The following is a 54,682-nucleotide window of genomic DNA, read 5'->3' as shown; positions in this document are numbered from 1 at the left end:
CTCGATCCTGTTGATCGCCGCGACACGCCTGGCCAGCTCCGGGTCCTCTCGCTCGAGAGCCCGCTCGATCTCAGCGAGGATGCGGCGCTCCCTTCCAGAGAGACTCATCCCACCACCATTGCTCTCACGCCGGTGCCCACCTTTTACCCACGGGCCGTCCCCGCATGCCAGGCGGCCGGCATCGCCCCGTGACACCGTGGCCCAGGACGCGGGATGCCGCGGTGGAGACTCGGGATAATGAGAGGATGTCCACCCCGAGACAGCGCTACCGCGAGCAGGTAAGAAGCGAGATCAAGCAGGCCGCGCTCGCCCAGATCGGCGACGGCGGGGCCGCGGCCCTGAGCCTGAACGCGGTGGCCAAACAGCTCGGGATGACGGGTCCGGCCATCTACAAATACTTCGACGGCCGCGACGACCTACTCACCGAGCTCATCCTCGACGGCTACGCCGACGTGGCGGCGGCCGTACGCGCCGGGGTCTCCGAAGGCACGCCGCGTGAGCGGCTGCACGGCCTCGCCCGCGCCTTCTTCGACTGGACGCTGGCCAACCCGCACCTCTTCCAGTTGCTGGCCGGCACCCCGTCGCCCGGCTACCACGCGCCGCCGGAGAGCGTCGAGCGGGCCAGGGAGGTGCTTGGACCGTTCCTGCCGGTGTTCGGCCAGGGCCGGTGCGGCCCCGCGGCCGAGCCGCTGCGGGAGGAGATGCTGCGCTGGGTCGAGGAGGCGCCGGCGGTGGCCGACTGGGTGCGGACGTCCGCGCCCGGCGGCGACCCGGCCACGGCGCTGACCGGCAGCCTGTTGGTGTGGATCCGCCTGCAGGGGATCCTGAGCCTGCAGGTCCAGGGCCAGTTCACCGGGATGGGGCACCGGGCGGCCACGCTGCTGACCGTCGAGATGGACGCGCTGGCCGACACCATGAGCCTCTAGCGCGGTAACGCTCTGGGAGGGCCCGGGATCACCCCGTCGCGATGCGCCTCGATGACAGAGCCGATCTGCCGCATCAGGTGCTCGGCCAGACTGGCGTACGCAGGGTCAGGGCGAGGGGTGATCCGGCGTACACGTCGGAGCCCCCGCCCGCGCCGGCGACGCGGATCCGGCTGGACCGCTCAAGCCGGTCGGACAGGGGCGAGCCGAACATGGATCACATCTTTGCCGCACATCCGTTACTCGCGGCCGGTCGCCGAACGCGACCCACCGTAACGCTGCTTGAAGCGCTCGACGCGGCCGGCGGTGTCGAGGACGCGGCCACGCCCCGTGTAGAACGGGTGGCTGGCGGACGACACGTCCACGTCGATGACCGGGTAGGTCCTGCCGTCCTCCCACTCGACGGTCCTGGCGCTGGTCAGGGTCGAGCGGGTGAGGAAGGCGAAGCCGACGCTCGGGTCACGGAAGACGACCGGACGGTATGCGGGGTGCAGGTTCTTCTTCATGGCCTCTGCAACCAAGTGACAACGGTTTTCATTCCCTGGCTTCGGGATCCAATCCGAGCACGGTACGACCGCCGTCCACCGGGACCGTGGCGCCGTTGACGAACGCCGCGTCCTCGGACAGGAGGTGCGCCACCACGGAGGCCACCTCGGCGGGCACGGCCACGCGCCCCAGGGGGTGCAGCCTGGCCAACTCCGCCCTGGCCTGCGGGCTCAGCAGGTCCTCATACCGGTCGGTGTCCACCGACCCCGGCGCCACGGCGTTGACCCGGATGCCGTGCCTGCCGTACTCGACCGCCAGCGCCCTGGTCAGCCCTTCGACGGCGGCCTTCGCGGTCGAGTACGGCAGGCTGCCCGGCACCGCCCTGGTGGCCTGGTGCGAGGTGACGTTGACGATGGCGCCGGGGGTGCCGGCCGCCAGAAAGTGGCGTACGGCGGTGGCGCAGCCCACCACCGCCAGGTCCAGGTTGGCCGCGATCAGCGCTCTGACCTCGGCGATCGGGGACGAATGGACGGAGGCGTCACGGAAGACGGCGGCGTTGTTGACCCAGCCCGCCAGCGTGCCCGCCTCCTGGGCCAGGTCGGCGGCCCAGGCCGCGACCTCCTCGTCGGCGGCGTCGCCGATCAGCGGGATCACCCTCGGACCGGCCCAGAACAGGGCGTCGGCATCGCGTTCGACGGCGACGACCGTGTCCTTCTCCCCGAGGAGCCGTTCGACCACGGCCCTCCCGATGCCACGCCCACCGCCGGTCACCACATACGAAACACTCATGACTCGACGCTATCCCCGCCGGAGTGACCTGTATCACCGTATTGCCGGGCGATGAACGGGAACGAAAGAGGACGTGATCGCCGCCGCCGGATCAAAGCCGCCCGCGCGCATGATCGGCGCACTCGCCATCACCCAGACGGCCGGGTACGGCGTGCTCTACTACGCGTTCTCGGTGTTCATCCCGCCGATGTCGCGCGACCTGCACGCCGGGGTCGCGCAGCTCACCGGGGCGATCACGCTCTCCGTGCTCGTGTCGGGTCTGGTCGCGCCGCTCATCGGCCGCTGGCTGGACCGGCGCGGCGGGCGCGGGCTGATGACCGCGGGATCGGTGCTGGGCGCGCTCGCCGTACTGGCCTGGTCGCAGGTCCAATCGGTGGCGCAGCTCTACCTGGTGTGCGGGGTGCTGGGCGTGGCGTCGGCCATGGTGCTGTACGAGGCCGCCTTCGCGGTCATCGTGGCCTGGTTCGACGCGGCCCGGCGGGCACGGGCGCTGCTGGCGGTGACGGTGGTGGCGGGGTTCGCCTCCAGCATCTTCCTGCCCCTGACCGGGCTCCTCGTCGAGCTCTACGACTGGCGGCGGGCGCTGGTCATCCTGGCCGCCGGATACGCCCTGACCGCCGTGCCCCTCCACGCGCTGGCCGTACGCGACCGGGCGGCGCCGCCCCACGTGGACCGGCGGGAGATCGTGGGATCGGCGCTGCGGCAGCGGCCCTTCTGGCTGCTCGCGGCGGCCTTCCTGACCCAGACGGGCGCGGTGGCGGTCATGGGGGTGCTGCTGGTCACGTACCTGATCGTGCTGGGACATGCGCCGGTCTTCGCGGCGGCGGTGGCGGGGCTGCTGGGCGTGCTCTCGGTGACCGGGAGGCTGGTCACCACCGGGCTGCAGACGCGGTGGCCGGTGGCGCTGATCACGGCGGCCATGTTCGGGCTCCAGGGGCTGGCGGCGGTGCTGCTGCCGCTGATCGGCCGGAGCGTGGCGGGGGCGGTCGTGGCCGTGGTGCTGTTCGGGCTGGGGTTCGGGGTGGCCACGATCGCCCGCCCCGCGCTGCTGGCCGACCGGTACGGCACCGCCGCCTACGCCTCACTGAGCGGGGCCCTCGCGCTGCCCATCACCGTGGCCAAGGCCGTCGCGCCGCTGCTGGCCGCGGGGCTCGCGCAACTGGCCGGGTACCCGGCCGTGATGGGGGCCGTGGCGGCCGCCTGCGTGCTCGGGGCGCTCTCGCTGATCTTCTATCGGCGCACGGAGGACGCCCCGGTTTGAGTACCGTAGGCGTACTGCTCCGCCATGGGCGGAACTGACGATCGGTCAACCCACGAACACGTAAGGTAGCCGCATGGATACCCCCACCGAGGCTCTGCACCGCGTGTTCGGCTACGACTCGTTCCGGGAGGGTCAGCAGGAGATCATCGACCACGTGGTGGGCGGGGGCGACGCGCTCGTCCTGATGCCCACCGGCGGCGGCAAGTCGCTCTGCTACCAGATCCCCGCCCTGGTGCGCCCCGGCGTGGGGGTGGTCATCTCCCCTCTGATCGCGCTGATGCAGGACCAGGTCGACGCGTTGCGGGCGCTCGGGGTGCGGGCGGGGTTCCTCAACTCGACACAGGACTTCGACGAGCGGCAGCTCGTGGAGTCGGAGTTCCTGGCGGGCGAGCTCGACCTGCTCTACCTCGCCCCCGAGCGGCTCCGCGTCGACGCCACGCTGCGGCTGCTGGCCAAGGGCGACATCTCGGTGTTCGCCATCGACGAGGCGCACTGCGTGGCGCAGTGGGGGCACGACTTCCGCCCCGACTACCTGGAGCTCTCCCGGCTGCGCGAGCTCTGGCCCGACGTGCCGCGCATCGCGCTGACGGCCACCGCCACCCCGGCCACGCACGCCGAGATCTCCTCCCGGCTCGGCCTCGAGCAGGCCCGGCACTTCGTGGCCAGCTTCGACCGGCCCAACATCCACTACCGCATCACGTCGAAGAACGAGCCGAAGCGGCAGCTCCTGGAGTTCCTGCGGAGCGAGCACGACGGCGACTCCGGCATCGTCTACTGCCTGTCGCGCTCCTCCGTCGACAAGATCGCGGAGTTCCTGACCGACAACGGGATCGCGGCGGTGCCCTACCACGCGGGGCTCGACGCCCGCACGCGTGCCCTGCACCAGTCCCGCTTCCTGCGGGAAGACGGGCTGATCGTGGTGGCCACCATCGCGTTCGGCATGGGCATCGACAAGCCCGACGTGCGCTTCGTGGCCCACCTCGACCTGCCCAAGTCGCTGGAGGGCTACTACCAGGAGACCGGCCGCGCGGGGCGCGACGGGCTGCCCGCCACTGCCTGGATGGCCTACGGCCTACAGGACGTGGTGCAGCACCGGCGCATGGCGATGGAGGGCGACGACGCCCATCGCCGCCGTCAGGTGCTGCACCTGGACGCGATGCTCGCCCTGTGCGAGACCGTCGGCTGCCGCCGGACGATGCTGCTCGACTACTTCGGGCAGAAGGACTCGCAGCCGTGCGGCAACTGCGACACCTGCCAGACGCCGCCCGAGTCGTGGGACGGCACGATCCCCGCCCAGAAGGTGCTGTCCGCCGTGCTGCGGCTGGCGCGGGAGCGGCGGCAGAAGTTCGGGGTCGGGCAGGTGGTGGACATCCTGCTCGGCAAGAAGACGGCCAAGGTGCTGCAGCACGGGCACGAGACGCTGAAGGTGTTCGGCATCGGCGAGGAGCTCGCCAACGCCGAGTGGCACGGGGTGGTGCGGCAACTGCTGTCCCAGGGGTTGCTGGCGGTGGAGTCCGACTACGGGGCGCTGGTGCTGACCGACGACAGCGCGACGGTGCTGCGCGGGCAGCGGGAGGTGCTGCTGCGCCGCGACACGCTGCGTCCCGCCAAGGCCAAGACGTCCTCCTCCGGCTCCGCCAAGGCCGCACAGGCCGAACTGTCCGCCGAGGCGGCCCCGGTCTTCGAACGACTGCGGGCGTGGCGGGGGGCCACGGCCAAGGAGCAGGGCGTGCCGGCGTACGTCATCTTCCACGACGCGACGCTGCGCGAGATCGCCACGCGGATGCCGTCGTCGCTGGCGGAGCTGGGGCAGGTGAACGGCGTGGGCGAGAACAAACTGGCGAAATACGGAGAACAAGTCCTGGAAACCCTCGCCACCGACACCTGACCGACCGGCCCTGCCTGCTTCGGAGAGGGCAGGCGGGCATCTCACCACCTGCTCTGCGACGGGCGCGCACGGCCGAAATACGGCGGGGCGATGAAGGGTGGAAAGGCGTGCGCTCCCGCCGAAGTACGGTGCGCGGGGAGAGACAAAGGGCGCGTACCCCACCTGCCCCTTGACTCGACGGGCCATGCGAAGGGGTGTGTAGCCCGGCTTCCTCGCGGTTTGAGGGACCTGCGCCGAGGTGGCGTGGTGATGGCGACGGCCGCACGAAGAACGGTCGTCGCCACCACGTTGGTCGGCCTGGCCGCGCGCGAACAGGTGCGCCGATTCACGGACCTGGCCGGACGGGTTCCCCGTTGAATGGTCCGACGTGTTGTACAGGATGATCGTACGGCGTTCCGGCGGGAAATGCGGGGTGAGCGGGCTCCTTTAGTTACAGACGAACCAGTCGGGGTGGCGGCCCAGGTAGGCGAGCAGGTGATCCTGCGCGGGAGCGTGCTCGGGCACGGCCACCGGGCGGGCGAACCTGGCCGGGCGGTCGTGCCGGGTGATGAGCACCAGGGCGAGGTCCAGCAGTTCCTCGGCCATGAGTGACGGGATCGGGCGGTGCTCGCCGCAGGCCGTGGCCACGTCCCAGCCGTGCACGGCCACCTCGATCGCGCCCACGGCGGCCACCATGGGGCTGGTCAGGTGGCGATCGCCGACGGCTATCAGGTCGTCGGTGAGCATGGCGGTCCACCGGCCGAGCACCTCGGTGGCGCCGTCCCTGAGGAGCAACGCGGGGTTGGGCCCCCAGACCCGGCCGGCGGCTCCGCGAGGCGGTGGGACGACGCCCTCGGCGGCTCCGGGAGGCGTCGGGGCCGAGGCGGTGGCTTCGGGCGGCGTGGGGATGGCCTGCGATGTGGTTCCGGGCTGTGAAGGGATGCGGCTCCACGGGATGCCGGGTGGGGTGGGGGTGCGGGCCTCGAACATGCCCGGCGGTGTGGACGGGCGGCTCTCGGAGGTGCCGGGGGGTGGGGTGGTTGCCGGTCTTGTGGGGGTGTGGGGTGGGGGGATGTGGCCGGTGGCGGCGTCGTTCAGGGCGTGGAGGGAGTCGTTCAGGTGATCGAGCAGCCGCTGGAGGTTCCAGCCCGCGCATGGGGTGGGGCGGCACAGGGCCGCGGGGGTCACCATCCGCAGGCTGCCCAGTGTGTAGTCGATCGCCCGCTCCAGCAGCGCCACCCCTGCCGCCAACGCCTGTCCGTGCTCGCTCATGTCGCCTCCTCACGACTGCAGACCCGGCGGACGACGGAAAGTCATCGGCCCCGATCCCGCGCGGGGGCGGGCCGTACGCTGAGGGGCGGAGCGAAAGGATCTGTCATGGGCATGCTCAGCAGACTGTTCGACCGTTTCTTCGACCTGCCCGAGGCCACGACGCCCGACATCGAGATCGTGCGCGACCTGGCCGTGCCGATGCCCGACGGCGTCGTGCTGCTCGCCGACCGATATCGTCCGCGCGGAGCCGGGCCGTTGCCGGTGGTGCTCATGCGCACCCCGTACGGCAAGCACAAGCTCGACGCCAAGGGCACCGCACGCGTGCTGGCCAGGCGCGGCATGCAGGTGGTCGTGCAGAACGCCAGGGGCACGTTCGGCTCCGGCGGCCGGTTCTCGGCCTTCCACCAGGAGAAGGACGACGGCCTGGCCACGGCCGCCTGGCTGCGCGAGCAGAGCTGGTGCGACGGGCGGCTGGCGACGGCGGGGGCGAGCTACGTCGGGTACACCCAGTGGGCGCTCGGCCCCTACCTCGACCCGCCGCTGGAGGCCATGTGCCTGGGGGTCACGGCCAGCGAGTTCAGGACGACGTTCTATCCGGGTGGTGTCTTCGCCCTGCACAACATGCTGACCTGGGCGGCGCTGATCGGGACGCAGGAGGAGGCGCGCTGGGGCGGCCTGCTGCCCGACCCGCGCAGGGAACGCTCGGTGCGCCGCGCCATGGCCCACGTACCGCTCGGCACCTCCGACGTGGCCGCGATCGGCAGGCAGGTGCCGTTCCTGCGGGAGGCCGCCGCTCACTCCGGCGCGGGCGACGCCTTCTGGAGCGAGGCCGACAACAGCGCCGCCGCCGTCAAGATGACCACCCCGACCAGCATGGTCACCGGCTGGTGGGACCTGCTCCTGCCCGCGCAGCTTCGCGACTTCGCCGCGCTGCGCGAGGCCGGGCGGCGCAGCCGGATCCTGATCGGGCCGTGGGGGCACGACCTGGGCGCGATGCGGGCGCTGCTCACGGACGAGGTGTCGTGGCTGTCGGCGCACCTGCTCGGCGACACCGCCCGGCTCCAGCGCGCGCCGGTGCGGCTGTACCTGCAGAAGGCCCGCACCTGGCTCGACTTCGACCGGTGGCCGCCGGAGCAGTCCACGCCCACGCCGCTCTACCTGCGACAGCATCGCGGGCTCGGCTGGGACGGGCCGGGCGAGGGCGGTTCCGACCGGTTCGCCTACGACCCGGCGCGGCCGACGCGGTCGCGGGGCGGGCCGCTCCTGGACATGCGCGAGTCGAAGCAGCGCGACAACCGCGACATCGAGGCCCGTTCCGACGTGCTGGTGTACACAGGGGCGCCGCTCCCCCGCGATCTCGACCTGATCGGGCCCGTCTCGGCCACCGTGCACGTACGGACCGACACCGGGCACGCCGACGTCTTCGTCCGGCTGTGCGACGTGGACGCGGCCGGGGTGTCGCGCAACGTCACCGACGGCATCCTGCGGCTGCCCCCGGGGAGCGAGGGGATCGTCCGGGCCGAGGTCGAGCTGCAGCCGACCGGATACCGGTTCCTGCGGGGGCATCGGCTGCGGGTGCAGGTGGCGGGTGGGGCGTTCCCGCGTTACGCGCGCAACCACGGGACCGGTGAGCCGGTGGAGTCCGCGGTGCGGACGCGGCCGACGCGGTTCGAGATCTTCCATGACGCGGAGCACCCGTCGGCGCTCACGCTGCCCGTGTTCGGGGGGCGTTGAGCCGGAACCTCCTGGCCTGAACTCGAGTAATGGGGGTGGATCAGGACTCGGGGCTTGGAGGTTCGATGAGGCGGTCGGTGTTGGTGGCTTGGGGGGCGTCGCTGGTGGTGGCGGTCGTGGTGACGGCCGGGGTGGGGTGTGCGGCTCAGGTGCCACGGTCAGGAGCGGCCCGGAGTTCCGGCCCCACGGGACCGGCGACGCCCGGATCCGCGAGCCCGGGTGCCGCCGTGGCCTCTGGCTCCGCTGATCCGGCGGCTGCGCCCACCTCTGGGCCCAGTCCTGGTCCGGTTGTCACGCGGAAGGGGTGTCAGGGCAGTTCCATCCTCATGGGGGCGGGGTTTCCCGAGGTTCAGGGGACGGCCCGGGGAGCGGAGTTGTGGGGGTTGCTGTTCATCGCCAAGCCGCCGCTGGCCAGGGGCGAACAGGTCAAGATCGTGTGGCGGATGACCGGTGCGGGGCCGTTGCGGGTCAAGGCCACGCTTCCCGACGGCACCACGGCCAAGCTGCTCTGGGGTCCCGAACAGCACGGCGGATCGAGCTGGCGGCGGCCCGGTGAGGAGTGGGGAACCGGGTTCACGTTCCCCAAGCCCGGGTGCTGGAAGATCGAGCTCACCCGCACCCAGGGCTCCGGCCACGTCTGGCTGCCCGTCAGGTGAGGGCGCGGTCGGTGAAGGTTGTCACGTCGTCGAGGACCTCGTCCTTGTTGGTTTCGTTGAAGACCTCGTGCCTGGCCCCGGCGTAGACGCGTTCGGTCAGGTCCGTGCCCCTGACCGCCTCGACGCCGGCGCGGCTGTCGGGCAGCGGGACGAGCTGGTCGTCCTCGCCGTGCACCCACAGCGTGGGCAGTGGCCCGAACATTCCGCCTTTGGCGATCGTGGTCAGCGCCGCCTCGAACGCCTGCAAGGTGGTGCGCTTGAACGGCCCGTGCCACACCAGCGGGTCGGCCGCGTACGCGGTGCCGACCGAGAGGTCGCGGGAGAGGGTGGCCGGGTCGATGGGGATGTCCGGCGGCTCCGGGTATGCCAGCAGCTCCGGCAGGATCGCCCACCGCCCGATCACCGGCCCGGACAGCACGAGGGCGGCGAGGCCGGCGCCGTACCGCTGGGCGTAGCGGGCCGCGATCATGCCGCCCATCGAGTGGCCGATCACCACGACCGGTACGTCCGGGTGGTCGGCCCTGGCGCGTTCCTCGACGGCGTGCACGTCGGTCACCACGTCCTCGAAGTCCTCGATGAGCACCCGCTCACCCGCGGACTTGCCGTGCCCCATGTGGTCGACGCCGTACACGGCGGCGCCGTGGCGGTGGAGGCGGTCGGCGACGTAATCGTAGCGGCCGATGTGCTCGCCGTAGCCGTGTGCCAGGACGGCCAGGTATCGCGGCCGGTCATGGGGCCATTCGCGGACCACGTTGAGTCCGCGGGTGCCGGTGAAGGTGTGCTCGCGCGACTCCGCCATGCTCACTCCTAGCTCACTCCCAGCTCATCCCAGCCCACTCCTGGGCCCGAAATTGCGGTGAGCGTACGCCGTCCCCGCCTGATCGTCCAATTGCCCGCAGCGACGTCCGAAAACCGCTGACTTTCCAGGCCGCGGCGGTGTTGTAGAAGGTATGGACATCCACACCATCATCGACAGTCCGCTGGGCGAGATCCTGCTCGCCGGCGACGGCTCGGCGCTGACCCGCGTGTCGTTCGACGTGACCGTCGTACGGGAGGGGTCGCGGCGGGAGCCGTCGGCGTTCGCCGAGGCGGAGCGGCAGTTCGGCGAGTACTTCGCCGGCGAGCGCACCTCCTTCGACCTGCCCGTCCTGACGCGCGGCAGCGCGTTCCAGGAGCGGGTGTGGGCGGAGCTGGCGGCGCTCCCGTACGGGGCCACGACGTCCTACGGCGCGCTGACCGCACGCATGAGGGCGCCCGCCGACCGGATCCGCGCGGTCGCCTCGACCATCGGGGCGAACCCGCTGCTCGTCGTCCTGCCCTGCCACCGCGTGGTCGCCTCGAACGGCGCGCTGACCGGGTACGCGGGCGGCCTCGAACGCAAGCGCGCCCTGCTCACCCTCGAAGGCGTGCTGCAGCCCCAGCTCTGGAGCACGTCATGAAGGCCGACTGGGCGAAACTGGCCGGCGAACTCGACGCGTACGGCTGCGCGCTCACACCCCAGGTGATCACGCCCGAGGAGTGCGCGGAGATCTCCGGCCTGTACGACGAGGTGGCGTTCTTCCGCTCCACCATCGACATGGAGCGCTACCGATTCGGCTCCGGCCAGTACCGGTACTTCGACCACCCTCTTCCGCCGCTGGTCGAGCGGCTGCGGGCGGCGTTCTATCCTCGGCTGCTGCCGATCGCCCGCGACTGGGCGGCCCGGCTGGGACAGCCCGCGCCGTGGCCGGACGACTTCGGCGACTGGCTGGACATGTGTCACAAGGCCGGACAGACCCGGCCGACGCCCATCCTGCTGCGGTACCGGGAGAACGACTGGAACGCCCTCCACCGCGACCTGTACGGGGACCTGGTGTTCCCGCTGCAGGTCGTGATCGGGCTGGACCGGCCGGGCGAGGACTACACCGGGGGCGAGTTCCTGCTGGTGGAGCAGCGGCCCCGGGCGCAGTCGCGGGGCACGGTGACCATGTTGCCGCAGGGCCACGGACTGATCTTCACCACCCGTGACCGGCCGGTGCGGTCCACGCGGGGGTGGTCGGCCTCGCCCGTACGGCACGGGGTGAGCACCGTACGCTCCGGCCTGCGGCACACGCTGGGGCTCGTCCTCCACGACGCCAAGTGAGGTACACGCTCATCGGCCCGGACGGACGGCCGTACCCGAGCCCCGTGCCCGGCACGCTGGGCGGCCACCGCGGGGCCCGGCTGTACGGGCGGCTCGACTGCCCCTCGGCGCTGCGGACCATCGCCCGTGGCGGCTACGTCCGGCACCGTGTGTTCTTCGCCGACGCCGGTACGGCCGTCACCGCCGGGTACCGGCCGTGCGCGGTGTGCCTGCCGGAGGCGTACCGGGAATGGCGGGCCGGCACGGTCGGCCCGGCCCGGCCGGAGCCCGTCGAGCTGGCCCGCGTGGTCGAGCTGGTTCAAGGGGCGCGGACCGTGGTGGTCGGGCACGGGCGTGACGCGGGGACCACGGTCGAGGCGTTCCTGGAGGCGTGGGAGGGGACTGTGCTGGCGGTGGTGGACTGGCCGGAGACGGCGGCCTCGTGGTTGCGGCAGGCCAGGCGGTTCGTCGCGGGCGAGCCCGACGCCTGGGTGGTGGCCGGGGCGGCGCGGGGGTGGGCGGGCATGAGCGAGCGCTTGCGGCGGAGCACGGACTGGGAGCCGTCGCGTACGTACGGGTTCGGGTCCACCGCCGCCGCCGTGACGATGGCGCCGCCTGGGACACTGGAGGGCATGCGCGGTGCCGACCAGGACGGAAATGTGTGGCGAATCGGCCGTAACGTGATTTTTCGGGAAACATCGTGATCCCGCTGCCGATGCGGGAGATCGCCCCCGGAGCGGTGCACGTACCCGGCTGGCTCACGCTCGACGAGCAGCGCCACCTCGTCCAGGCCTGCCGCGCGTGGGCCACCGGCCCCGTGCCGATCCGTCACACCGTGCTGCCCCGCGGCGGCGTCATGTCCGTGCAGACGGTGTGCCTGGGCTGGCACTGGCAGCCGTACAAGTACACCCGCCTGGCCCACGACGTGAACGGCCGCCAGGTCGCCGACTTCCCCGAGTGGCTGGGCGAGCTGGGCCGCCGCGCCCTGGCGCACGCCTACGGCCGCCCCGCCGACACCTACGAGCCCGACACCGCCCTGGTCAACTTCTACGACGGCCAGGCCAAGATGGGCATGCACCAGGACAAGGACGAGAAGTCAGACGCCCCGGTGGTCTCGCTCAGCATCGGCGACACCTGCCTGTTCCGCTTCGGCAACACCGAGACGCGCGGACGGCCGTACACCGACGTCCGGCTCGCCTCGGGCGACCTGTTCGTGTTCGGCGGGCCGTCGCGCTTCGCCTACCACGGCGTGCCGAAGGTCCATCCGGGCACCGGTGACCCCGCCACCGGCCTGACCTCCGGCCGCCTCAACCTCACCCTGCGGGTCACCGGTCTCCGGTGACGTAGCCGAACTCGTCGTCGGAGAGCGTGCGCCGCAGCGTGCGCAGCACCTTGGCGGGGTCGTCGCCCGGCCCCTGCACGTAGTAGGGCCTGCCGATGAGGCCGAAGGTGATCGAGGAGCCACCCTCCCACTTGCCCAGCAGGTCGGCTCCCGGCCCGAACTGCTCGTCCGGCTCGAACCCGAGCGTGCGGGCGTAGTCGATCGACCCGAACACCAGCTCCCTGGCCAGCTCGATCGGCGCCGCCTGCCAGGCGGGATATTCGCCGAAGAAGTATTCACGGAACCGCAGCAGGTCGCGGTCGTTGATCACGTCGGGGCCGATGGCGTTCTTCACGCCCGTGCAGTAGACGTCGGCGAGATAGCCGCACGCCTGCAGCCGGTCCCAGGAGTGCCGCCGGGCGACCAGCACGGACACCATGCCGCCCACGCCCGACTCGGGCGCCTCGTCCACCCAGCCGCGAGACTTGTCGATGCCCAGCCCTTCGCTCCAGCCCACGTTGATCCAGCAACCGACCACCTCGGCCTCGCCGCTGTCGGCGCTCTCCTCGGCGATGGCGCGCACGAGGGGCGCCACGACCGACGGCGAGACCTTGAGCGCGCGGGCGATCTCCTTGGGCGTGCGACCCTGCAGGCGCAGCTCGCGTACCTGCTCTTTCAAGTCCATTGCGGCAGCCTAGCCGTCGCGGGGACAGGCATCGAGCCACCACCAGCCGTCGGCCAGCTCGAGTCGCGGGCAGATGCGCAGGCCGAACCCGTCGTACGAGCCGCCGGGCGGGCCCGTGAAGTGGGCGTACCCGACGGCGTCGTCCGGAATGCCCACCCAGTCGGGGACGAAGAGCACGGGCTGCCCGTCACCGGCCGTCCAGGTCACCACGCCACAGGTCGCGGAGACGAAGCAGAGCGGGCCGGGCAGTCGCGCGCCGTAGTACTCGTCCGAGGCGAGCCGCCCCTGCCGGGCCAGCTCCACCACGCTGCCGAACGCGGAGCGCTCCACGTAGAAGCGCGCCCGGACGCGCAGGTCCGGCGAGAGCACGAGGACCACGGGCGCCGCCACGCCCAGGATCAGCACCAGGCAGGCCAGGCCGAGCGCCGTGAACCGTTCGTGCACGGCCACCAGGGCGAGGGCCGGGCAGCACAGGACCACGAACGCGAACACGGCGCCGATCAGCGCGACCGGACCCAGTATCCACAGCACGGTGAACAACCAGCCCGTGTGCAGGGCCAGGACGACCGGCGGCACGATCAGCGCGGCCATCCACAGCAGCACGGCCCAGGAGGGAATCCGCCTTCTCACGGCAGCTCAGCCTAGGAACCAGTCGTGCAGACGAGGCCCGATAAATGTGGAGATATTGCCCAAGTCCGAACGGTGGCCGCTCCGGCGGGGTCAGGAGCGACGGCGTTCCCACCGGAAAAGGAGCGCCGCCGGCACGGCCGCGACCAGGCACCAGGCGGCCACGATCCCGATCTGTGGCAGGCACGCCACGAACCCCTCCCACGCTCCCACGGGCCGCGCCACCCCGGCCGTGGTCAGGTCCCGGCCGAAGTACGCGGTCCTGACGATCTGGAGGACGGAGGTCAGCGGGAGGAACTCCGCGATCTTCTCCACCAGGTCGGGCAGCGCCCCGATGGGGACGTACGCCCCGGACGTCGCCATGCAGGCCAGCGTCACGGGCAGCGTGGTGATCTGGGTCAGCTCCGAGCGCGGAGTCAGGCCGGAGACGATCAGGGCGAGCGCGACGCAGACCACCACCCCACCGGCGAGGCCCGTCACGAGCAGCGGCACGTTGGCCGGCATCGGCCCGCCGACGGAGGCGGCCAGGAACACCAGCAGGGCGAGCACCTGGACGAGCAGCAGCCCCGTGGCGGCCAGGCCGCTTCCGGTGAAGATCTCGGCCGGCGACAGCACACTGCCGCGCAGGCGCTTGAGGACCATCTCCTCCCTGCGCACGGTGAACACCCCGGCCAGGTTGACGAAGACGGAGAACAGAAGGAACAACGCCATCTGCCCCGTGCCCACGTAGAGGACCGCGTCCACGCCGTCCAGCACTCCCCGGTTCCGGCCCGCGAGGATGACGGTGATCACCACCGGCATGGCGACGAGCAGGAAGAGACTCGTCCTGTTACGCCAGAGCAGCCGCAGATCCAGGCGGGCCAGCCGCAGCGCGTTCACAGCCGGTCCCCGGCGGCGTCGGACAGCCGGTCCCCGGCGACGTCGGACAGCCGGTCCCCGGCGATGTCGAAGAAGACGTCCTCCAGGCTGGCGTGGCGGGCCTGCAGCAGGTCCAGGACCACGCGCCGTTCGTCGGCCCAGCGCAGCAACTCGTACATCGCCTCCTGGAGGCTCTGGCCGGGCAGCGCGTAGAGCACGCGGGTCCGCTCCCCCGACGCGCTCAGCGTGCAGGCGGTGCCGCGCAGCACGGGCAGCCGCTCCACCGCAAGACCGGGCGGCAGCACGAAGGTGATGCTGTCACCGCGACCGGCCAGCACCTCCTCGATCGTCCCCGCGGCCTCGATCCGGCCCCGGTGCATGATGGCGAGGTGGTCGGCGAGCCGCTCGGCCTCCTCCAGGTAGTGCGTGATCAGCACCACGGTGACGCCGCCGGCCCGGATCCGCCTGATCAGCTCCCACGTGGAGTGCCGCAGTTGCGGATCCATCCCCGCCGTCGGCTCGTCCAGGAACAACACCCTTGGCCGGCCCAGTACGGCCAGCGCCAGCTCCAGCGCCCGCCGCTGACCCCCGGAGAGCTGCCGCACCCGGACCTTGCCCCGCTCTCCCAGCCCGACCTGGCCGAGGACCTCACCCCGATCGCGCGGACGCGGAGTGACGCTGCGCCAGAAGTCCACGGTCTCCGCGACGGTGAGATCGGCGAAGAAGCCGCCCTCCTGGAGCATGATGCCCATCTGGCCGCGCACCCTGCGCCGTTCCCGGTAGGGGTCGCGGCCCAGCACGCGTACCGTCCCTCCGGCGGCCGGGCGATATCCCTCCAGCGCCTCCAGCGTCGTGGTCTTGCCCGCCCCGTTGGTGCCCAGCAGGGCGAACAACTCCCCCTGCCGCACCCTGAACGACACTCCCCTGACGGCTTCGAACGCGCCGTAACGCTGCCGGAGCCCTTCCACCCGCACGTCTTGGTCTTCCACGATCCCTCACTCCAAGGTCCTGGCGACGGCACGCCGCCATGAACACAGTCGGAGAAGGGCGCCGCGGGGTTCACGCCTCCCGCCGCTCAGGACGCCGGGCCTCGTGGTGCCGCCACGCGGCATTCAGGACAGGCGGTGGGCGAGCCAGGCGAGGGCGAGGGGATAGCGGTATTCGATGGCGCCGTGGCCGGCGTCGAAGAGCTCGAAATGGACCCGCTCATCCGGTACGCCCGCCGCCCGCACCGCCCGGTGGAACGCCACGGCGCCGAAGTCGAGGAAGTATTCGTCCCGGTCACCGGCGTCCACCCAGATCGCGCGCATGGACCGCAGCGCCTCGGCGTTGCGGGGCTCGCCGGCCATCACCACGGGATCGAGGGCCTGCCACCGCCGCCACACCTCGGGCACGACCGCGCCCGTGTCGTCGAAGGGCAGGCGCACGGTGCCGTCCTCGTCGGCCGAGTACGCGGCCGCGTAGGCGTAGATCTCCAGCAGCTCCAGGTCCCCCTCCTTGGTACCCGCCGGCCGGCCCCGGAAGTCGGCGAGGAACTTGTCGTACGAGCCGTCGTACATGTTCCGCAGCCTGCGTGCCAGCTCCGGGAACGACCGCCGCACGCCGACGTCGAACAGCGCGTCCCCGGCGTGCGTGGCCAGCGCCCCGAACACGTCGGGCGCCAGCATGGCGCTCACCATGGCCCCGTAGCCGCCGCTCGACTTGCCGGTGATCGCCCGGTGGTCGCGGTCGGGGATCGTCCGGTAGTGCTCGTCCACCCAGGGCACGATCTCGTCGCGCAGGTAGGAGTGGTAGGGGCCGGTTCCGGGCGAGTCGAGGTATTGGCTGCCGCCGAGCGAGGTCCACGCGTCCACGTACACGACGATGGCCGGCGGCACGTCGGCGCGGGTGAACACGGCGTCGGCCAGCTCCGGGAACGGCTGCCGGAACGGCGCCCGGTTCAGCCACATGGCGACGTGGCCGGTGTAGCCGAGGAGCACGTAGAGGGCCGGGTAGCGGCGGTCCGGCTCGTCGTCGTAGCCGGGCGGCGTGTAGACCAGCAGCGGCCGCTCATGCGGGTCCCCCAGCGGGTTGCCGCGCAGCAGGGCGCTGTCGACGACGTGGTGGTCGAGACGGCCGGCCAGCTCGGCGGACCAGGGCAGCATGGAGTCTCCTTCGGATGGTTCAGCCGACGGACGAGGTCACGGTGTCGACGCCCGTCTGACCGACGGAGCGCCCCGAGACCAGCACGAGCCGGAGGTCGCGCAGGTCGGCGAGGCGCTGGAGCGGGTCGCCCGCCACGGCGATGAGGTCGGCCCGCTTGCCGGGGTCGAGGCTGCCGGTGACCGCGCCCACCCCGCAGGCGTCGGCGGCCCGTACGGTCGCCATTTCGATGATCTCCGCGGCGCCGAAGCCGGTCTCGGCGAGGACCTCCAGGCCGCCGACGTATCCGTCGGTCCGGTTGTCCAACCCGGACTGCGAGAACCCGGCGTCGGTCCCCGCGATGAGGCGCACCCCGGCCTCCCGCATGGCCGCGACCGAGGCCAGCCAGGCGTCGAGCATCTCCTGCCCGTGCACCTCGCGCATGCGCCAGACCACGCCGTGCACGGTCGGGCAGACGTAGATGCCGCTGGCCGCCACCAGGTCGGCGAGCCGCGGGTCGTAGCAGTGGCCGGACTCGGTGAAGAACGTGCAGTGCTCGATCGTGGTGACGCCGGCCTCGACCGAGCTGCGGATCGCCTCGTTCGCGTGGGCGTGGGCGGCGACGCCCTTGCCGCGGCCGGCGGCCTCCTCCACGATGAGGCGGAGCTGGCGGGTGTCGTACTGCTGCGCCCAGCTCGGCGGCGCGCCCGGCGTCATCAGGCCGCCGGAGGCCATGACCTTCAGGCAGTCGGCTCCGGCGCGCAGGTTCTCCCTGGCGACGCGGCGGATGGCGGGGTCGTCGTCGGCCTCGCCGCCCATGTACCAGCAGTGGCCGCCGGTGATGGTGATCGGCCTGGTGGCGGCCACGAGGTGCGGCCCGACGGCCAGGCCCTCCTCGATCGCGTCGCGCAGCGCCAGGTCGAGGAAGCCGCGCGCGCCGAGGTCGCGGGCCGTGGTGACGCCGGCGGAGAGGAGCTTGCGGGCGTTCTCGGCCATCCGCAGCAGCAGGTGGTGGTCGCTCTCGGGGCTGCGCCGGGTCACCGGATCCACCTTGGCGTCGAACCCCAGGTGTACGTGGGCGTCGATCAGACCGGGCAGCACCGTGCAGCCGGGCAGCTCCAGCACCTCGGCCGCCGCGCCCGCGCTGCCACGCGGCCCCACCGAGACGATCGTGGAGCCGTCGATGAGGACCTCTCCGTCCGCGATCGACTCCCCGGGGCGCCCGGTGAGCACCTTTGTGGCGCGGATGATCCTCATGTGTCCAGCGTGCCATGCGCCTTAAGGCCCCGAGAAGGGGATCGTAAGCGCGGACGGCGACCTTGGAGACATCGCAGCGCCGGACACGAAGGATCGAGACGATGCCCCAGACGATGCCCCAGACGACTCCCCCGACGGCGACCCAGAAGCCGCAGACCGCCGAGTATGAGCTCACCTGCCTCTTCGACGCCCCTCGCGAGCTGGTGTGGGCCGCCTGGACCGAGCCGGAGCGCTTCTCCCGCTGGTTCGGCCCGACGACGCTGGCCACCCCGGTGGGCCGGATCACGCTCGACACGCGCCCCGGCGGGATCTGGCGGGCCACGTTCGTGGGCGACGAGGGGTTCGAGGTGACGCTCGACGGGACGTACCGGGAGGTGGCCGAGCCGGAGCGGCTGGTGTTCACCACCGGCGACCCCGACAATCCGGGCGACGGGCCGGCGTCCGTCGTGACCATCGTCCTCACCGACGTGGACGACCGCACGGAGATGCGCTTCCACCAGTACGGCGTCAACACCGACCAGGAGCACGCCGAGGGCGCCAGGGAGGGCTGGCTGGAGTTCTTCGGCCGGCTCGCCGAGCACGTCGGACACGACCGCCCGGCGGCCTGACCCCTACAGCAGGTCCTGGGCCTCGTCGAGCTTGCAGGTGGCGCCCTGCGCGTACGCGGCCGCGAACGCCTCCTCCCCGAGCGCCTCGCGCGTCCGTGTGGTGGCCCGCTCGATGTCCTGCAGCTCCGACGGCCCGGCGGGCAACCGGTTGTGCCGCCTGGCCGCGTCCGCCAGCCCCAGCAGCCTGGCCGACCGGTCGGTCGGGCCCGCGGCGGCGGCCGCGCCCTCCACGGCGCCGATCGCCGTCCTGGAGTCGCCGATCCTCAGCCCGGCGGCCAGCGCCTCGGTGTGCAGCTCCATGGCCGTGGCCAGGTCGCCGCGCAGCTCCAGCAGGAAGCCCAGCTCGATCAGGGTGTCCGGCAGGTGCAGGGCCGGCTCGTCGCCGGGGTCCCGGGACAACCCGTCGAGCAGGTGACGCAGGTGCGGCTCGGCCACTTCGAGCCGTCCCGACCGGCGCGCGGCGTAGGCCAGGCCCATCTCGGCCATGGTCGAGCCCTTCAGGTAGCCCTGTGCCGTGGCCAGCTTCAGCGCCCGGTCGCACAGTTCGATGGCGCGGTCGTACTCACGGCTGTGCAGGGCCACCCAGCCGAGCCAGGCGATGTGCGTGGCGACCTCGGGCCACAGGCCCAGGTCCTCGGCCATCCGCAGCCCTTCGCCGAACAGCCGGTTGGCCCGCTCGGCGTCGTTGGACATCTCCGCCAGCGACGCCAGCCACTCGGTGGCCCGCAGCAGCCCCCACCGGTCGCCCAGCTCGGTGAACAGCCGGGCGCTCTCTCCGGCGATCCGTTCGAGCGCCTCGGCGTCCCGCAGGGTGAAGGCGTCCATGGCCTGCCTGCTGAGCGCGGTGGCGATGCCCCACCGGTCGCCGACCTCCCTGAACGTGTCCAGCGCCCGCTCCGTCAGCTCCTGCCCGGTCGGCATGTCCTGGACGTGCAGCCCGATGAACAGCTCGGCCCTGGCGCGCGCCCCCGGGTCCCGGATGGCCGCCAGCACGGGCTCCCACTCGACCTGCTCGCCGATCATGAGCGCGAACCCGGCCCGCCACCCCGCCGCCCTGGCCCTCGCCTCCGCGTCACCCTCCCCCGCCGGCTCCGGCACGGCCGGCTCCCCGTCCGCCTCCGGTACCGGCTTCCCGTCCGGCTCCGGTACGGCCAGTGCCGCCGCGAGTGCCCGGCTGCCCTCGGCCAGCCTGCCGCGCAGGAACCAGTACCAGGCCAGCGCGTTCACCAGCCGCGCCGCGACGCCCGCGTCCTTGGCCGCCACCGCCGTGTCGAGCGCCGCCCGCATGTTGGCGGCCTCCGCGTCCAGGCGCAGCAGCCAGTCCCGCTGCTCGTGCCCGTACAGCTCCGGCTCCGCCTGTACGGCCAGGGCCAGGTAGTGGCGCAGGTGGGCGCGGCGTACCCGGTCGAGCTCACCGGCGTCGGCCATCCTGGCCCGGCAGTACTCCGACACCGACTCCAGCAGCCGATACCTGACCCCCGCGGGCCCGTCCACGACGACCACGAGCGACCGATCGACCAGCCGGGCCAGCAGATCGAGCACATCAAGCCCCACCCCCGTGCCCGCGGCGGAGTTGCGCGTGTCGGCCGGGGCCGGTTCGTCGGCCATCGCGCAGACGGACTCGGCGGCCTCCAGGGTGCAGCCGTCGGCGTGGGCGGCCAGGCGGCGCAACACCACGCGTTCCTCGTCGGGCAGCAGGTCCCAGCTCCAGTCGATCACCGCCATGAGCGTCTGCTGGCGGGCCGGGGCGCCGCGCTGCCCGGAGGCCAGCAACCGGAACCGGTCGTCCAGCCGGGCCACCACCCCCTTCACACCGAGCGCCCGCACCCGGGTCGCGGCCAGCTCCAGCGCCAGCGGGATGCCGTCGAGCCGCCGGCAGAGCTGCGCGACGGCCTGCGCGTTGCCCGCGTCCAGCGCGAACCCGCGAGCGGAGGCCGCCGCCCTGGTCACGAACAGCCTGACCGCGTCGGAGCGCGCCATGGCGGCCAGGTCGGCGCTGGTGGGCACGTCGAGCGGCGGCACACTCCACAGCACCTCGCCGTCCACGGCCAGCGGCTCCCGGCTCGTCGCCAGGATCCGCAGGTCGGGGCAGGAGCGCAGCAGCATCTCGGCCAGCTCGGCGACCTGCTCGACCACGTGCTCGCAGTTGTCCAGCACGAGCAGCGTCCGCCTGGGCCGCAGCACGGCAGCGAGCCGCCCGGCCAGCGCCGCCTCGGCAACGCCTCCGGCCCGCGCGACGGCCGCATGAGCGACGCCACGCGCCCGCCCCGCGTCCCCCGCCTGCCCGAACGTATCCGCCCGCCCGGACACACCCGCCTGTTCTGACGCGACCGCCCCGCTGTCGGGAGCCATCGGGGAGGTGTCCTCCCTGATGTCCAGGGCCGCCATGACGGCCTCGGCCGGGGAGCGGGACGCCTGGTCCAGCGCGACCAGCCAGGCACCGTCCGCGAACCCGTCCACCAGCCGGTTCGCCGCCTCCAGCGCCAGCCGGGTCTTCCCGACGCCGCCGCTGCCGGTGAGCGTGACCAGCCGCTCCTCCCGCACCAGCCCGCACACCTCGGCCAGCGCCTCGTCCCGGCCGATCAGCTTGCTGAGGGAGGCCGGCAGGTTGGTCACGGGCCGTTCGGCGGGGACGCTGAGCGCCGGGTCCTGCCCCAGGATCGCCTGGTGGAGCGCGGCCAGCTCGGGCCCGGGATCGAGGCCGAGCTCCTCGGCCAGCCTCTCGCGCAGTTCGGCGAACCCGGCCAGCGCCTCGCTCTGCCGCCCCGCCCGGTACAGCGCCCGCATGTGCACGGCCCGCAGCCGTTCCCTGAGCGGATGGCGGGCCACCAGATCGCCCAGCTCGCCCACGAGCAGCCCGTGCTCGCCCAGCTCCAGCCGGGCCTCCGCGTGCTGTTCGAGCGCCGACAGCCGCTGCTCCTCCAGGCGGACGATGGCCGACCTCGTGTACTCCTCGTCGGCGAAGTCCGCGTACGCCGGCCCGCGCCACAGCGCCAGCGCGTCGGCCAGCAGCCCGGCCTTGGTCCTGGGGCTGTCGGCGGCCTCGGCCCTGGACAGCAGGCCGGCGAAGCGCACGGCGTCCACGGCTCCGTCGTCGGAGCGCAGCAGGTAGCCGGGGGCGCGCGAGACGACGAGGTTCTTGCCGCCCGATTCGGCGTCCTCGAACGCCTTGCGGAGCTGGGAGACGCGGACCTGGAGCGCGCCGGCCGCGTTGTTCGGCGGCTCCGCGCCCCACAGGTCGTCGACCAGCCGGTCCACGGACACCGGATGCCCCTCGTGGACGAGCAGATCCACGAGCAACGCCCGGACCTTGAGGCCCGGGATCGTGACAGCGTCCCCGGCGTCCGTCCAGACGGCCAGCGGTCCCAGCACCCCAAATCGCATGTCCGTCACCTTATGCGCGACCGGAAGGCCGCGAAAAGCACATCCAAGCCCCACCAAAGCCCCCCAAAGGGGTACGGCAGCGCCGCCACCACACGACACGCCCGACCTCACCCACACAACCCACACCGCCGGCACCCGCCCCGGCCGCCCTCACCCGCAACCCCGCGCCCGATCAGGCCATCGTCAGGTATGCGGTTTCCGCGACGCCTCCGCCGGGCGTGCCCGGTCTGGTCGTGTTCCTGCGGGCTCAGGTGGAGGGCGGGGCCTTTCTGGACGAGCCGCGGTAGAGGTCGGCGTCGTAGCGGCGGTCGTTGTCGTCGAGCTTGGCCCTGGCCGCCTCCACCAGGTCGACGCCCAGGACGTCGGCGAGCCGTACCAGGTAGAGGGTGACGTCGCCCAGTTCGGTGCGCATCCTGGCGAGCGTGTCCGGGTCGGGGCTCGCGGACTCCTCGGCCGTGAGCCACTGGAACTCCGCCACCAGCTCCCCGACCTCACCGGCCAGCGCCATCGCCAAATTCTTCGGCGTATGGAAACGCTCCCACTCCCTGACCCGCGCGAACTCGCGCAGCCGCTCGGCAAGGCACTCCAACTCCGTCGTCACGTCACAGGACCCTATCGACTCGCGCCTGTATGTTGCTGAAGGTGAATGGGGTTGAATTGTTCCTGCTGGGCCGGGCGCTGATGAAGATCGGCGAGGACGCGATGCCGACCGAGGGCATCGGTGAGCATTCCACGAGCCTGCGCACCGTCCTGATCGTCGTGAGCGACCTGCGCGGCCACCCCGACACCACCGTGGGCGAGATCGCCACCCGCACCGGCCTGCCGCAGAGCGCCGTGTCCGCCTCCATCGCGCGCCTGCGCACCGCGGGCGCGGTGACGACCGAGACCGATCCCAGAGACCGGCGGCGCACGATCATCCGGGAGGCGCCCGAGGTGTCGGAGCGGGTGACGCGGGTCCGGGACACCCCGATCGACGAGGCCCTGGCCACCGCCCTGGGCACGGACGACCGCCAGCGCGTACGCGAGACCGTGGCGGCCCTGGAGGACCTGGCGGAACGGCTGATGCCCGGCCTGCGCCAATAATCCATCAAGCTTGATGCATCAGATTTGATGAAATAGGGTGCACGCATGACCTCTTTGCGTGTGCCCGGCGCCGTCCTGCACTACGAGACGCGCGGCACCGGACCGTTCCTGCTGATCTCCCAGAGCGGCGACACCGCCAGGAGCTGGCCGGGCTCCGCGCCCTCTACCTCGAGGCCGGCCTGCCCGCCGCGTTCGAGGAGATCCCCCGGCTCCTCGGCATCACCGCGGCGGCCGAGCCCGGCGTGACCCCGCAGCCCATGACGCCGCGGCGGCAGGCCAACTTCGACTTCTTCCTCCGGCACGACTTCCCCGCCGTCATCGAGGACGGTGAGCTGGAGCTGCCAGGCTGCCGGACCCCGATCATCCCCGCGTACGGCCGGGCCACGCCGCGTACGGTCTTCGACCACCGCTGCGCGATCGAGCTGGGCAGGCTCGTGGGGCGCGAGCCGGTGGCCTTTCCCGGCGGGCACAACGGCAACACCAGCCACCCGCGCGCCTACGCCGCCTGCCTGCGCGCGCTCCTCGCCGCCCAGCCCGCTACTGAGTGGCCTTCCTCAGCAGGGCGCGCAGACGCTCGACCGGTTCGGCCGGGCCGCTGAAGGTCAGCGCCGCACCGTCGCCCACGTCGATCGCCACCGCGCGGCCGTCGGAGCCGGTCAGGTCGGTGCCGAGCTCCTCCGGCCACTTCTCGGCCACGTGGGCGAGGAAGACCACCAGGACCTCGTCGATGCCGTCCGCGGCCAGGTCGCCGGGGATCGGCTCGATCGGCGCGCCCGCCGCCTGCTCGGCGTCCACCCGGTGCACGACCGCCTCCAGCGCCGCAGGGTCGGCCGGCTCGGGCGCCGGCGGCCACGGGTCGGGCCACGCGTTACGGCGCGTCGCGGGTGGCGGTCTCCCGCAGCCGCGCGCAGTCGCGGTCGAGCAGCTCCAGACACCTGTGGAAGTCCATCCTTTATTCAAACATGTGATCGAGTGCGCTCACACCGTGTACGCTTCCGCGCGTGTCCGATTTATCGGTCCCCGGCTACGAGATCAAGGGCGTGCTCGGCCAGGGCGGCTTCGGTGTGGTGTACCTCGCCCTGCAGTCGGCGGTCGGGCGCGAGGTCGCGCTCAAGATCGACAACCGGGTGCTGCTGTCCGACCGCGACAGGCGGCGGTTCCTGCGCGAGGTCACGGCGGCCGGCGCGCTGTCCGCGCATCCGCACGTGGTGCCCGTCTACGACGCGGGACTGCTGCCGGACGGGCGGCCGTACATGGTGCTCGAGCTGTGCCCGGGCGGCTCGCTGGCCGGACGGGTCCTGTCCCCGGCCGAGGCCCGCGACGTCGGGGTGCGCATCGCCGACGCGCTCGCCGCCGCCCACGGGCAGGGGGTGCTGCACCGCGACGTCAAGCCGGGCAACATCCTGCTCAACCGGTACGGCCAGGTGGCGCTGTCCGACTTCGGGCTGGCGACCATGCCGGCCTCCGGCCCCGAGACCTCGGTCACCCGCGAGTCGCTGACCCCCTCCTACGCGCCGCCCGAGGTGTTCGAACTGGCCGAGCCCTCCCCGGCCGGCGACGTGTACGCGCTCGCGGCCAGCGTCTACGCGCTGCTGTCGGGCCGTCCGCCCCGGTTCCCGGAGAGTGGCGTACCAAATGTGGCGATGATCCTCGCCCTCCACCGGCTCCCCGTACCCGACATTCCCGGCGTACCACTGGAGCTGTCCGCCGTGCTGCGGCAGGCGCTGGCCAGCGACCCCCGCCAACGCACCCCCAGCGCGGCGGCCTTGCGGGACGCCCTCGCCGCCGTCCCCCTCGCTCCGCGCTCCCCCACGTCAGGACGCCACGCGGCCCCCGTCGTCCCGTACTCCCCCAACGCCCCGTCCCTGTCCGCCGGCCCGCGGACCTCTCCGCCGCCCGGCGCCCAGCCGGACACCAGGCCGCCCGCGCCGCACGGGATCAACAAGACCCTCATCGCGATCATCGCCGCCCTGTCCCTGGTGATCGTGTCAGGGGCCGGGTTGATCATCTATCGGCAGATCGTCCAGGGGCCGGAGACCACGCAGGCCGGGCCGCCCGGGACGACCAGGACGGCGCAGTCCGAGAAGGCGTCGGTGTTCGCGGGGCTGGAGACGTACACGGAGGACTGTCCGGCCGCGAAGGTGCGCGACGGCGGAGCCGCGTGCGTGCGCGAGTCGGAGTGCTGGGGCGGGCTGGTCATCACGGCGGGCGACACCAAGGCCAGACGGCTGGGCTGCGAGGAGACGCACTCGTGGGAGACGTTCGCGGTCGCGCCGATGCCCGACGACGTCGAGACGTACGTGCAGCAGGACATCGCCAAGCATCCGACGGTGAAGCGGGTGTGCAGCCGTACGGTGCTGCTGGCCAGCAGGGTCGGCACGGCCAGATCCATCGCGGCCGGCCGGTGGGCGGCCGACGTGATGCCGCCGTCGCAGGCCCAGTTCGAGGACGGGGTGCGTTTCTACCGCTGCATCGCCAACCTGACCGGACAGGAGCCCCGCCGCTCCTTCTTCCGCTGAGCGCTCCTGCCGGCACTCGGTCTTTCGGCCGAGGTGGCGGGGCCGGGCCGGCCTCTATCGTGCAGGTCCGTGAGAGGTGTGTCGGCGTGGGTTCTCGTGGTGGCCGTGGCGAGCGCCGGGCTGAGCGTCGGCTCGCCCTGGTGGGCCGTGGTGACCATGGCGGCCTCGTTCGTGGCGGGGCTGCTGCCCGGACGGGCGCGGGTGGCGGCGTTCGCACTGGTGGCGACGGTGGCGGCCGGGGTCGTGGCCGTCTCCGTGGGGCCGGCCTGGGTGGCTCTGGGCGACCGCTTCGTGGCGGTGGTGGTCGGGGCGGCCATGGTGCCGTGGTTCGGGGGGCGGTTCTGGCGGCAGTACCGCGAGCTCGTACGGGCCGGGTGGGAGCGGGCCGAGCAGTTGGAACGGGAGCAGCGGCTGGTGGCCGAGCGGGCGCGCCTGCGGGAGCGGAACCGGATCGCCCAGGACATGCACGATGAGCTGGGCCACGACCTCAGCCTGATCGCGCTGGCGGCGGGCTCGCTCAAGCTGGCCCCCGACCTGCCGGAGACGCATCGGGCGAGCGCCCGGGACCTCCGGGCGCGAGCGGGGAACGCGGTGGACCGGCTCGGCGAGATCGTCGGTCTCCTCCGCGAACCCGGCTCCGCACCGGACCCGGCCGGGGCGGCGGCCGGCTCGTCGTCCGGCCAGGTCGAAGGGCTGGTACGGGCCGCGGCGGCGGCCGGCCTCCCGGTCACCCTGCGGGTGGAAGGCGCCCCTGGCGAGATGTCGGCGGCGGCCGATCGGGCGATATATCGGGTGGTGCAGGAAGGGCTGACCAACGCCGTCAAGCACGCCCCCGGAGCCCCCGTGACCGTCCGCGTCCGTCACACGCGGGCGGAGACGCAGGTCCGGGTCGAGAACGCCCTCGAACGCGGTGCCCGTCCCGGCCTCGGGAACGGCGGTCGTCATGGCCTCACCGGCCTGGACGAGCGCGTACGGCTGGCAGGCGGCATCCTCAGCCACGGTCCGTCCGAGGACGGCGGCTTCGCCGTCGAAGCGCACCTCCCCCACACCCCGGCTTCGCCCGGCACGTCCCCGCCCGGCGTGGGCGACGAGCGGCGGCGGGTCCGGCGCGACGTCGGCCGGACCCTCGCCATCGCCCTCATGCTCCCCCTGCTGACGGCCGTACTGACCGGCGGCGTCCTCCGGACGTGGGAGCTGCTGGCGACCCGGCAGTCCGTGCTGGCCACCGAGGGCTACGCCGCCCTGCGCCCCGGCCTGCCCCGCGCGGAGCTGTCGCTGCCACCACGGCAGGCCGCCCGGCGGCCGGCCACCGCTCACCCCGGATGCGAGTACTACGCGATGACCTCCGACCCCCTCCACGACCGCTACGGCGACACCTACCGCCTGTGCTTCGACGCGGGCCGCCTGGTGTCGGCGGACGCGCTGGTCGCCAGGTGATCCGGGTGCTGGTGGCCGACGACGAGCCCATGGTCAGGGCGGGTGTGCGGGCGATCCTGTCCACCGACCCCGCCATCGACGTCGTCGCCGAGGCCGCCTGCGGAGACGAGGCCGTGGACCTGGCGCGTACCCATCGCCCGCACGTCGCCGTCCTGGACATCCGCATGCCCGCCCGCGACGGCATCGAGGCGGCGGCCGAGATCCGCAGGACGGTCCCGGGCACGGCGGTCGTGATGCTGACGACGTTCGGGGCGGACGACTACATCCTGCGCGCGCTCAGCCTGGGCGCCATGGGGTTCCTGGTCAAGTCGGGGGAGCCGGAGGAGTTGATCGCGGGTGTCCGGGCGGTGGCGGACGGGGCGGCGTACCTGTCGCCGAAGGTCGCGGCCCGGGTCGTCGCGCACCTCGCCGCGGGCGCCGGGAGCCTGGCCGGGCGCCGGGCCGCCGCGCGCGGACGGGTGGACACGCTGACCGCCAGGGAACGCGAGGTGCTGGCCCATCTCGCCGCCGGGCTCTCCAACCGGCGGATCGGACGCCGTCTCCAGATGGCCGAGGGCACGGTCAAAGCGCACGTCAGCTCGATCCTGACCCGGCTGGGCGTGGACAACCGGGCGGCCGCGGCGGTGGTCGCCCACGAAGCGGCCCTCGCCCCCGGGCACCCGTCACCCCGACCGCCCACCCACCGGCCGGGACCCGAGCACCCGTCACCCCGACCGCCCGGCCACCGGCCGGGACCCGAGCACCCGTGACCCCAGCCGCCCGGCCACCGGCGCGAACACCAGCAGCACCGCCACCACGACGCAGCCGCCGAGCACCGCACCCGCCACCACGTCATGCGGATAGTGCACCCCGGCCAGCACCCGCAGCAGCCCCGCCGCCACGGCCAGCGGCACCGTCAGCGGGGCCAGCCGAGGCCGCAGCACGGCGACCCCGAACCCGAGCCCGGCGGCGAGCGTGGCGTGATTGCTGGGAAACGCCCAGTCCCCCACCGGCGGGCAGTCCGCCATCGCCACGATCACCCGGCACGGCCGCTCTTCGTCCACCACCAGCTTCAACGCCTCGCTGAGGGCGTACGCGGCCACGGTCCCCGCCCCGATCAGGACCCCCGCCGCCACCCCGAACCCGTCGCGTCTCCGCACGGCGCCGAGCCACACCCAGGCCGGCACCACCCCGAGCACCACCAAAGCTCCGTCGGACGCCGGATCCATCCCCGTGACCGCCCCCGCCACCCACCGGTACACCTCGGCCGAGACCCCGCCGACGACCCGCACCGGACCCGCCTCCCCCAGCCCGCCGGGTGACAGCCACCCCACGACGGCCGCCCCGGCGCCGAGGAGGGCGGAGGCGATGAGCAGCCGCAGACGGAGGTTGTTCCAGAAGTCGGTTCGCATGGGGAGGAACCGTAGGAACGACCGCCCCTCGCCCACCCCGGCCGAACGTCAGGTCCCGGCCTAAGCGAACGTCGGGGTTGACACGCGGCAACGCCGTCCGGCCCGCCGTCGAGGCAGGCCGGACGGCGTTGCCGCAGGCGGTCCGGGCCCATCAGGCGGCGAACAGCGCGACCAGGATCAGGATCGAACCGCCCATCACCACGGCGTGCCTGACGTTCTGCAGGCCCGGCATCACCCAGCTCGGAAAGCCCTGCCCGGCCGCCGCGAGGAAGGCCCGGACGTCGATGGTCCGCAGGACCGGGTCACCCTTGCGCTCGAAGGCCCGCTCCACGGACCTGGCGGCGGTGAGCTGGCTGTGCAGGATGAGGAGGTTGCCGGCCAGGACGAGCGGCTGGAGGATCCAGGACAGGGCCGGCCCCCAGTCGCCGCCGGTCAGGTTGAGCACGGCCAGCACCGTCATGACGAGCGCGACGGAGGCGGGAACGGCCGTCTCGTGCCCTCCGGCGTCGAATCGGATCTTGTTCTCTTCCATGATCGTGGTGGGGACGCCCTGACGCCGCAGTTCCGCCTCGGCGCACGCCTGCGCGGCGGCGCCGTAGCGGTGGCGGACCAGGGGGATGCTGATGAAGGCGAGGGCGATGAGCAACTGCAGGACGGCGGCGAACGTGAGCATGGCAGGGGTCTCCTCGTCAGGGGGTTCCGACGGGTTCCGGAGGCCGTTGGCCTGGCGCGGAACCCCGCCGTTCTTCCGATGGACGAGACGATGCCCGCATGCGCTGACACGGCGCTTGGACGGCGCTGTCACGGCGCCGTCGCGGGTGTCAGGGAGTCGCGGGGGTCAGGAAGAGTGCTCTTACGGTCTCGACGGCATCGGGTCTTCCGCTTACGTGGAGGCGTCCCGAGGAGATCTCACGGAGTGACGCGGCTGGGCCGCGGCCTATCGCGGTGAGCGTCGCGGCATCGGCGAAGGTCAGGACGACGTCGGGATCGTCCGCGGGGCCGGGGAAGGTGTGGAGGGCGCCTTCGGCGACACGGGCGTGCAACGCGTCCGCGCCGACGCGAAACTCGACGGTGAGTGAGACGTCGCGTGCCCGCTCCGGCTGGAACAGCGCCTGCAGGGACAGCGTCAGCCAGTGGGGCTGGAAGATCTCGTCGCCCTGCTCGCCGAGAAGGCGCATGCCCCAGCGGGCGAGCTCGGTCATCGCCGGCTGGAGGTCCCGGCCGAGTGGCGTGAGCTCGTACACCTTCGAGGCGGCGGGCGCGGGCAGCGTCCGCCGGCTGACTACCCCGGCGTCCTCCAGGGTCTTCAGCCTGGTGGCGAGCATGTCGGTGGAGATGCCGACGAGGCCGCCGAGCAGGTCGACGTAGCGTTTCGGGCCGCTGAGCAACTCTCGGACGACCAGCAGCGACCAGCGTTCGCCGACCACGTCGAGTGTTCGGGCCACCGCGCAGTAATGACCGTAGGAACGTGACGCCATGAGCGCACCCTACCGGAGGTCGTGGCGCATCCAAGCACATACTTGGAAATTCAGACCAGTAGCTTGACTTTTCCAAGTAGACGTTCGAAGGTGTGCCTGCGGCAGGACCGCATGATCGGGACCTGCTCCACCACAGAGCCGGAGGACCAATGACCATCCTCGACACCGCCCCCACCACCTCACTCGCGGTCGAGCACTTATGCGACTTCACCATCGGGTTCCAGACGATGCAGACCTTCGCCACCCCGCTCGGCACCCGCATGGTGGCGGTCATCGACCACGGCACCGTCGAGGGCCCGCGGCTGCGCGGCGAGTTCCTGCCCGGCGGCGGAGACTGGATCACCGTCGGCTCCGACCGCGTCGCCCGCCTCGACGTCCGCGCGACGATCCGCACCCATGACGACGAACTGGTGTACCTCACCACCACCGGCCGGGCCCTGCTCTCCGACGCGGCGATCGACCGGCTGTTCGCCGGCGAGACCATCGACTGGCAGAAGCTGTACGCACGCACCGCGCCGCTGTTCGAGACCGGCGCGGAGAACTACTCCTGGCTGAACTCGACCGTGGCCATCGGCCTCAACGAACTGTCCCTCAAGCACGTCCTCTACCGCGTCTACAGCATCCGGTGAAAGGAAGGCCCCCATGTCCGCATCGCTCGACGTCGAGAAACTCTTCGACGCCTACGCCTCGACGTTCGCCACCCGCGACGCCCACGCGATCGTCGCGCTGCACTCACCCCAGACGAAGTTCTGGCTGCGCAACGGTGAGCAGCCGGTCCACGGCCGGCCCGCGGTCCGCGAGACCTTCGCCGCCATGTTCGAGCAGTGGCCGGAGATGGGATTCGAGGTCCACCGGCTGATCACCGGCGATCGCCACTGGGTCCTGGACTGGGCTCTCACCGCCGTTCTCACCACGCCGGACGGCGCCCGGCACCCGGTCAGCTTCGACTGCCTCGACGTCGTCATCCTCGACCAGAACGGGCTCGTCGAACGCAAGGACACCTTCATCGACCTCCCCCAGGCGCAGGCCGCCCTGACCGCCGTCACGTCCCGGCCTGCCCAGCAGCACGCATGACGACCGGAGCCGGCGCGTTCCCGCCGGCTCCGCCCGCCCTTCGGGCGGCTGTCGGCGTCTACTCCGCGTGGCGGGCGGTGCTCTCTCTGACGATGAGCTCCGTGGCCAGTTCCACCCTCTTCGTCTCCGGGACCTCGCCGTGCCCCATCGCCAGCACCGTACGGGTCGCGAGCGCCGCCATCTCCTGCAGCGGCTGGCGGACCGTGGTGAGCGGGGGCCAGGCCGACTTCGCCAGGGGCAGGTCGTCGAAGCCCACGACCGACAGGTCCTCTGGCACCCGCAGCCCCCGCTGCCGGGCCGCCTCGAACACGCCGAACGCCATCAGGTCGCTGCCGGCGAAGATCGCGGTGGGCGGTTCGGGCAGGGACAGCAGGGCGTGACCCTGGTCGTGGCCCGAGTCCACCAGGAAGGTGCCGCGCCTGATCAGGTCGGGCACCACCGGCACGCCCGCCGTCTCCAGCGCCGCCCGGTATCCGTCGATCCTGGCCTGGCTGCACAGCATGTCCGCGGGACCGCTGATCATGCCGATGCGCCGGTGGCCGAGCTCCAGGAGGTGACGGGTCGCGGCCAGGCCGCCGTTCCAGTTGGTGGCGCCGACCGAGACGACGCCCGGCGCGGGCTCGCCCTCCGGGTCGACCACCGCGAACGGCAGGGAGCGCGCGCTGAGCTGGGCCTGGATGCCGATGGACAGCTGGGAGGCCACGATCACCACGCCGTCCGTCCGCCTGGCCGCCAGGCGCTCCAGCCAGTCGCGGCCGGGGCCCGCGTGCGTGTGCAGGACCGAGATGACGACGCTGGCCCCGGCGTCGTGGGCCGCGCTCTCCGCGCCGCGCACGATCTCCATGGCCCAGGGTGACTCGATCTCCGCGAAGACCAGGTCGACCAGGCCGGCGGGGGTGTCGTCCTGGCTGATGCGCCGTTGGTAGCCGTGCTCCTGCAGCAGCCGTTCCACCCGATGGCGGGTGGCCGGAGCGACCTCCGGGCGCCCGTTGATGACCTTCGAGACCGTCGGTATGGAGACCCCGGCCTCCTCCGCGATCAGTGCGATCGTCACCCGCCTCTTCGCTGACACAAATCGGGAGTGTATCCGAAAGTTTCGGTTTGGGATCGCTCCCATCCGAGGTGTTGACGCTTTACCTGGCGTTTACTTACGATCCAGGCAACGAAATTATCGGGGGGTTCACGAAAGTTTCGCCGACTTGAGGAAGGGACCCCTATGAAACGCTGTCTCGTGTTAGTCGCGGCCGCGGTGCTCGTAGCGGGCTGTAGTGGCGGCGGTGGGGGAACCGCGGCCCCTCAGCCGAGCGGAGGCGGCTCTCCCGCCAAGGTCACGCTCGAGTGGTGGCACCTGTCGACCGCCGAGCCGCTCAAGTCGCTCTGGGCACAGCGCGCCAAGGAGTTCGAGGCCAAGAACCCGAACGTCACCATCAAGGCGACCGTCCTCGAGAACGAGGCGTACAAGGCCAAGCTCACCACGATCACGCAGTCGGGCAACGCGCCCGACGTGTTCGCCAGTTGGGGCGGCGGCGTGCTCAAGCAGCAGATCGACGCTGGGCTGGTCAAGGACATCTCGGGCGATGTCGGCGACGTCCTGCCCACCTTCACGCCCGCGGCGCTGAGTGCGTACCAGTTGGACGGCAAAACGTACGGCCTCCCGACCGACATCGGCCTGGTGGGTTTCTGGTACAACAAGAAACTTTTCGAGAAGGCCGGCATCTCGGAACCCCCCGCGACCTGGTCGGCGTTCCTCGAGAACGTCAAGAAGCTGAAGGCCGCGGGCGTCACCCCGATCGCCCTGGCCGGCAAGGAGAAGTGGCCCGGCCACTACTACTGGGCCTACCTCGCGCTGCGCATCGCCGGCCTCGACGCGCTCAAGCAGGCGGCCACCGACCACGACTTCACCAAGCCGGACTTCGTGGCCGCCGGCCAGCAGGTGAAGGCGCTGGCCGACCTGCAGCCGTTCCAGAAGGGCTTCCTGGGCGCGGCCTACTCCACCCCCGACGGCCAGTCCGCCACCATGAGCAACGGCAAGGCGGCCATGGAGCTGATGGGCCAGTGGGCGCCGAGCGTGCAGACCTCGTCCGGCAAGGGCCTCGGCGAGGACCTCGGATTCTTCCCCTTCCCAGCCGTCGAGGGCGGCAAGGGCCAGGCCGGTGACGCGTTCGGCGGCGGCGGCGGGCTGACCGTGGGCGCGGACGCGCCGAAGGAGGCCGTGGACTTCGTCAAGTTCATGACCGAGATGGGCAACCACTCAAAGGCCGTCGAGTCCGGTGGCGTGCTGCCGGTGCTCAAGGGCGAGGAGAGCGCGGTCAAGGACGCCAACCTCAAGCAGGTGGCGACCCTGCTGGCCGGCGCCAGCGGCTACCAGCTCTACCTCGACCAGGCGTACCCGCCGGCGGTGGGCCAGCAGGTCAACGACAGCGTGGCCGAGCTGATCGCCGGTACGAAGACGCCGGAAGAGGTCGGCGCCGACATCACCGAAGTGGCCAAGAGCGAAGGATGACGACGCTCACGAAAGGGCCGGAGGCGCTCAGGCTTCCGGCCCCCGCCCCTGCCGCCAGGCGTCGCGGGCGCTGGGTGACGATCGCGCTGTTCCTGCTGCCCGCCCTGGTCCTGTTCCTCCTGCTGGTCGTGGCCCCGATGCTGGTGGCCCTGTACTCCAGCGTGTTCAGGTGGAACGGCTTCGGCGGCCTGCCGACCAACTTCATCGGACTGGACAACTTCACCCGGCTGTTCGGCAGCGAGATCTTCGCCCAGGACATGTGGCACCTGCTGGTGCTCGTCACGCTGTCGGTCTGCGTGCAACTGCCGTTCTCGCTGGCCATCGCCATGCTGCTGAACCAGCGGATGCGCGGGCGGGCGCTGTACCGGGTGGTGTTCTTCGCCCCGTACGTGCTGTCCGAGGTCATCACGGGCGTACTGTTCTCGCTGATCCTCGCCCCTGACTCGGGCATGGCCAACCGGCTCCTGTCGGTGGTCGGGATCGAGTCGGAGTGGCTGGCCAACCCCGACACCGTGATGCCCTCGCTCTTCCTCGTCATGACGTGGAAGTACTTCGGCTTCCACATGATGATCTACCTGGCCGGGCGCCAGAACATCCCGAACGAGCTCATCGAGGCCGCCCAGATCGACGGCGCCACCGCCTGGGAGACGTTCCGGCACGTCACGCTGCCGCTGCTCGGCCCCACGATCCGGATCAGCGTCTTCCTGTCCGTGATCTACACGATCCAGCTCTTCGACCTCGTCTGGATCCTGACCGGCGGCGGCCCCTCGCACGCCTCGGAGACGATGGCCGTCACCATGATGGACTGGGGCTTCAAGCGCTCCCAGGTCGGCTACGCCAGCGCGATCAGCGTCGTGATGTTCGCGCTCAGCCTCGTCTTCGCCCTCGTCTACCAGCGTTTCGTGATGCGCCGCGACCTCGAGGGCGCCACCACCACCATGGGAGGCCGCCGATGAACCTCGGCCAGAAGAAGCCGGCCACCCGTCCGCGCCACACCCTGCCCCTGCACGTGATCGCGTGGGTGGTGGGCGCGTTCATGATCATCCCTGTGGTGTACGCGCTGCTCGGCGGCTTCAAGAGCAACAGCGAGCTGTCCGCGAACCCGTTCGGCCTGCCCACGACCTGGGAGACGGCCAACTACACCGACGTGCTGGGCTCGGCCTCGTTCTGGGGGCAGATGTGGAACAGCACGTTCATCGCCGTCGCCACGACCGTGATCACCGTGGCCCTGTCGGCGCTGGCGGGGTTCGTGTTCGCCAGGTTCGCCTTCCGCGGCAGGGAGCTGTTCTTCACCCTGTTCACCGCGGGGCTGATGTTCCCGTTCGCGGTGGCCATCCTGCCCATCTTCGTGCTGCTGCGCGCGCTCGGCCTGCTCGACAGCCCGCTCGGCGTCATCCTCACGCAGGCCGCCTTCGGCCTGCCGCTGACGATCATCATCCTGCGCGGCTTCTTCCGCAGCATCCCGGGCGAGATCGAGGAGGCGGCCACGATCGACGGGTGCAGCGCGTTCGGGTTCTTCTGGCGGATCCTGCTGCCGATGGCCCGGCCCGCCATCGCCACCGTCTCGGTCCTCGCCATCGTCGGGAGCTGGAACAACTTCATGCTCCCGCTGGTGGTCTTCAGCGAGGAGGCGAGCTGGACGCTGCCGCTGGGCATCCAGCAGTTCCAGGGCCAGTACGCCTCCGACACCGCCCGCATCCTGGCCTACCTCATCCTGGCCATGGTGCCCGCGCTCGGTTTCTACGCCATAGCGGAACGTCACCTGGTCGGTGGGCTCACCGCGGGTGCGACGAAGGGGTGACTCCATGCTGCACGTGTCCGGAACCCGTCTCGTCACGGACGACGCCACGCCGGTACGGCTGCGGGGGGTGGGTCTCGGGGGCTGGATGAACATGGAGAACTTCATCACCGGCTACCCCGCCAACGAAAGCTCCATGCGGTACGCCGTCCGCACCGTGCTCGGCGACGAGCGGGCCGAGCTGTTCTTCGACCGCCTGCTGACCTCGTTCTTCACCGAGCAGGACGCGGCCCTGCTGGCCGGGCTGGGCATGAACTGCGTCCGCATCCCGGTCAACTACCACCACTGGGAGTCCGACGACCGGCCCCTGGAGATCGACCAGCGCGGCTTCCGCCACTTGGACCGGGTGATCGGCCTGCTCGGCGAGCACGGCGTCTACAGCGTGATCGACCTGCACGCCCTGCCCGGCTCCCAGAACCAGCACTGGCACTCGGACAACCCCACCCACGTGGCCGCGTTCTGGCAGCACCGCCACTTCCAGGACCGCGCGGTGCACCTGTGGGAGGCCATCGCCGACCACTACCGCGACCACCCGTGGGTCGCCGGATACAACCCGGTCAACGAGCCGGGCGACCCGACGGGCAAGATGATCGGCCCGTTCTACGACCGCCTGGTCAAGGCCATCCGGGCGGCCGACCCGGACCACGTCCTGTTCCTGGACGGCAACACCTACTCCACCGATTTCTCGATATTTCGTGAGGTGTATGAGAACACCGTCTTCGTCCTGCACGATTACGCCCTGGCCGGGTTCGCCCACGGCGGCCCCTACCCGGGGTACACGCGCGGCGAGTGGTGCGACAGGCACGAGCTGGAGCGCGCCTTCGCCAAGCGCTCCAGCTTCCAGCGTGAGACGGGCACGCCCCTGTGGGTGGGCGAGTTCGGGCCCGTCTACACCGGGGACCCGGCGGCCGACGGGCAGCGGTACCAGATCCTGCGCGACCAGCTCGCGATCTACGACGCCCAGGACGTGGGCTGGTCGCTGTGGACGTACAAGGACGTGGGGTTGCAGGGGCTGGTGCACGCCGCGGGGCCGTACCTGGACAGGTTCGGGGGCTTCATCGCCAAGAAGCGGCGGCTCGGGGCGGACCGCTGGGGCTCGACCATGGAGGAGTCGGCCGGCGTCCTGGCGCCGCTGCACGGGCTGATCGAGTCGGAGTTCCCCGCCTGGGACCCGTACCCGTGGGGTGCCCGCTACCAGAGCGACGACCTGATCCGGCACATTCTCCTGGCCCAGGCGCTGCTCCCCGAGTACGCCGAGTTGTTCCGGGGCCTCGGCGACGACGAGCTGACCGCCCTGGCGGACTCGTTCCTCCTGGAGCGATGTGTCCGCCGGGAACCCCTGCTCGACCTGCTGGGGGACAACCTGGCCCGATGAGGTGTCTTTTTTGAGGGTTGCGCACAGGGTGCTTGGGCTGTCCTAATTTAGGTAAGGCTTTCCTCACCTAGGAGCAGCACGGTGTCCGCCAGCTACCTCATCGGCTTACGCGAAGGACTCGAGGCGACGCTCGTCGTCTCGGTCCTCATCGCCTTTCTGGTCAAGAGCGACCGCAGGGACAAGCTCCCCCACGTCTGGGCGGGCGTCGGAGCGGCCATCCTGCTGTCGGTGGCGTTCGGGGCACTCCTGACCTTCACCGCGACCCGCCTCGACTACACCGACCAGGAGTTGTTCGAGGCGATCACGTCGCTGCTCGCCGTCGTGTTCGTCACCTGGATGATCTTCTGGATGCGCCGGACGGCCCGCGCGCTCTCCGGTGAGCTGCGGGACAAGCTCTCCGAGGCGCTCGCGCTGGGCTCGTTCGCCGTCGTCGTGATGGCGTTCCTGGCCGTGGCGCGCGAGGGACTGGAGACGGCGCTGCTGTTCTTCGCCGCCGCGCAGGGCGCGACGACGACCGCCGAGCCGCTGATCGGCATCTGCCTGGGGCTGCTCACGTCCGTGGTGATCGGTGGACCGGCTTCCACAAGATCGAGAAGGATCTGTGGATCCACAAGGACATCAGCAAGAGCGGCCCCATGGCCGACAAGCTGATCACCGACGTCAAGACCATCGTGGAGAAGGCCAACGCCACCGACCTGACCCCCCTCAACCTGGCCAACGGCGCCAAGGAGCTGCTCGACGAGGTGGCCACCGGGAAGATCACCGGCGAGGAGGACATCTGGTCGCACACCGACCTGTGGGACTTCGACGCCAACCTCCAGGGCTCCAAGGCGGCCGTGCAGTCGCTCCGGCCGGTGCTCGAGGAGCGGGCCCCTGACCTGGTCAAGACGCTGGACGAGAAGTTCGCCGCGGCCGAGACCGCGCTCGCGGCGCACGCGAAGGGCGACGGCTGGAAGCTGCACGACGAGCTGTCTAAGGCCGAGCTGAAGACGCTGTCGGACGCCATCAACGCGCTGGGCGAGCCGATCAGCCGGATCGCCCCGATCGTCGCGAAGTAGGGGGACGTCATGGCGCAGGAGCCGCCCGGCAGGAGGCGGGTGAGCAGGCGGAAGCTGTTCGGGCTGGGCGCGGCGGGGGCCGCCGCGCTGGGCACCGGGGCGGTGGCCGCCCGCTCGCTGCTCGACGAGCAGCCGGTGGCGCACGCCTCCTCGACCTCCGACCCGTTCCCCTTCTACGGCGAGCACCAGGCGGGCATCGTCACACCCGCGCAGGACCGGCTGCACTTCGTCTCCTTCGACGTCACCACGGCCAGGCGGGCCGAGCTGGTGTCGCTGCTGCAGGACTGGACGGCCGCGGCGGCGCGGCTGACCCAGGGCAGGGAGGCCGGCTCCTACGGCGCGGTGGGCGGCGCTCCGGAGGCCGCGCCCGACGACACCGGCGAGGCGCTCGGCCTGCCCGCCTCCGGGCTGACGCTGACGGTCGGGTTCGGGGCGTCGCTGTTCGACGAGCGGTTCGGGCTGGCCGGCCGGCGCCCGGCCGCCCTGGCCGAGCTGCCGAGGTTTCCGGGAGAGAACCTGATTCCGGAGATCTCCGGGGGCGACGTCTGTGTCCAGGCGTGCGCCCACGACCCGCAGGTCGCCGTGCACGCCATCCGCAACCTCGCCAGGATCGGCTTCGGCAAGGTCTCCGTCCGCTGGTCGCAGCTCGGCTTCGGCCGCACCTCCTCGACCTCGCGCGCCCAGGCCACCCCGCGCAACCTCATGGGCTTCAAGGACGGCACCAACAACCTCAAGCTGGAGGACACCGCCCTGCTGCGCGAGCAGTTGTGGGCCGCGGCGCAGGACGGCCAGGCGTGGATGGCGGGCGGCAGCTACCTGGTGACCAGGAAGATCCGGATGACGGTCGAGACCTGGGACCGCACCTCGCTCGCCGAGCAGGAGCAGATCTTCGGCAGGACCAAGGGCGAGGGCGCCCCCCTGCACGGCGGCAAGGAGTTCGACCCGCTGAACTTCGGCGCCGCCGGACCCGACGGCAGGCCCGCCATCGCCGGCGACGCCCACGTCCGGCTGGCCCACCCGAGCTTCCACGGCGACGCCCGGCTGCTGCGCCGGGGCTACAACTTCGTGGACGGCTCCGACGGGCTCGGCCGGCTGGACGCGGGGCTGTTCTTCATCGCCTACCAGCGCGACCCGCGCAAGCAGTTCGTGCCGGTGCAGATGGCCCTGGCCAAGAACGACCCGCTCAACGAGTACATCAAACACGTCGGCAGCGGCCTGTTCGCCTGCCCGCCGGGGGTGCGGGACGCGGGCGACTACTGGGGGCGCACGCTGCTCGAAGGCTGATTTGTCGGGTGGATCTGGTAGGACAGGAGCCGCCTGATCCCCCCGATCCCTAGGACCACCCGTGACCGACCAACCGAGCCATCGCGACGACTACAGCGACGGCTACGCCGGGCTCCCCGTGGCCTACGCGCTCGCCCCGGAAGACGGCGAGCCGCTGCCCGACCCGGCCGCCGTCGCCTGGAAGTTCGAGGCCGGCGAATACGACGACGACGTTCCCGACGAGATCTCCGAAAGTTTCGACTGGTTCTTCGACAATGTCGACACCGCCAAGGTCACCGCCATCGTGATCGGCGGGTGGGAGTCGTGCTACGACTCCGACAATGGGACGATCGTGGCCCGGCTCGCCGAGAGCGCCGACCGGCTGCCGGAGCTGCGTTCCCTGTTCCTCGGCGCGATCATGCCGGAGCAGGCCGAGATCTCCTGGATCCAGCAGTCCGACGTCACACCGCTGCTGGCGGCCTATCCGAAGCTGGAGCGGCTGGAGGTGCGGGGCGGCTCGGGGCTGACGCTGGAGCCGGTGCGGCACGAGTCGCTGCGCGTGCTCAGGTTCGAGACCGGCGGCCTGCCCGCGCAGGTCGTCCGCGCGGTCGGCGGCAGCGAGCTGCCCGAGATGGAGCACCTGGAACTCTGGTTCGGCGTCGACGAATACGGCGGTGACGCCACGACCGGCGACTGCGCCTCCATCCTGAGCGGCGAGCGGCTGCCCCGGCTGCGCCACCTGGGCCTGCAGAACTGCCCGTTCGCCGACGAGCTGGCCGCCGCCGTGGCGGGCGCGCCCATCGTGGCCCGGCTCGGCTCGCTCAGCCTGTCGATGGGGTCGCTCGGCGACGAGGGCACGGAAGCGCTGCTCAGCGGCCAGCCGCTGACCCACCTGAGCCGGCTCGACGTGCGCCACCACTACATGAGCCGGGCGATGGCGGCCCGCCTCGTGGCTGCGCTGCCCGGCGTCGAGGTCCTGCTGGACGAGCCGCACAGCCGCGACGACGACTGGCGCTACGTCGCGGTGAGCGAGTGACCATGGACGATGACGACCGCACCCGCGAGGAGACGCCCGCCGATCCCGGCGAGGTGTTCCTCACCGCCGAGGCCGCCTGCCACCACGACGTCGCCGGCCTCCACCGCGAGCGCTTCGCCGGGCTCCCGCTCAAGGCGCTCCACGAGGTCGACGACCCCTCCGAACGGGTCGCCTGGGCCCTGTGCGGCGAGAGCGGGCCAGGCCACGACGAGGCGGGCTCGACCCTGGCCAACGAGCTCGACAGGCTGCTGGAGAGCGTCGATCCCGCCCGCGTGGAGGCCCTCGCCGTCCTCACCGACGGGGCGGGCACGGCGGCCGAGCTCGCGGCGAACGCGCATCGGCTGCCCGCGCTGCGGTCGGTGTTCCTCGGGCTGATCGAGGCCGAGCACTGGGAGATCTCCTGGATCAGGCAAGGCGACATCACGCCGCTGCTGCAGGCGTACCCGAGGCTGGAGCGGCTCGACGTGCGCGGGTCGGACGGGCTGACGCTGAGTGCCGTCACGCACGAGCACCTCAGGGTGCTGCGCTTCGAGTGCGGCGGGCTGCCGGGCGCGGTGGTCAGGGCGGTGGGCGCGTCCGCGTTCCCCGCGCTGGAGCACCTGGAGCTGTGGCTGGGCGTCGAGAGCTACGGCGGCGACCACACGATCGCCGACCTTGACGGCATCCTGGCGGGCGCGCGGCTGCCCGCGCTCAAGCGGCTCGGCCTGCGCAACAGCGAGCAGCAGGACGAGGTCGCCGCCGCCGTGGCCGCCGCGCCCGTGCTCGCCCGGCTCGAGGCGCTCAGCCTGGGCATGGGCGTGCTGTCCGACCGGGGCGCGGAGGCGCTGCTCAGCGGCCAGCCGCTGAGCCACCTGAGCGTGCTCGACCTCAACCATCACTTCCTCAGCGACGCCATGACGGACCGCGTGCGGCGCGCGCTGCCCGGCGTGGCCGTCGATCTGGGCGACCGGCAGCCGACCGAACCACACGGCTGGCGATACACGGCGGTGAGCGAGTGACGGTGCGCTTCGCCGTCGTCGGGACGCCGGAGGATCGGCGGGTCACCCTGTTCCGCGACGCGGTGGTGGCTCGGGGGCTCGCCGAGCCGCACGTGATCTCGTGGCGCGACGTGCTGGCTGGCTCGGAGTTCGGCGCGCCCGAGGGGTCTGTGCTGCGGATCGACTCGCCGGGCGAGGACGCGCGGGCCGACGCGCTGCTGCGCGGCCCCGGCGACCCGGCGCGGGTGGGCGAGGGCGCCGCCTGGTACCGGGCGTTCCTGGCCGGGCTGGAGCGGGTGTCCGCGCTTCCCGGCGTCCGGCCGCTGGGAGACGTGGGCGAGATCGGGGTGATGTTCGACAAGCGGCGCTGCCACGCGGCGCTGGCGGCGGCCGGGGTGCCGGTGCCGCCCGGGTTCGAGGCCCGCTCGTACGACGACCTGCGCGAGGCGATGGCGGCACGCGGCTGGGCCCGGGTGTTCGTGAAGCCCGCCCACGGGTCGTCGGCGTCCGGCGTGATCGCCTTCCAGGCCCACGCCGGGCGGATCATGGCCGTCACGTCGGCCACGTGGACCGGCGGGGTGCTGTGCAACTCGCTGCGGATCAGGAAGGTGACGGACGAGGCCGAGGCGCGGCGGCTGGTGGACTTCCTGGCGGCCGACGGGCTGCACGTCGAACGCTGGTTCCCCAAGGCGTCGGCCGGCGGGCGGACGCTCGACCTGCGGGTGGTCACCGTGGCCGGCAGGCCCACGCACGCCGTGGTCCGCACCAGCCGCGCCCCCATGACGAACCTGCACCTCGGCGGCGCCCGGGGCGACCTCGACCTCGTACGCGGCCGGGCCGCGCTGTGGGAGCGGGTGCTGGAGGTGTGCACGCGGGTGGCCGGGTGTTTCCCGCGCAGCCTGAGCACCGGGGTCGATGTGATGGTCGGGTCGGACTGGCGGTCGGTGGCGGTGGCCGAGGTCAACGCGTTCGGGGACCTGCTGCCTGGATTGCATGATTTTTCAGGACATGGGCGCGACACGTACGCCGAACAGGTCGAGGCGGTCGTCCATGACCGCTGGTGAGCTCGACATGAACACGATCATCGGCACCCACGACCTCCTCCTCGTCACGCTCGACACGCTGCGCTACGACGTGGCGGCCTCGCTCGCCGAGGCGGGGCACCTGACCGGCCTCCTGCCGGGCGGCGCGCGCTGGGAGCGGCGGCACAGCCCGGGCAGCTTCACCTACGCCTCCCACGCCGCCATGTTCGCCGGCTTCCTGCCCACCCCGGTCGCTCCCGGTCCGCACCCCCGGCTGTTCGCGGCCACGTTCCCGGGCAGCGAGAGCACGGCCGGCGGCACCTGGGTGTTCGACGCGCCCGACCTGCCCACCGGGCTGGCGCGGGCCGGCTACCACACCGTGTGCGTCGGCGGCGTCGGGTTCTTCAACAAGCTCACCCCGCTCGGGTCGGCGCTGCCGGGCCTGTTCGCCGAGAGCCACTGGGAGCCGGAGTTCGGCGTGACGAACCCCGCCTCGCTGGAGCGTCAGATCGACCGCGCCGCCGAGGTGCTGCGTGACGTGCGCGAGCCGGTCTTCCTGTTCGTCAACGTCTCGGCCCTGCACCAGCCGAACCACTTCTACCTGCCGGGGACCGGCGACGACTCCCTGGAGAGCCACGCCGCCGCCCTGCGATACGTGGACCGGCACATCGGCCGGCTCTACGCCCTCATGACCCGCCGCCGCCCGTGCCTGACCATCGTCTGCTCCGACCACGGCACGGCGTACGGCGAGGGCGGGCACGTCGGTCACCGCGTCGGTCACGAGGTGGTCTGGACGGTCCCCTACACCCACTTCGTCCTGGAGCGCCATGCGGCCGTATGAGGGCTACGTCTACGCCTACCCCCACAAGACCGCCTACCGGCCACTGGAGCCGCGCCCGCACCTCAAGGAGGTCTGGGCGGGCGAACGCCCGGGAGCCCTGTACGTGCACATCCCGTTCTGCGAGATGCGCTGCGGCTTCTGCAACCTGTTCACCCGCACCGGCGCCCCGGACGACCTGGTGACCGCCTACCTCGACGCCCTCGAACGCCAGGCGGAGCAGACGCGCGACGCGCTGGAGGAGACGGCGTTCGACACGGCGGCGTTCGGCGGCGGCACGCCGACCTACCTCGGCCCCCGCGAGCTGACCCGGCTGTTCGACCTGACGGAGCGGACGATGGGCACCGACCTGGCCCGGATCCCGCTGTCGGTGGAGACCTCCCCGGCCACCGCCACGCCCGACCGCCTGTCCGTCCTCGTCGAACGCGGCACGTCGCGGATCTCGATCGGCGTGCAGAGCTTCGTGGACGCCGAGGCCCGCTCGGCGGTGCGCCCGCAGAAGCGCGCCGAGGTCGACGCGGCGCTCAACGCCATCAGGGCCAGCGGCGTGCCGGTGCTCAACATCGACCTGATCTACGGCATCGACGGCCAGACGCCGGAGTCGTGGCTCCACTCGCTGGACACGGCGCTCGGCTGGCGGCCGGAGGAGCTCTACCTCTACCCGCTCTACGTCCGGCCGCTGACCGGCCTCGGCAAGCAGGGGCGGGCCTGGGACGACCAGCGGCTCGAGCTGTACCGGGCGGGGCGCGACCACCTGCTGGCGGCCGGGTACGAGCAGGTGTCGATGCGCATGTTCCGGCTGCCCGGCTCCGGGGCGGTCACCGCGTACTGCTGCCAGACCGACGGCATGGTGGGGCTGGGGTGCGGGGCGCGGTCGTACACGGGCGGACTGCACTACTCCTTCGAGTACGCCGTCGGCGCGCGGCACGTGCGCTCGATCATCGACGACTACGTGGCCGCCGCCGACTTCGGCACCGCCAACGTGGGCTTCGCGCTCTCCCCCGGCGAGCGCGGGCGGCGTCACCTCATCCAGTCGCTGCTGCAGGCCGAGGGCATGTCACGGCGCCTCTACGCCGACCGGTTCGGCACCGACGCGCTCGACGACTTCCCGCTCGACGAGTTCGGGCCATGGCTGACGATCTCGGACGAGACCATCAGGCTCACCCCCGAAGGGCTGGCCCACTCCGACGCGATCGGCCCCGCCCTGTTCTCCCCCGGCGTGCGGCGGCTCATGGAGGGGTACACGGCATGCTGACCATCCTCTACCGCGGCCCCCTGTCGAGCTGCGACTACGACTGCGCCTACTGCCCGTTCGCCAAGCGCCGCGACACGCCCGAACAGCTCCGCGCCGACAGGGCCGCCCTGGAGCGGTTCGCGGGCTGGGTCCGCGAGCGGGACTTCGAGGTGTCGGTCCTGTTCACGCCATGGGGTGAGGGCCTGGTCAGGTCGTGGTACCGGCGGGCGCTCGTAGAGCTCTCCTGGCTGCCCAACGTCGCCAAGGTCGCCATCCAGACGAACCTGAGCTGCCGTACCGGCTGGCTCTCGGAGGCGTCGGACCGGGCCGCGCTGTGGGTGACCTACCACCCGACGCAGGTCCCGTACGACCGTTTCCTGGCCAAGGTCCGCTCCCTCCCGGTACGCCACAGCGTCGGCATCGTCGGCGACCCGGCCCACCTGCCACACGCCAGAAGGCTCAGGGCCGACCTGCCGCCCGAGACGTACGTGTGGGTCAACGCCGAGGAGGGCCGCCTCTACACCGACGCCGAGGCGGCCGACTGGTCGGCGATCGACCCCCACTTCCACCACAGCCGCTTCCCCCACCCCAGCCTGGGCCTGCCCTGCCGCACCGGCGACAGCGTCATCTCGGTGAACGGCGACGGCACGGTCCGCCGCTGCCACTTCGTCCCCGAGGTGCTGGGCAACCTGTACGACGGCTCCTACCGGGCGGCCCTGCGCCCCCGCCCCTGCCCGGCCACGGCCTGCGACTGCCACATCGGCTACGTCCATCTGGAGCCGCTCGGCCTCTACGACGTCTTCGCCGGCGGGGTGCTCGAACGCGTTCCGCTCCGCTAGCGCCCCGGCCAGGCCGAGTGGCGGCACACCTGCCCCGGGCCGTGTCCGGATGCCGCCGGCGGTACCTGCTCACCGGAGGCGCCACTACGAGGACCGGACCGAGCGTGAGACGGCCGAGCTGCTCAACTGCTCGATCGGCAGGGTCAAGAGCCAGGCGCGCTGTGACCCCCGGGAGCGCGCACCCTGCCGGCGCGCTGTGACCTCGGGGGCTCGCATCGGGACGTTCGGGGCTCCCACGCCGGCCTCAGGTCTCGCGTTGTGGCCGGTAGTCCTCCTCGCCGACCCCGAACGTCCACGCCACGCCCTCCCTGGCCCGGCGCACCCACGGCGGCACCCGCAGGAAGTAGGTGCGGCGGGTGCCGTCGGGCTCGGGGGTGGAGTTGACCACCTCGACCATGGCCAGCGGCTCGTCGCCGGGCAGCTCGACCCGCCACAGCACCCCGGTCTCGTCGGAGTGCACCGGCATGGCGCCCGACTCGGCGAGGTAGCGATCGAGGCCGAAGTGCTCGAGCATGACGCGGCGCAGCTCGGCGTTCTCCTCGGCGCGGATGCGCTCGGGGGTGAGCTCGCCCATCGCGGCCCCGAACCCGGCCGGTACGGGCATGCCGTGCCAGGCGTAAAGGGCGAAGCCGTCGGCGTAGAGCATGGCGGGCCCGTCAGCGCGATGCAGCCGGCCCAGGTCGTCGAGATGCAGCTCGACGGGCCGTTCGGTGACGATCGCGAGTCGCTCGTACGGCCACCACCAACCGGCACGCTCAGCGACCCGCTTCAGCCCGTCGAGCCCGTCGAACGCCGACAGCCAGGGCGCGTCATGCTGCCCGAGCACGGCATCCAACACCACCTGCCGCACCACCTCACCACTGATACCACCAGGACTACCCGGACCGCTGGGACCGCCGGGACCGCCGATGGTGCCCGAGTCGCCTAGATCGCTCAGGTCGGCGATGGCCCGGCGGAGGTCACCGGCCAGCCGCTCGACGCGCGGCCAGAGCCGCCCACCGGTCGCATCCCAGTGCGCCGCCCAGCCGATGGCGCCCAGCTCGGCGGAGAGGGCCGCCCTGGCGCGTTCCCACGGCCCGGTCCGCACCGCGTCCCGCACCGACACCCCAGGGTCCCGCACCGACGCCCCGGGGTGCCCGAACCCCAGCACCGCCTGGCACCGGGGATCCCCGGGGTCCGCCGCCGCGGCACCCGTCAGCCACGCGGCGGCACGGGCTCCGGCCGCGGGCGAGGCCAGCACCAGCACCTGCTCCGGCTCGTCCAGCCCGGCCTCACGGTAGGCCTGCCGCACGACCGCCTCGAGCTCACCGTCGGCGGGGCCAGTGGCGAACGCGACCCGCTCCCACGTCAAGGTCGTCATCAGTCGGCCACCACCCGATAGGACCCCGGAACGTACTCACGCTGCCGGATCACCCGATACCAGCCCTTGGGCAGCGAGATCGCGTCATGCTCCTCGTGCACGAGCCGGCCGCCCTCGGGCAGGTGCAGAAAACCGCCGGAGAGCGTGCCGGGCCCGGGAACGGCATGGCAGTGCCCGGTGGCCTCACCATGCGCCAGCACGAGCCGCCCGCGAGCGTCTCTCGGCTCAGGCCGCATCACCCGGGGCGCGGCCTCCTCCGGCACGGGCATGATCAGGATGTCGCCCTGTCGGTACATCGACCAACCTCCATCGTCGGGGGGATGATCGCAAGCTACCGACCCCGACCGACAATTCCCCCTTACCGCCCCCGCCGCTGATCGGTCTCCCGAGGGTGTCCGGTGCCGGCCCGGGTGATCCACAAGGTGCGCTCTCGTCGTCGATCGCCCCAGCCTTCGGCGGCCCGCCGGTCGGCGAATCGAACACGCCAGGGGTTGGGGCGAGGAACCTCGTCGCCCCTGCCTGCCATCACGAGTCGGCCTTGGGGCGCGGCACCTGCGGCCCGTCGCCGGCGAAGGGGCCTTGGAGGTCGCGGGCCAGTCGCGGATCGCTCCACACCACGGCCGTGGACCGCCATGAGGTCAGCGCGCGGCCGAACGGCAGCAGCTCACCCGTGTCCGCGCCCGCCATGAGGTGGCCGAGGAGCTCACGCACGCACTGATGACGCTCGGTCTCGGGCAGCCAGGTGAGCCAGGGCAACTCCTCGGCCAGCACCTCCTCCGCCAGTCCGCTGTTGCGGCGGGCCACGATGGCCAGCCCCCGGGCGGCGATGCGCAGGCTCGCCGCCCCGGCCTCGAATCGTTCGGCGCGCATGAGGATCAGGTTCTCGTCATCACGTCGCTCGAGGATGACGTCGGCGTTGTCGAGCGTGGGAAGCACGTCCGACGGGCCTCTGAGGAACGCGCTGTACGGGAAACTCTTCGTCGCCATACCGAGCAGCTTATCTGAAGTAGTTCAGATATTCACCGATGGCGGGCCCGGGAGGCGGCCGCGTGGGCGCGGTTGCCGCAGCGGGTGGAGCAGAACTGGCGTCTGCCCGGACGGCTGCGGTCGACGAAGGCGTCCCGGCAGGGCAGGGCGGCGCACAGGCGCAGGCGGTCCCAGTCGCCGGAGGCCGCGAGGTCCAGCAGTTCGGACACCGACCGCACCGCCAGCCGGGCGGCCGGCCCGGCGTCCTCCCGAGTGGTGAGGAGCAGGCGCGGCACCCCGTCCGACTCCCCCACCGTGACCCGCACCGGCAGCTCCGCCACCCAGCGGGCCAAAGCCCCCGTGCGTTCGCCGGGCTCGCCCGCCAGCACCTCCCGCAGCCGCCCCCGCACCGCCCGTACCTCGTCGAGCACCCCCTCCGCGCCGAGCCCCCCAAGAGACTCCCCCGCGCCGGAAAGGCCCAGCTCCTCACAGAAGCGCCGCAGCGCCGCCGTGTCCGGCAATCGTTCGGGGTCGTCCAGGTACTCGTCCCACGTGTTGGCCAGATCGAGTGACACCAGGCCCGTCTCGGCGTACTGGCGCATTCGCCCTCCCTCCTGTTACCGTCACGAGTATGAACATAATAACCCATGACGAACATCTCACCATCCTCGACGCCCCATCCAACCTCGGACTGCGCCCGCCCGCCCCCGACGTCGTCCCCGGCTGCTACAAGGCCCCGTGGGCGCTGCGCGAGGCCGGGCTGCTCGGCCGGCTCGGCGCCACCGACGCGGGCACCGTCGTCCCGCCCCGCTACGTGGCCACCTGGAAGCCCGGCGACGGCGTCCGCAACGGCCCGGCGATCGCCGCCTACGCCCGTACACTCGCCGGCCGCGTGGCCGCCATCAGGCAGGACGGCGGGTTCCCGATTCTGCTGGGCGGCGACTGCTCGATCCTGCTCGGCCCCGCCCTCGCCCTGCGCCGGACCGGCCGCTACGGGCTGGCGTACCTGGACGCGCACGCCGACTTCCGCCACCTCGGCAACTCCCCGCACGTCGGCTCGGCCGCCGGTGAGGACCTGGCGCTGGTCACCGGCCGGGGCGACGGCTACCTGGTGGACATCGACGGGCTGCGGCCGTACGTCAGGGACGAGGACGTGATCGTGCTCGGGGTCAGAGACGAGGAGGATCTGCGGGACATCGCGGACAGCGGGCTGGCCTACGTCCCGGGCGACGACATCTCGCTCGACCTCGCCGAGAACGTCCTCGTACGCGACGATCTCGACGGGTTCTGGATCCACGTGGACGCCGACGTCCTCGACCCGTCCGTGCTGCCCGCCGTCGACTCCCCCACGCCGGGCGGCCTCGACGCGGCCCAGCTCACCGAGGTGCTGCGCGGTCTCCTCCGCCTGCCGGGAGCCGCCGGGCTGGAGGTGACGATCCTCGACCCCGACCTGGACGAGGACGGCTCCCAGGCCGCCCTCCTGGCCGACATCCTGGTCGCTGCCCTGACGGATGGCAGGCGGGGCTAGCGGATCACGTAGCCGCTGGTGCTGGAGTGGCCGGCCGCGTTCGTGGCCGTGATGGAGGTCCAGGGGCCGGCGGGCGTGTACGGGGCCCAGGCCGACTCGAGCCGCCCGCGCCCGTACCATTCCTGCCCCACGGCCACCTCCCCCGTCCCCTGCGGGGCGAAGCGCAGGGTGCCGCCGCGCAGGTTGTGGCCCTCGACGAGCACCCCGGCCCGCCCGTTCCTGTCCTTCCTGTACGCGTTCACGATGATCGGCTGCTGCCACCCGGCCGCGATGTCGTCGGCGAGCGACGGCGTGTCATACCTGGCCTGACACGTGAAGAAGGGCTCCCACCCATAGGAGATGACCTTGACGGCATGCGGCCCGGACGCCATGACCTGCTGGTCGAGCCGGCTCTTCGTGGTACGCCCGCGCAGCGGCGGCGGCTCCACCCGCCCGCACTCCCCGGCCGCCGGCGTGGGTTCGAAGCCCTCCACGTTCACCCACAGCTCCACCCCGTCCGGCACCCGCCGGGCCGCCGCCTCGATGTAGTCGCGGGTGGAGCCGTAGTAGCCCTGCGCGTTGCTCACGTCGCCCACGACGGGCACCAGCCGGGGCACGACCTTGGCCTCGGCCTCGTGCACCCCGTAGACCGGCACCTTCCCCGTGCCCCGCCCGTCCTGGACGGCGATGGCCATGGGCATCCCGGCCCGCGTCGCCGCGATGTCCGCCAGCCCCCGCTCCACCAGCGACGGCGGGAACCCGCGTGCCCTCCGGGCGTCGATGTACGGGCTGACCACGATCTTCTTGCCCGGCAGCGCGGCGGCGACCACGGCGTGCTGGGCCGCGTACAGCTCGATGATCGGGTCCTGCTCGGAGCGTGCCCGCACGGCCAGCTCGAACGACTGGTACACCCCGCCGAACGACGCCAGCCCCGCGAACCGCTCCCGGTAGTCGGCCAGCACCCGGGCCGTGAAGGCGTTGAGCGCGGCGGTGTGCGCGTGGTCGGGCTCCCAGGGCTTGTCCGCCCGCTGCGTCGCGGCCGGCAGCCCGGGGAAGACCGTCATCCCGTACGCCGCCGCCTCCCGCATCAGGTGTCCCACCCCGTCGCCGTCGGTGGAGACGATCACGATGTCGTGCGCGGGCGCGTCGCAGGAGCCGGCCAGCGACAGCCGGTAGAAGATCCGGCCCTCGCTCTCGATCCGCCGGTCGAGCCCGGGGCAGCGCAGCATGGACCGCCCGAACTCCTCGCTGGTCACGTACGAGTAGACCTGGCGGACGCCGGGCACGTCGGCGCACGGCCGGCCGTCCACGACGCAGTCAGGGTCGGCGCCGGCGGCGAAGCGCGGCCCGAACGTGATCAGGGTGTCGCCCCCGATGGCGTGCACGGCCTCCACCATGCGCTGCGTGACGCACCGGTCGCCGCGCGGGATCACCCAGTAGCCGGTGACCGCGTAGGGTGCCACCACCCGAGGGTCGCGCGCCGGGCACTCCTCCACCTCGGGCGAGTCCGGGACCACCATGCCCACCACGAAGGCGACCGCCACGACCAGCCACAGGATCCGGTGCACCCACGCCCCTTCCACGCCGTCACCAGACTACGCATCGAGACCGTCAAGTGACCCCGGTGCGCACGGCCCCGATCAGGTCACGGAGAATGGCGGGCAGGGGGTGGACATCGTGCGCATCGACCTCAGCGGAAAGACGGCGCTGGTCACCGGCTCGACCCAGGGAATCGGGGCGGCCATCGCCACCGGGCTGGCCCGGGCGGGCGCCCGCGTCGGCGTCAACGGCCGCAAGGAGGGCTCGGTCACCACGGCCATCGAGCGGATGGAGGCCGAGCGGGCCGAGCGGGACGAGCGGGCCGCCGCCGAGCAAGCCGACGGCGCTCGGGCCGACGGCGCTCCTTCGCGTTTCGACCTGGTCGCGGTCCCCGGCGACGTCTCGACGGAAGAGGGCTGCGAGCAGGTGCTGCGCGCGCTGCCGCACGTCGACGTCCTCGTCAACAACCTGGGGATCTTCGGGGCCACCCCGGCGCTCGACATCACCGACGACGAGTGGCGGCGCTACTTCGAGGTCAACGTGCTGGCCGCGGTCCGGCTGACCCGCGCGTACCTGCCGGGCATGAGGGAGCGCGGCTGGGGCCGGATCCAGTACATCGCCAGCGACTCCGCGATCGTCGTCCCCGCGGAGATGATCCATTACGGCATGACGAAGACCGCGCTGCTGGCCGTCTCCAGGGGGTTCGCCAAGGAGGCGGCGGGCAGCGGGGTCACGGTCAACTCGGTGATCGCGGGTCCGACGCACACCGGGGGCGTGGAGGAGTTCGTCTACCAGCTCGTGGACCGGGAGCTGCCGTGGGAGGAGGCGCAGCGGGAGTTCATGCGGCGCCATCGCCCGCAGTCGCTGCTCCAGCGCCTGATCGAGCCGGAGGAGATCGCCAACATGGTCGTCTACCTCAGCTCGCCCCTCGCCTCCGCCACGACGGGCGGGGCGCTGCGCGTGGACGGCGGCTACGTGGACTCGATCCTCCCCTGACGAAGGGCCTCGCCTGACGAAGGGCCTCGCCTGACGAAGGGCCTCGCCTGACGAAGAGCCTCCTCTGAAAAGGACAGGGCCTCCCCTGAAGGGGCCTCGCGGCCTCCCACTTCCGGGGGATCTCACGGCGGGCACCCGGCGACAGCCTTGAGGGCATGATCTTACGAACGCTGCTGGTCAGTGCCTTCGCCCTCGGCTCCCTGGCCGTCCCCGAGCCGCCCGCCATCGCGTGGCGAACCTGCCCGGCGTACTCGGACGCCGTCCTGCGCGCGCTCGGCCTCGCCGCCCCCGCCGCCAAGGGCCTGCTCGACCGCATGGAGTGCGGCACGCTGACCGTCCCCCAGAATTACGCCGACCCCGGCGGCAAGCAGATCACCGTCGCCCTGACCAGGCTGAAGGCCACCGACCGCGCCCGCCGTCTGGGCAGTGTGGCGGTCAATCCGGGCGGCCCAGGCGGCAGCGGCCGCCTGATGCCGATCGAGCTGACCCTGAGCGGCATGAAGCTGAACACCCGCTACGACCTCATCGGCTTCGACCCGCGCGGCGTCGGCTACAGCACGAAGGCCGAGTGCGAGCTGGGCAGGCAGGAGCCACCGCCGCCCGGCCCGGTCACCGAGGCGCTGGCCAGGAAGGTCTACGACCAGACCGTCGAGGAGAACCGCGCCTGCGTCGCCTCCGACCGCGCCTTCGTCGGGCAGCTCACCACCTCGAACGTGGCCCGCGACCTCGACCGGATCCGCGCGGCGCTGGGCGAGCGGCAGATCGGCTTCCTCGGCGTCTCGTGGGGCACGTGGCTGGGGACGGTGTACCGCAGCCTGTTCCCGGGCCAGGTGCGGCGCATGTGGCTGGACAGCGTGGCGCTGCCCGTGCCGCGGATGGACGTCTTCACCGACGTACGCGCCAAGGCCACCGATCACGGCTTCGGCCGCATGGCCGCCTGGCTCGCCGACCGCGACGGCACCTACGGATTCGGCACGTCGAAGGCCGAGGTGGTGTCGGCCCTGACCAGGCTGCGCGAACGGTACGACGCCCACCCGCTCACCTTCACCGACGTCGACGTCACCATCGACGGCCGGATGATCGCCGAGGCCGCGGGACAGCCGAGCGTGGCCTGGCCGGATGTGGCCGAGGTCCTGAAGGAGCTGGTCACCGCGACGGGCCCGGAGGCGCCGCCCGCCCTCAGGCGCGTCATGGGCGGCGACCGCCCGCCCCTGCCTCCCGGCGTCCCCGAACGCCAGAACATGACGGCGCACGTCGCGCTGTTCTGCAACGAGGACCTCGGCCCGCACGCGTTCCAGCCGGCCTGGACCGCCTACAAGGAGCGCCTGAAGCGCTACCCGGTGACCGGCTCGGCGAGCACGTTCTTCCCGCCGTGCGCGGGCTGGCCGCTCGCGCCGCGGGCCCCGCGCCTGCGCGAGGACGGCGGCTCGCTGGCGCTGTCGGGGCACCTGCACGAGAGCCCGTCCCCGTACGAGTGGACGCTGGAGACGCGGGCGGCCGTCGGCGGGCAGGTGGTCACGATCGACGACGACGTGCACGGCTCGGCGTTCAGGACGCCGGAGTGCGCGGCCAAGGTCGTCGCCTACTTCGAGACGGGCCGTATCCCGCGAACGTGCCCGGGAGCCCCGGTGCCAGCGAAAAAGCCGGCCGGGTGATAGGAGAAGCCGTTCGCCACATTTCCGGTCTCGAAATGTGATGAAATCACTCGTCACATCCGTCACAGAGGTAACAAGAGATCTTTGCAGACCCTTGCAGATCATGTTAGAAGGGAGTTAAGCAGAGAGGACCGGGCACAGTGACGGTGATTCTCGATGGCGTCTCCGTGCGGCAACGCGGGGAGATCTGGCTCGATGACATTCGTTTAGAATTATCCAACGGAATGACCACGCTGGTCGGCCCCATGACAGCGGGGAAGACGACATTGATGCGCGTGGCCGCCGGTCTGCTGACGCCTGATTCAGGCCGTGTGGTGGTCGACGGAAAAGATGTCACCAGAATATCGGTGCGGAAACGTTCGGTCGCCTTCGTCTATCAGCAATTCATCAATTATCCATCCCTGACCGTCCACGAGAACATCGCCTCACCCCTCAGGCTCGACCCGAGGTTCGGCCGCGACGACATCGACCGGCGGGTGCGCGAGGTGGCCGAGCTGATGGGCATCGCCTCGTTCCTCGGCCGCAGGCCCGCCGAGCTGTCGGGCGGCCAGCAGCAGCGCACGGCCATCGCGCGAGCCCTGGCCCGCCCGGTGGACCTGCTGCTGCTCGACGAGCCGCTGGCCAACCTGGACTTCAAGCTGCGCGAGCAGTTGCGCGCGGACCTGAAGACGATGTTCGCCGACTCCCCCGGCGTGGTGCTCTACTCCACCGCCGACCCGAACGAGGCGCTGACCTTCGCCGCCCCGGCCGTGATCCTGGGCGAGGGCAGGGTCCAGCACGCCGGGGACGTCGCCGACCTGTACGCGCACCCGCCCACGCTGGCCGTGGCCGCCACGCTCAGCGACCCACCGCTCAACCTGCTGCCCGGCGTGGTCCGCGACGGCCGCATCGAGTGCCTGGGCACGTCGTTCCCGGCGCCGCGCGCGCACGTCTCCGGCCACGACGTCGTGCTCGGCGTACGCCCCCACCAGGTGACGATCGGCCGCGGCGGCCCCGGGGCGCTGGAGCTGCCGGCCGAGATCCGGCTCGCGGAGGTGACGGGCAGCGCGACCTTCCTGCACCTCCTCCTCCAGGGCAACCGCCACCTGGTCGCCCACCTGCCGGGCACCCAGCTCTTCACGCCGGGCGAGTCCACGGTCGCGTACGTGGACCCGGCGCACGTCTTCGTCTTCGACGAGGACGGGGGCAGGTTGCTCGCCACCAGCGCCGCGGAGGTCGACCTGCATGGCTGACATTCGGTTGGACGGCGTGGGCCACAGCTACGACGGCGGCAAGACGTGGGCGCTCAGGCCGATGACGTGGACGTGGCACACCTCCAGGGCGTACGCGCTGCTCGGCCCCAGCGGCTGCGGCAAGACGACGCTGCTGAACATCATCTCCGGCCTGATCACCCCCACCGTGGGCCGGATCTTCTTCGACGACCGCGAGGTCACCGGCGTGCCCACGGCGGGCCGCAACATCGCGCAGGTCTTCCAGTTCCCCGTCCTGTACGAGGAGATGTCCGTCTACGACAATCTCGCCTTCCCCCTCCGCAACAGGAAGGTCCCGAAACAGGAGATCGACGAGCGGGTCCGCCAGGTCTCGCGGCTGCTCGGCCTCGACACCGTCCTGCGCCGCAGGTCACGCCGCCTGGACCCGGGCCGGCAGCAGATCGTCAGCCTGGGCCGCGGCCTCGTACGCTCCCAGGTGGCCGCCGTGCTGCTGGACGAGCCGCTCACAGTCGTGGACCCGGCGCTGAAGTGGACGCTGCGCAGCAAGCTCAAGGAGATCCACCGCGACACCGG

General features: G+C 72.0%; 60 protein-coding genes (1 of these 60 cut by a window edge). 36 read left to right on the top strand and 24 right to left on the bottom strand.

The features are described from left to right. A protein-coding gene (locus AB0I15_RS57245; protein ID WP_358116965.1) for a DUF3040 domain-containing protein crosses the window boundary here: on the bottom strand, positions 1–108 show its 5' end (the start). 132 nt of this gene lie to the left of the window's left edge; 108 of the gene's 240 nt are visible here — the first part of the coding sequence; its start codon is at positions 106–108; its stop codon lies beyond the left edge, outside the window. A 137-nt stretch (positions 109–245) separates the two neighbouring features. On the opposite strand from AB0I15_RS57245, the gene AB0I15_RS57240 reads away from it, so the two are divergent. Further along, the gene (locus AB0I15_RS57240) at positions 246–926 is read left to right on the top strand and encodes a TetR/AcrR family transcriptional regulator (RefSeq protein ID WP_358116963.1); all 681 of its coding nucleotides are present in this window, start codon (positions 246–248) and stop codon (positions 924–926) included. A 73-nt stretch (positions 927–999) separates the two neighbouring features. On the opposite strand, the gene AB0I15_RS57235 is transcribed toward AB0I15_RS57240, so the two are convergent. From AB0I15_RS57235 to AB0I15_RS57225, 3 genes are read right to left on the bottom strand one after another with little or no spacing between them, the layout of a single operon-like run. Further along, complete coding sequence (locus tag AB0I15_RS57235; RefSeq protein WP_358116962.1) at positions 1,000–1,137, bottom strand: hypothetical protein; 138 nt, start codon at positions 1,135–1,137, stop codon at positions 1,000–1,002. A gap of 25 nt (positions 1,138–1,162) precedes the next feature. Next, positions 1,163–1,429 carry a type B 50S ribosomal protein L31 gene (locus AB0I15_RS57230; RefSeq protein ID WP_358116960.1) on the bottom strand — a complete coding sequence of 89 codons (267 nt, stop codon included), beginning with the start codon at positions 1,427–1,429 and terminating at the stop codon, positions 1,163–1,165. A 28-nt stretch (positions 1,430–1,457) separates the two neighbouring features. Continuing rightward, the gene (locus AB0I15_RS57225) at positions 1,458–2,198 is read right to left on the bottom strand and encodes an SDR family oxidoreductase (protein WP_358116958.1); all 741 of its coding nucleotides are present in this window, start codon (positions 2,196–2,198) and stop codon (positions 1,458–1,460) included. Positions 2,199–2,307: 109 nt separating this feature from the next. On the opposite strand from AB0I15_RS57225, the gene AB0I15_RS57220 reads away from it, so the two are divergent. Then, positions 2,308–3,459 carry an MFS transporter gene (locus AB0I15_RS57220; RefSeq protein ID WP_358116957.1) on the top strand — a complete coding sequence of 384 codons (1,152 nt, stop codon included), beginning with the start codon at positions 2,308–2,310 and terminating at the stop codon, positions 3,457–3,459. 73 nt (positions 3,460–3,532) lie between these two features. Next, positions 3,533–5,347 carry a DNA helicase RecQ gene (recQ, locus tag AB0I15_RS57215; protein ID WP_358116955.1) on the top strand — a complete coding sequence of 605 codons (1,815 nt, stop codon included), beginning with the start codon at positions 3,533–3,535 and terminating at the stop codon, positions 5,345–5,347. A 426-nt stretch (positions 5,348–5,773) separates the two neighbouring features. Here recQ and AB0I15_RS57210 read toward each other — a convergent pair whose 3' ends face one another. After that, positions 5,774–6,598: a maleylpyruvate isomerase N-terminal domain-containing protein gene (locus AB0I15_RS57210; RefSeq protein WP_358116953.1), complete on the bottom strand. Its 825-nt coding sequence runs from the start codon at positions 6,596–6,598 to the stop codon at positions 5,774–5,776. A 111-nt stretch (positions 6,599–6,709) separates the two neighbouring features. Between AB0I15_RS57210 and AB0I15_RS57205 the strand changes: the two genes are divergently transcribed. Both AB0I15_RS57205 and AB0I15_RS57200 read left to right on the top strand, forming a co-directional pair. Continuing rightward, positions 6,710–8,332, top strand: a complete 1,623-nt coding sequence (locus tag AB0I15_RS57205) for a CocE/NonD family hydrolase (protein ID WP_358116950.1) — start codon at positions 6,710–6,712, stop codon at positions 8,330–8,332. 374 nt (positions 8,333–8,706) lie between these two features. Continuing rightward, a complete protein-coding gene (locus AB0I15_RS57200; RefSeq protein ID WP_358116948.1) occupies positions 8,707–8,988 on the top strand; it encodes a hypothetical protein in 282 nt (93 codons plus the stop codon). Here AB0I15_RS57200 and AB0I15_RS57195 read toward each other — a convergent pair. Beyond that, positions 8,981–9,787, bottom strand: a complete 807-nt coding sequence (locus AB0I15_RS57195; RefSeq protein WP_358116945.1) for a lysophospholipase — start codon at positions 9,785–9,787, stop codon at positions 8,981–8,983. The genes AB0I15_RS57200 and AB0I15_RS57195 overlap by 8 nt on opposite strands. 151 nt (positions 9,788–9,938) lie before the next feature. On the opposite strand from AB0I15_RS57195, the gene AB0I15_RS57190 reads away from it, so the two are divergent. The 4 genes from AB0I15_RS57190 to AB0I15_RS57175 are packed head-to-tail and all read left to right on the top strand — an operon-like array spanning position 9,939 to position 12,431. Beyond that, positions 9,939–10,427: a methylated-DNA--[protein]-cysteine S-methyltransferase gene (locus tag AB0I15_RS57190; RefSeq protein WP_358116942.1), complete on the top strand. Its 489-nt coding sequence runs from the start codon at positions 9,939–9,941 to the stop codon at positions 10,425–10,427. Further along, positions 10,424–11,110 carry a 2OG-Fe(II) oxygenase gene (locus tag AB0I15_RS57185; protein ID WP_358116940.1) on the top strand — a complete coding sequence of 229 codons (687 nt, stop codon included), beginning with the start codon at positions 10,424–10,426 and terminating at the stop codon, positions 11,108–11,110. Before AB0I15_RS57190 ends, AB0I15_RS57185 begins: the two co-directional genes overlap by 4 nt. Beyond that, positions 11,107–11,793: a hypothetical protein gene (locus tag AB0I15_RS57180; protein ID WP_358116937.1), complete on the top strand. Its 687-nt coding sequence runs from the start codon at positions 11,107–11,109 to the stop codon at positions 11,791–11,793. The genes AB0I15_RS57185 and AB0I15_RS57180 overlap by 4 nt, the downstream gene beginning before the upstream one ends. Positions 11,794–11,804: 11 nt before the next feature. Beyond that, a complete protein-coding gene (locus AB0I15_RS57175) occupies positions 11,805–12,431 on the top strand; it encodes an alpha-ketoglutarate-dependent dioxygenase AlkB (RefSeq protein ID WP_358116986.1) in 627 nt (208 codons plus the stop codon). On the opposite strand, the gene AB0I15_RS57170 is transcribed toward AB0I15_RS57175, so the two are convergent. The 6 genes from AB0I15_RS57170 to AB0I15_RS57145 all read right to left on the bottom strand — a co-directional run bounded on the left by AB0I15_RS57170 (position 12,415) and on the right by AB0I15_RS57145 (position 17,958). Continuing rightward, positions 12,415–13,095 (bottom strand): helix-turn-helix domain-containing protein, encoded by a 681-nt coding sequence (locus tag AB0I15_RS57170; protein WP_358116934.1) that lies wholly within the window; start codon positions 13,093–13,095, stop codon positions 12,415–12,417. The genes AB0I15_RS57175 and AB0I15_RS57170 overlap by 17 nt on opposite strands. A 9-nt stretch (positions 13,096–13,104) precedes the next feature. After that, positions 13,105–13,725, bottom strand: a complete 621-nt coding sequence (locus tag AB0I15_RS57165) for a hypothetical protein (RefSeq protein WP_358116931.1) — start codon at positions 13,723–13,725, stop codon at positions 13,105–13,107. Positions 13,726–13,815: 90 nt separating this feature from the next. Beyond that, the gene (locus tag AB0I15_RS57160; RefSeq protein WP_358116928.1) at positions 13,816–14,601 is read right to left on the bottom strand and encodes an ABC transporter permease; all 786 of its coding nucleotides are present in this window, start codon (positions 14,599–14,601) and stop codon (positions 13,816–13,818) included. Next, complete coding sequence (locus AB0I15_RS57155; RefSeq protein ID WP_358116925.1) at positions 14,598–15,569, bottom strand: ABC transporter ATP-binding protein; 972 nt, start codon at positions 15,567–15,569, stop codon at positions 14,598–14,600. Before AB0I15_RS57155 ends, AB0I15_RS57160 begins: the two co-directional genes overlap by 4 nt. Before the next feature lie 123 nt (positions 15,570–15,692). Beyond that, positions 15,693–16,724, bottom strand: a complete 1,032-nt coding sequence (locus AB0I15_RS57150; protein WP_358116922.1) for an alpha/beta hydrolase-fold protein — start codon at positions 16,722–16,724, stop codon at positions 15,693–15,695. 19 nt (positions 16,725–16,743) lie between these two features. Further along, positions 16,744–17,958 carry an amidohydrolase family protein gene (locus tag AB0I15_RS57145; RefSeq protein ID WP_358116918.1) on the bottom strand — a complete coding sequence of 405 codons (1,215 nt, stop codon included), beginning with the start codon at positions 17,956–17,958 and terminating at the stop codon, positions 16,744–16,746. Between the two features lie 101 nt (positions 17,959–18,059). Here AB0I15_RS57145 and AB0I15_RS57140 point away from each other — a divergent pair, with 101 nt between their 5' ends. Continuing rightward, positions 18,060–18,566: an SRPBCC domain-containing protein gene (locus AB0I15_RS57140; RefSeq protein ID WP_358116915.1), complete on the top strand. Its 507-nt coding sequence runs from the start codon at positions 18,060–18,062 to the stop codon at positions 18,564–18,566. Positions 18,567–18,569: 3 nt separating this feature from the next. On the opposite strand, the gene AB0I15_RS57135 is transcribed toward AB0I15_RS57140, so the two are convergent. Both AB0I15_RS57135 and AB0I15_RS57130 read right to left on the bottom strand, forming a co-directional pair. After that, a complete protein-coding gene (locus AB0I15_RS57135; RefSeq protein WP_358116913.1) occupies positions 18,570–21,950 on the bottom strand; it encodes a BTAD domain-containing putative transcriptional regulator in 3,381 nt (1,126 codons plus the stop codon). Positions 21,951–22,197: 247 nt separating this feature from the next. Next, a complete protein-coding gene (locus AB0I15_RS57130; protein ID WP_358116910.1) occupies positions 22,198–22,551 on the bottom strand; it encodes a nucleotide pyrophosphohydrolase in 354 nt (117 codons plus the stop codon). 41 nt (positions 22,552–22,592) lie between these two features. Between AB0I15_RS57130 and AB0I15_RS57125 the strand changes: the two genes are divergently transcribed. From AB0I15_RS57125 to AB0I15_RS57115, 3 genes are read left to right on the top strand one after another with little or no spacing between them, the layout of a single operon-like run. Continuing rightward, a complete protein-coding gene (locus tag AB0I15_RS57125) occupies positions 22,593–23,033 on the top strand; it encodes a MarR family transcriptional regulator (protein ID WP_358116907.1) in 441 nt (146 codons plus the stop codon). A gap of 45 nt (positions 23,034–23,078) precedes the next feature. Then, on the top strand, positions 23,079–23,279 hold the full coding sequence (locus AB0I15_RS57120) for a hypothetical protein (RefSeq protein ID WP_358116905.1): 201 nt from the start codon (positions 23,079–23,081) through the stop codon (positions 23,277–23,279). Continuing rightward, positions 23,276–23,632, top strand: a complete 357-nt coding sequence (locus AB0I15_RS57115; protein ID WP_358116903.1) for a hypothetical protein — start codon at positions 23,276–23,278, stop codon at positions 23,630–23,632. Before AB0I15_RS57120 ends, AB0I15_RS57115 begins: the two co-directional genes overlap by 4 nt. On the opposite strand, the gene AB0I15_RS57110 is transcribed toward AB0I15_RS57115, so the two are convergent. Next, on the bottom strand, positions 23,571–23,837 hold the full coding sequence (locus tag AB0I15_RS57110; RefSeq protein WP_358116901.1) for a hypothetical protein: 267 nt from the start codon (positions 23,835–23,837) through the stop codon (positions 23,571–23,573). The two genes, AB0I15_RS57115 and AB0I15_RS57110, sit on opposite strands and share 62 nt — an antisense overlap. A gap of 197 nt (positions 23,838–24,034) precedes the next feature. Here AB0I15_RS57110 and AB0I15_RS57105 point away from each other — a divergent pair, with 197 nt between their 5' ends. The 3 genes from AB0I15_RS57105 to AB0I15_RS57095 all read left to right on the top strand — a co-directional run bounded on the left by AB0I15_RS57105 (position 24,035) and on the right by AB0I15_RS57095 (position 27,738). Beyond that, positions 24,035–25,552: a protein kinase gene (locus AB0I15_RS57105; RefSeq protein WP_358116898.1), complete on the top strand. Its 1,518-nt coding sequence runs from the start codon at positions 24,035–24,037 to the stop codon at positions 25,550–25,552. 69 nt (positions 25,553–25,621) lie between these two features. Then, positions 25,622–26,989, top strand: coding sequence for a histidine kinase (locus AB0I15_RS57100; protein WP_358116895.1), 1,368 nt, complete (start codon positions 25,622–25,624; stop codon positions 26,987–26,989). Further along, the gene (locus AB0I15_RS57095; protein ID WP_358116892.1) at positions 26,986–27,738 is read left to right on the top strand and encodes a response regulator transcription factor; all 753 of its coding nucleotides are present in this window, start codon (positions 26,986–26,988) and stop codon (positions 27,736–27,738) included. The genes AB0I15_RS57100 and AB0I15_RS57095 overlap by 4 nt, the downstream gene beginning before the upstream one ends. Here AB0I15_RS57095 and AB0I15_RS57090 read toward each other — a convergent pair. The 3 genes from AB0I15_RS57090 to AB0I15_RS57080 form a co-directional block, all read right to left on the bottom strand. Continuing rightward, positions 27,694–28,380, bottom strand: a complete 687-nt coding sequence (locus tag AB0I15_RS57090; protein ID WP_358116889.1) for a phosphatase PAP2 family protein — start codon at positions 28,378–28,380, stop codon at positions 27,694–27,696. The genes AB0I15_RS57095 and AB0I15_RS57090 overlap by 45 nt on opposite strands. A 151-nt stretch (positions 28,381–28,531) precedes the next feature. Next, complete coding sequence (locus tag AB0I15_RS57085; RefSeq protein WP_358116887.1) at positions 28,532–29,053, bottom strand: hypothetical protein; 522 nt, start codon at positions 29,051–29,053, stop codon at positions 28,532–28,534. Between the two features lie 148 nt (positions 29,054–29,201). Continuing rightward, on the bottom strand, positions 29,202–29,858 hold the full coding sequence (locus tag AB0I15_RS57080; protein ID WP_358116884.1) for a helix-turn-helix domain-containing protein: 657 nt from the start codon (positions 29,856–29,858) through the stop codon (positions 29,202–29,204). Between the two features lie 149 nt (positions 29,859–30,007). Here AB0I15_RS57080 and AB0I15_RS57075 point away from each other — a divergent pair, with 149 nt between their 5' ends. Beyond that, complete coding sequence (locus tag AB0I15_RS57075) at positions 30,008–30,487, top strand: DUF3237 domain-containing protein (protein WP_358116882.1); 480 nt, start codon at positions 30,008–30,010, stop codon at positions 30,485–30,487. Between the two features lie 13 nt (positions 30,488–30,500). After that, on the top strand, positions 30,501–30,932 hold the full coding sequence (locus tag AB0I15_RS57070) for a nuclear transport factor 2 family protein (RefSeq protein ID WP_358116880.1): 432 nt from the start codon (positions 30,501–30,503) through the stop codon (positions 30,930–30,932). A 58-nt stretch (positions 30,933–30,990) separates the two neighbouring features. Here AB0I15_RS57070 and AB0I15_RS57065 read toward each other — a convergent pair whose 3' ends face one another. After that, entirely contained in the window at positions 30,991–32,004 is a 1,014-nt protein-coding gene (locus AB0I15_RS57065) for a LacI family DNA-binding transcriptional regulator (protein ID WP_358116877.1), read from the bottom strand. A 159-nt stretch (positions 32,005–32,163) separates the two neighbouring features. Here AB0I15_RS57065 and AB0I15_RS57060 point away from each other — a divergent pair, with 159 nt between their 5' ends. From AB0I15_RS57060 to AB0I15_RS57000, 13 genes are all read left to right on the top strand, one after another. Then, complete coding sequence (locus AB0I15_RS57060) at positions 32,164–33,435, top strand: extracellular solute-binding protein (RefSeq protein WP_358116875.1); 1,272 nt, start codon at positions 32,164–32,166, stop codon at positions 33,433–33,435. Continuing rightward, positions 33,432–34,391 carry a sugar ABC transporter permease gene (locus AB0I15_RS57055; RefSeq protein ID WP_358116872.1) on the top strand — a complete coding sequence of 320 codons (960 nt, stop codon included), beginning with the start codon at positions 33,432–33,434 and terminating at the stop codon, positions 34,389–34,391. The genes AB0I15_RS57060 and AB0I15_RS57055 overlap by 4 nt, the downstream gene beginning before the upstream one ends. Continuing rightward, positions 34,388–35,236: a carbohydrate ABC transporter permease gene (locus AB0I15_RS57050; RefSeq protein ID WP_358116870.1), complete on the top strand. Its 849-nt coding sequence runs from the start codon at positions 34,388–34,390 to the stop codon at positions 35,234–35,236. The genes AB0I15_RS57055 and AB0I15_RS57050 overlap by 4 nt, the downstream gene beginning before the upstream one ends. A 4-nt stretch (positions 35,237–35,240) precedes the next feature. Then, complete coding sequence (locus tag AB0I15_RS57045) at positions 35,241–36,608, top strand: cellulase family glycosylhydrolase (protein ID WP_358116867.1); 1,368 nt, start codon at positions 35,241–35,243, stop codon at positions 36,606–36,608. Positions 36,609–36,689: 81 nt separating this feature from the next. Further along, entirely contained in the window at positions 36,690–37,259 is a 570-nt protein-coding gene (locus tag AB0I15_RS57040; protein ID WP_358116864.1) for an FTR1 family protein, read from the top strand. Next, on the top strand, positions 37,145–37,666 hold the full coding sequence (locus AB0I15_RS57035; RefSeq protein WP_358116983.1) for an EfeM/EfeO family lipoprotein: 522 nt from the start codon (positions 37,145–37,147) through the stop codon (positions 37,664–37,666). The genes AB0I15_RS57040 and AB0I15_RS57035 overlap by 115 nt, the downstream gene beginning before the upstream one ends. Before the next feature lie 39 nt (positions 37,667–37,705). Then, positions 37,706–38,950, top strand: coding sequence for an iron uptake transporter deferrochelatase/peroxidase subunit (gene efeB, locus AB0I15_RS57030; RefSeq protein WP_358116862.1), 1,245 nt, complete (start codon positions 37,706–37,708; stop codon positions 38,948–38,950). A gap of 61 nt (positions 38,951–39,011) precedes the next feature. Beyond that, positions 39,012–39,965 carry an STM4015 family protein gene (locus AB0I15_RS57025; protein WP_358116859.1) on the top strand — a complete coding sequence of 318 codons (954 nt, stop codon included), beginning with the start codon at positions 39,012–39,014 and terminating at the stop codon, positions 39,963–39,965. A 2-nt stretch (positions 39,966–39,967) separates the two neighbouring features. Next, a complete protein-coding gene (locus AB0I15_RS57020; protein ID WP_358116857.1) occupies positions 39,968–40,963 on the top strand; it encodes an STM4015 family protein in 996 nt (331 codons plus the stop codon). Next, positions 40,960–42,006, top strand: a complete 1,047-nt coding sequence (locus tag AB0I15_RS57015) for an STM4014 family protein (protein ID WP_358116854.1) — start codon at positions 40,960–40,962, stop codon at positions 42,004–42,006. Before AB0I15_RS57020 ends, AB0I15_RS57015 begins: the two co-directional genes overlap by 4 nt. Beyond that, positions 41,993–42,805 carry an STM4013/SEN3800 family hydrolase gene (locus tag AB0I15_RS57010; protein ID WP_358116851.1) on the top strand — a complete coding sequence of 271 codons (813 nt, stop codon included), beginning with the start codon at positions 41,993–41,995 and terminating at the stop codon, positions 42,803–42,805. Before AB0I15_RS57015 ends, AB0I15_RS57010 begins: the two co-directional genes overlap by 14 nt. Next, positions 42,792–44,057, top strand: a complete 1,266-nt coding sequence (locus AB0I15_RS57005) for an STM4012 family radical SAM protein (protein ID WP_358116848.1) — start codon at positions 42,792–42,794, stop codon at positions 44,055–44,057. Before AB0I15_RS57010 ends, AB0I15_RS57005 begins: the two co-directional genes overlap by 14 nt. After that, complete coding sequence (locus AB0I15_RS57000) at positions 44,051–44,875, top strand: STM4011 family radical SAM protein (protein WP_358116846.1); 825 nt, start codon at positions 44,051–44,053, stop codon at positions 44,873–44,875. Before AB0I15_RS57005 ends, AB0I15_RS57000 begins: the two co-directional genes overlap by 7 nt. Positions 44,876–45,119: 244 nt before the next feature. On the opposite strand, the gene AB0I15_RS56995 is transcribed toward AB0I15_RS57000, so the two are convergent. From AB0I15_RS56995 to AB0I15_RS56980, 4 genes are all read right to left on the bottom strand, one after another. Beyond that, positions 45,120–46,235 (bottom strand): DUF6745 domain-containing protein, encoded by a 1,116-nt coding sequence (locus tag AB0I15_RS56995; RefSeq protein WP_358116843.1) that lies wholly within the window; start codon positions 46,233–46,235, stop codon positions 45,120–45,122. Then, positions 46,235–46,531, bottom strand: a complete 297-nt coding sequence (locus AB0I15_RS56990; RefSeq protein WP_358116840.1) for a hypothetical protein — start codon at positions 46,529–46,531, stop codon at positions 46,235–46,237. Before AB0I15_RS56990 ends, AB0I15_RS56995 begins: the two co-directional genes overlap by 1 nt. A gap of 229 nt (positions 46,532–46,760) precedes the next feature. Next, complete coding sequence (locus tag AB0I15_RS56985; protein ID WP_358116837.1) at positions 46,761–47,222, bottom strand: hypothetical protein; 462 nt, start codon at positions 47,220–47,222, stop codon at positions 46,761–46,763. Positions 47,223–47,254: 32 nt separating this feature from the next. Further along, the gene (locus tag AB0I15_RS56980) at positions 47,255–47,803 is read right to left on the bottom strand and encodes a CGNR zinc finger domain-containing protein (RefSeq protein WP_358116834.1); all 549 of its coding nucleotides are present in this window, start codon (positions 47,801–47,803) and stop codon (positions 47,255–47,257) included. Between the two features lie 29 nt (positions 47,804–47,832). Between AB0I15_RS56980 and AB0I15_RS56975 the strand changes: the two genes are divergently transcribed. Continuing rightward, a complete protein-coding gene (locus AB0I15_RS56975; protein ID WP_358116831.1) occupies positions 47,833–48,729 on the top strand; it encodes an arginase family protein in 897 nt (298 codons plus the stop codon). Here the strand turns inward: AB0I15_RS56975 and AB0I15_RS56970 are convergent. Further along, positions 48,726–50,276 carry a hypothetical protein gene (locus AB0I15_RS56970; RefSeq protein ID WP_358116828.1) on the bottom strand — a complete coding sequence of 517 codons (1,551 nt, stop codon included), beginning with the start codon at positions 50,274–50,276 and terminating at the stop codon, positions 48,726–48,728. The two genes, AB0I15_RS56975 and AB0I15_RS56970, sit on opposite strands and share 4 nt — an antisense overlap. Before the next feature lie 109 nt (positions 50,277–50,385). On the opposite strand from AB0I15_RS56970, the gene AB0I15_RS56965 reads away from it, so the two are divergent. From AB0I15_RS56965 to AB0I15_RS56950, 4 genes are all read left to right on the top strand, one after another. Then, on the top strand, positions 50,386–51,243 hold the full coding sequence (locus AB0I15_RS56965) for an SDR family oxidoreductase (RefSeq protein ID WP_358116825.1): 858 nt from the start codon (positions 50,386–50,388) through the stop codon (positions 51,241–51,243). Between the two features lie 155 nt (positions 51,244–51,398). After that, the gene (locus tag AB0I15_RS56960) at positions 51,399–52,898 is read left to right on the top strand and encodes an alpha/beta fold hydrolase (protein WP_358116822.1); all 1,500 of its coding nucleotides are present in this window, start codon (positions 51,399–51,401) and stop codon (positions 52,896–52,898) included. 140 nt (positions 52,899–53,038) lie between these two features. After that, a complete protein-coding gene (locus AB0I15_RS56955; protein ID WP_358116819.1) occupies positions 53,039–54,130 on the top strand; it encodes an ABC transporter ATP-binding protein in 1,092 nt (363 codons plus the stop codon). Continuing rightward, the coding region (locus AB0I15_RS56950; protein WP_358116816.1) for an ABC transporter ATP-binding protein at positions 54,123–54,682 on the top strand (560 nt) is incomplete at its 3' end. The genes AB0I15_RS56955 and AB0I15_RS56950, both read left to right, overlap by 8 nt.

Source organism: Nonomuraea sp. NPDC050643 (assembly GCF_040654715.1).
Taxonomy (GTDB): domain Bacteria; phylum Actinomycetota; class Actinomycetes; order Streptosporangiales; family Streptosporangiaceae; genus Nonomuraea.
This window is presented reverse-complemented; position numbering and strand designations above follow the sequence as displayed.

Coding starts and splice junctions, on each gene's coding strand:
- AB0I15_RS57240 (WP_358116963.1), top strand. CDS start 246: ATGTCCACCCCGAGACAGCGCTACCGCGAGCAGGTAAGAAGCGAGATC.
- AB0I15_RS57235 (WP_358116962.1), bottom strand. CDS start 1,137: ATGTTCGGCTCGCCCCTGTCCGACCGGCTTGAGCGGTCCAGCCGGATC.
- AB0I15_RS57230 (WP_358116960.1), bottom strand. CDS start 1,429: ATGAAGAAGAACCTGCACCCCGCATACCGTCCGGTCGTCTTCCGTGAC.
- AB0I15_RS57225 (WP_358116958.1), bottom strand. CDS start 2,198: ATGAGTGTTTCGTATGTGGTGACCGGCGGTGGGCGTGGCATCGGGAGG.
- AB0I15_RS57220 (WP_358116957.1), top strand. CDS start 2,308: ATGATCGGCGCACTCGCCATCACCCAGACGGCCGGGTACGGCGTGCTC.
- recQ (WP_358116955.1), top strand. CDS start 3,533: ATGGATACCCCCACCGAGGCTCTGCACCGCGTGTTCGGCTACGACTCG.
- AB0I15_RS57210 (WP_358116953.1), bottom strand. CDS start 6,598: ATGAGCGAGCACGGACAGGCGTTGGCGGCAGGGGTGGCGCTGCTGGAG.
- AB0I15_RS57205 (WP_358116950.1), top strand. CDS start 6,710: ATGCTCAGCAGACTGTTCGACCGTTTCTTCGACCTGCCCGAGGCCACG.
- AB0I15_RS57195 (WP_358116945.1), bottom strand. CDS start 9,787: ATGGCGGAGTCGCGCGAGCACACCTTCACCGGCACCCGCGGACTCAAC.
- AB0I15_RS57190 (WP_358116942.1), top strand. CDS start 9,939: ATGGACATCCACACCATCATCGACAGTCCGCTGGGCGAGATCCTGCTC.
- AB0I15_RS57185 (WP_358116940.1), top strand. CDS start 10,424: ATGAAGGCCGACTGGGCGAAACTGGCCGGCGAACTCGACGCGTACGGC.
- AB0I15_RS57175 (WP_358116986.1), top strand. CDS start 11,805: ATGCGGGAGATCGCCCCCGGAGCGGTGCACGTACCCGGCTGGCTCACG.
- AB0I15_RS57170 (WP_358116934.1), bottom strand. CDS start 13,095: ATGGACTTGAAAGAGCAGGTACGCGAGCTGCGCCTGCAGGGTCGCACG.
- AB0I15_RS57150 (WP_358116922.1), bottom strand. CDS start 16,724: ATGCTGCCCTGGTCCGCCGAGCTGGCCGGCCGTCTCGACCACCACGTC.
- AB0I15_RS57145 (WP_358116918.1), bottom strand. CDS start 17,958: ATGAGGATCATCCGCGCCACAAAGGTGCTCACCGGGCGCCCCGGGGAG.
- AB0I15_RS57140 (WP_358116915.1), top strand. CDS start 18,060: ATGCCCCAGACGATGCCCCAGACGACTCCCCCGACGGCGACCCAGAAG.
- AB0I15_RS57135 (WP_358116913.1), bottom strand. CDS start 21,950: ATGCGATTTGGGGTGCTGGGACCGCTGGCCGTCTGGACGGACGCCGGG.
- AB0I15_RS57120 (WP_358116905.1), top strand. CDS start 23,079: ATGACCTCTTTGCGTGTGCCCGGCGCCGTCCTGCACTACGAGACGCGC.
- AB0I15_RS57090 (WP_358116889.1), bottom strand. CDS start 28,380: ATGCGAACCGACTTCTGGAACAACCTCCGTCTGCGGCTGCTCATCGCC.
- AB0I15_RS57085 (WP_358116887.1), bottom strand. CDS start 29,053: ATGCTCACGTTCGCCGCCGTCCTGCAGTTGCTCATCGCCCTCGCCTTC.
- AB0I15_RS57080 (WP_358116884.1), bottom strand. CDS start 29,858: ATGGCGTCACGTTCCTACGGTCATTACTGCGCGGTGGCCCGAACACTC.
- AB0I15_RS57075 (WP_358116882.1), top strand. CDS start 30,008: ATGACCATCCTCGACACCGCCCCCACCACCTCACTCGCGGTCGAGCAC.
- AB0I15_RS57070 (WP_358116880.1), top strand. CDS start 30,501: ATGTCCGCATCGCTCGACGTCGAGAAACTCTTCGACGCCTACGCCTCG.
- AB0I15_RS57055 (WP_358116872.1), top strand. CDS start 33,432: ATGACGACGCTCACGAAAGGGCCGGAGGCGCTCAGGCTTCCGGCCCCC.
- AB0I15_RS57050 (WP_358116870.1), top strand. CDS start 34,388: ATGAACCTCGGCCAGAAGAAGCCGGCCACCCGTCCGCGCCACACCCTG.
- AB0I15_RS57045 (WP_358116867.1), top strand. CDS start 35,241: ATGCTGCACGTGTCCGGAACCCGTCTCGTCACGGACGACGCCACGCCG.
- AB0I15_RS57020 (WP_358116857.1), top strand. CDS start 39,968: ATGGACGATGACGACCGCACCCGCGAGGAGACGCCCGCCGATCCCGGC.
- AB0I15_RS57010 (WP_358116851.1), top strand. CDS start 41,993: ATGACCGCTGGTGAGCTCGACATGAACACGATCATCGGCACCCACGAC.
- AB0I15_RS57005 (WP_358116848.1), top strand. CDS start 42,792: ATGCGGCCGTATGAGGGCTACGTCTACGCCTACCCCCACAAGACCGCC.
- AB0I15_RS57000 (WP_358116846.1), top strand. CDS start 44,051: ATGCTGACCATCCTCTACCGCGGCCCCCTGTCGAGCTGCGACTACGAC.
- AB0I15_RS56995 (WP_358116843.1), bottom strand. CDS start 46,235: ATGACGACCTTGACGTGGGAGCGGGTCGCGTTCGCCACTGGCCCCGCC.
- AB0I15_RS56990 (WP_358116840.1), bottom strand. CDS start 46,531: ATGTACCGACAGGGCGACATCCTGATCATGCCCGTGCCGGAGGAGGCC.
- AB0I15_RS56985 (WP_358116837.1), bottom strand. CDS start 47,222: ATGGCGACGAAGAGTTTCCCGTACAGCGCGTTCCTCAGAGGCCCGTCG.
- AB0I15_RS56980 (WP_358116834.1), bottom strand. CDS start 47,803: ATGCGCCAGTACGCCGAGACGGGCCTGGTGTCACTCGATCTGGCCAAC.
- AB0I15_RS56975 (WP_358116831.1), top strand. CDS start 47,833: ATGAACATAATAACCCATGACGAACATCTCACCATCCTCGACGCCCCA.
- AB0I15_RS56960 (WP_358116822.1), top strand. CDS start 51,399: ATGATCTTACGAACGCTGCTGGTCAGTGCCTTCGCCCTCGGCTCCCTG.